The organism is Intestinimonas sp. HCP28S3_D6 (assembly GCF_052065695.1).
In the GTDB taxonomy this organism is placed as follows: Bacteria; Bacillota; Clostridia; order Oscillospirales; family Oscillospiraceae; genus Intestinimonas.
Genome location: NZ_JBQHTM010000010.1, coordinates 1 through 57,671 on the forward strand (window position 1 = coordinate 1; position 57,671 = coordinate 57,671).

The window sequence follows — 57,671 nt, forward strand, 5'->3', positions numbered from 1 at the left end:
CCGGCTGCGGCAGCATCGCCCAGGATGGAAGCCAGCGGCTTCCATCCTGACCGACGCTCTGATTAACTAAGTTCTACCGTGCAGGTGTCCAGCTTGCACTTGCAATTTGCGTAACGAAAAATACACAGAATGTGCAAACAATCTCTAAAAAGTTGATACAAAATGGAACCCAAGAAAGTTGGCATCCTACTTGCTTTTATATCCGGGCAGAATGGATCCAGACCCAGCGGACGCCGGAAATCCGGCGGTCCCATGGACGGCAGCCAAAGGCCACCGCTGCCGCAAACCATCAAGGAGGAAAAGCATATGGATTTGGCATTGATTTCCTTACTCGTACTGATCGCGGTGATCCTGATCGGATTTTTCCGCAAGATCAACGTCGGTCTGCTGGCCGTCCTGGCCGTGACCATCTTCGGCTCCCTCATCGGGGAGAGCGACAGCTCGATCATCAGCGGCTTCAGCTCCAGTACCTTCGTCATGCTGTTGGGCGTGTCCTTTCTGTGCGCGGTGGGCATCACCAATGGCTCCCTAGAGCTCCTGTCCAAGAAGTTCCTGCAGTTGTCCGGCGGCCACGCCATTGTGGCCCCCATCCTGATCTACATCATTGGTTACGGCATCGCCGCCATCGGCCCGGGCTGCGTCCCCGCCCTGGGCATCGTCTCCGCCCTCTCTCTGCCCCTGGGCAAGTCCACCGGCTATGACTCTGTCATGCTGGCGGTCATCGGTGAGATCGGTTCCTTTGCCGGCCGCTTCTCCCCCATCACTCCCGAGTCGGTCCTCATCCGCTCCCTGGCCGAGCCCCAGGGCATCACCGGTTACCAGGGCGCCGTCCTCATCTACGCCACTGTCACCACTCTGGTGCTGGCCGTAGTCGCCTTTTTCTTCTTCAAGGGCTACAAAATCCACGGCAAGACCAGCGGCGAGCGGGAGCAGTTGCCTCCCTTCAGCCGGGACCAGATTCTCACCCTGCTGGCCTTCCTGGTGGTCATCGTCGCCTGTGCCTTCTTCCAGCGCAACGTGGGCCTCATCTCCTTCGCCGCCGGCATCTTCCTCACCTCCATCCGGGCCGCCGACGAGAAGAAGGTCTTCGGCGCCATCTCTTGGTCCACCCTCCTCATGGTCACCGGCGTAGGCATGCTCATGGAGGCCGTCATCTCTGTGGGCGGCGTGGATCTCATGTCCACCGGCCTGGCCTCCATCATGACCCCCCGGACCGCCGTGGCCATCCAGGGCCTCAGCGCCGGCATCATGTCCTGGTTCAGCTCCGCCATCGGTGTGGTGTGGCCCACTCTGGTGCCCACCGTAGGCGACATCGCCGCCACCGTCGGCGTCTCCCCCAACGGCCTCATCAGCATCATGTGCCTGACTGCCGCCTTCGCCGGTCTGAGCCCCGCCTCCACCGGTGGCGGCCTGATCCTGGCAGCCAACGCCACCGACCCCGAGTTCACCAAGGAGAAGGAAAACAAACTCTTCATCCGCCTGTTCATCGTCTCCGCCCTGATGCTGATCATCATCGTGCTAGCCGCCCTGCTGGGCCTTTACAGCATCCTGTAAGTTCTCCGGCCCTGTTTTGCAGGTTTTCTCTGATACGCAATATTTGAAATGAGGTGTCTTTTATGGATAACAAGAACGGACTTCTGGAGGGCGTCGTGGTCCTGGACCTGACCCGGGTACTGGCCGGCCCCTATTGCGGCGCGCTGATGGCCGACATGGGCGCCACCGTCATCAAGGTTGAGAACCCCAAAGGCGGCGACGACAGCCGCAGCATGGGCCCCTTCATCAACGACAACAGCGTTTATTATGCCAACTTCAACCGCAGCAAGCTGGGCTGTACCCTCAATCTGAAGGAGCCCGAGGCCAAGGAGATTTTTAAAGAGATGGTCAAAAAGGCCGACGTGGTTCTGGAGAACTACCGTCCCGGCACCATGGAGAAGCTGGGCCTGGGCTACGACGTGCTCAAGGAGGTCAACCCCGCCATCATCTATGGCGCCGTCTCCGGCTTCGGCCACACCGGCCCCCTCAGCAAGCGGGCGGGCTACGACATCGTGGGCCAGGCCATGGGCGGCCTGATGAGCACCACCGGCTGGCCCGGCGGCCAGCCCACCCGCGTGGGCACCCCCATGGGCGATGTGCTGGGCGGCCTGAATCTGACCATCGGCGTACTGGCCGCACTCATCAACCGCCAGAAAACCGGCCTTGGTGAGAAGATCGACGTGGCCCTGGTGGACTCCGTGGCCTCCGCCATGGAGAACATCACCATGATCTATCAGGCCACCGGCCGCGTGCCCCAGCGCATCGGCAACCGCTACGAGTCCACCTATCCCTACGACTCCTTCCCCGCCAAGGACGGCAACGTCATCATTGCCGCCGGCAACAACAAGCTCTACGGTATTCTCTGCAACGTCATGGGCCAGCCCGAGCTCAAGACCGATCCCCGCTTCCTGGAGGTCAGGGACCGGGTGGCCAATCACGAGGCCATGCGGGAGATCGTCTCCGCCTGGACTCAGCAGCACACCATTGACGAGGTGGACAGCCTCCTCAACGGCGCCGGCTGCCCCGCCTGCCCGGTGAACACCATCGACCGCATGGTGGTGGACCCCCAGATCGCCGGCGCCCGGGAGATGTTCCCCGAGATTGACCAGCCCGGCATCGGCAAGCTCCACATCACCGCCATGGCCCAGAAGCTCACCCGTACCAAGTCCTACCCCCGCAAGGCCGCGCCTCTGCTGGGCGAGGACAACGTGGAGATCTTTGGCCAGTTCCTGGGCGCCGACCAGGCCCAGCTGGATGACTGGAAGGCCAAAGGCATCATCTGATCCCCTACATCACTTTTTCCCGGCCCTCGGCGGGTACCGCCGCCGGGGGCCGTTTCAAACATAAGGAGCATACACATGAAGAAAAAAATTGAGATCATTGAAGTGGGCCCCCGCGACGGGTTCCAGAGCGTCAAATCCGACTGCTGCCTCATTTCCACAGAGGAAAAGCTGACCGTCATCGATGCCCTCATCGACGCCGGTGTGCGTCACATGGAGTTTACCTCCTTCGTCAGCCCCAAGGCCATCCCCCAGCTGGCGGACTCCGCCGAGGTCACCCGCGCCGCCCTGGCCAAGCACCCCGACGCCGACCTCTTTGCCCTGGTTCCCAACCTGCGGGGCGCCCAGAACGCCTACGCCCTGGGCCTGCGCAAAGTCTGCTACGTAGTCTCCCTGAGCAAGAGCCACAACAAGGCCAACATCAACCGCACCCACGAGCAGTCTCTGGAGGCCTACAAAGAGATCCGCCGGGAGCTTCCCGACCTGGACATCATCGTGGACCTGGCCACCGCCTTCGGCTGCCCCTTTGAGGGCAAGTACGAGGAGCCGGAGCGGGCGGTGGACTTCCTGAAGGACTATGTGGACGCCGGCATGAAGACCTGCTGCCTGTGCGACACCATCGGCATTGCTGACCCTGCCCAGGTCCGCCGCCTCATCGCTGCCATCCAGGCCGCCTATCCCGACCTGGAGCTTATGGTCCACTTCCACGACACCCGGGGCCTGGGCATGGTCAACACCCTGACCGCCATCGACCTGGGCCTCACCAAGGTCCAGTCCGCCCTGGGCGGTCTGGGCGGCTGCCCCTTCGCTCCCGGCGCCTCCGGCAACCTCTCCACCGAGGACCTGGTGTGGATGCTCAACGAGATGGGCTATGACACCGGCATCTCCTTCTCCAAGCTCCTGGCCGCAGCCAAACAGCAGTCCGCCGCCGTCCCCGGCCAGTACAGTGGCCACCACATCTGCATCCAGCAGGAGACCCCCTGCAAGGCCTGATTCCATCTTCGGCTTACGGAACGTCCCCTATCTCTGCGTTCCTGCCCAAGTCATTTTCCCACAAGAACGCCCCGTGAGCATGCTCACGGGGCGTTTGTTTACGGATTCCAGATGCGGCGGTAGGTGTCGTAGCGGAAGGCGAGGCCCTGGTGGTCATAGGGCCCTTCGGTCTCGGCCAGACGCCAGTCCGGGGCGGCATCCAGGTCGGGGAAGTAAGTGTCGGCGGGAAAGGTCCGCCCCAGCCGGGTCACATAGACGGTGTCGCACCAGGGGAGAAGCTGCTCATAGACGGTGCCGCCGCCGATAACGAAGGCGTCCTCCGGCGCGGCGGCCCGGAGGGCCTCCACATCCCGGAAAATCTCCGCCCCTTCCGGGGCAAAGTCCGGGTCCCGGGAGAGGATCAGGTTCCGTCGTCCCGGCAGGGGCCGTCCACCGGGGAAGGTGGCCAGGGTTTTCCGGCCCAGAATGACGGCGTGGCCGGTAGTGAGGGCCTTGAAGCGCTTTAGGTCCGCCGGGATATAGCAGGGCTGGTTCCCGTCCTTGCCGATGCCCCAGGCCGCATCGGCGGCCACAATGGCTTTCCAGTGTCCGCCCCGGAGGAACCCTTCCAGGGCCTCCCCCTCCTCCTCGGTGAAGACGGCCACACCGTTGGCCTTCAGGGCGGCGGCGGCCACCCCGTCCCCGGGCACCCGGGTGCCGGTGAAGGCGCCGTCATAGATGGTGCCGCTGCCGCAAGAGGGGCTGCGGGCCTTGAGCACGGCGCAGGGACAGTCCAGCAGGCGGGCCAGGGCCACGGCCCCCTCCGCCCCCAGGCGGTAAGGCTCCGTCACATCCGCCCCGGCCTTGGTACGGACCTTCTCCTCCACCCGCTCGGCGGGAGGGCGCGGGGTGGGGAGGCCCCCAAGCTGTTCTGGACAGACGGGGACCAGATGGTGTCCGGCAGCCTTCAGGGCGGCCGCTCCCTCCCACTGCTTGCCGGTGCCGTCGTACCGACAGGGCAGGCCCAGCAGGCAAGCCGAGATCAGGATGTTCACGGCGCTCCCTCCTCAGACGGCCACCGGGATCTTTGCCGCCAGGGGCCAGGCCTCATAGCCCTCCAGGCGGAAGCTCTCGGTGGTAAAGTCGTAAAAGTCGGTGACCGACGGGTCCATCCACAGCTTGGGGGCATCGTAGGGCTTCCTGGCGATGATCTCCTCCACCATGGGCACATGGCGGTCATAGATGTGGGCGTCGGCGATGACGTGGACCAGCTCCCCCGCCTCCAGGCCCGACACCTGGGCCATCATGTGGACCAGAGCGGCATACTGCATCACGTTCCAGCCGTTGGCAGTGAGCATATCCTGGCTGCGCTGGTTCAGGATGGCGTTGAGCGTGTGTCCCGTGATGTTGAAGGTCATGGAATAGGCGCAGGGGTAGAGGGCCATCTCGTGGAGGTCGTGGTGGTTGTAGAGGTTGGTGAGAATGCGCCGGGAGGCAGGGTCGTGCTTCAGGTCGTAGAGCACCCGGTCCACCTGGTCAAACCACCCTTCCTTATACTGGTGCTTCACCCCAAGCTGGTAGCCGTAGGCCTTTCCGATGGAGCCGCTCTCGTCGGCCCAGGCGTCCCAGATGTGGCTTTTGAGGTCGTGGACGTTGTTGGACTTCTTCTGCCAGATCCAGAGGAGCTCGTCCAGCGCGCTCTTGAAGGCCATCTTTCGGATGGTCTGGACGGGGAACTCCGCCCGCAGATCATAGCGGTTGACGATCCCAAAGCGCTTGATGGTATGGGCCGGGGTGCCGTCCTCCCAGCGGGGACGCACCGGCAGGTCCGTGTCCCACGTCCCGTGGGCCAGAATGTCCTTGCAGTTATCGATAAAGATCTGATCGGCGTAGCTCACCGGATTCCCTCCTAAATATTTCATTATGGCCTGGATTTTTTCATACAGTATGGTATAATGTCGACACAAAAATACTTTTGGGGGCGAACCATCATGGATGGGCATCCACACCCACATTTCCCCGGCATCGGCCTTCGGAACCTGAAGTCAGCCTTCTCCGCAGCTCTGTGCGCCGCCATCTACTACCTCATTGACCGCAACCCCACCTTTGCCTGCATCGGCGCAGTGTACGGCATGGGCAACGACATGGGCCACTCCTGGCAGCAGGGGGGCAACCGCCTCATCGGCACCATCATCGGCGGGTTTCTGGGGATGGGCCTTTTCTGGCTCTACCTGCTCATGGACCCGCCCGGGGATCAGAGAGTCCTCCTCATCCCCCTCACCTTCGTGGGCGTGGTGGTCCTCATCTGTCTGGCCCAGATGTTCCGCTGGCCCACAGCAGTACAGCCTGGAAGCGTGGTGCTGTGCATCATCCTCTTCAACACCCCGGTGGAGACCTACGTGAGCTACGCCCTCAACCGTATGGTGGATACCGGCGCGGGCGTGGTGGTCTCCATGATCATCAACTATCTCCTTCCCCGGGAGCGGCTGGAGCGCTGGAAGACCGCCCTTCTGTCCCGGCAGGGCTGAGGGGGTTCAAAGCTCTCCCATCAGGCCGCCTTCCTCTCGGCGAAGGATCTTCACCGGCCGCTCCACATTGTGCAGGTTTTCTCCCCGCCCAAACACCTCCACATAGTTGGGGGCGTGTCCCCGCCAGAGTTCCTCCTTCTCCTCCTCAAAGAGGACGGGCAGAGTCTCCCCCACCCAGCTGTCCAGGTAGGCCTCCTCCAGGCGCCGAGCCAGAGCACCGGCCCGGTGGGCCCGCTCCTCCTTTACGGCGTTGGGGATCTGGTCCGGCATCCTGGCCGCCGGGGTGCCGGTGCGCCGGGAATAGGGAAAAATGTGCATGGCTGAGAAGGCACACTTCTCCACAAAGGCCAGGGTGGACTGGAACTCCTCCTCGGTCTCCCCAGGGAAGCCCACGATGAGATCGGTAGTAATTCCGGGGCGGTCAAAATATTCCCTCAGTAATTTAATACTCTCATAATACCGATCGGTATCATATTTTCGGTTCATCCGCTGCAGAACACTGTCGCAGCCCGACTGCATAGACAGGTGGAAGTGGGGACACAGATTGGGCAGCGCCGCCGCCCGGCGGCAGAAGTCGGCCGTGATGGTCCTGGGCTCCAGGGAGCCCAGGCGCACCCGGGTCCCCGCCGGTAGGGCGTGGCACACCGCCTCTACGAGGTCGATGAGGCCGGTCCCGTCCCGCCGCTCGGCCCCCCAGGAGGAGATCTCGATGCCGGTGAGGACTACCTCCCGATAGCCCTCCTGCCCCAGCCGGCGGCACTGTTCCTCCGCCTCCGGGATGGAGAGGGAGCGGATGGGCCCCCGGGCGTAGGGGATGATGCAGTAGGAGCAGAAGTTGACGCAGCCGTCCTCCACCTTCAGCATGGCCCGGGTGCGGCCCTCCAGGCCGCCGGCGGGCAGCACCTCGAAGGTCCTCCGGCGCAGGGCGTCGTCCACCGTCATCCGGGGACCCTCTCCGGCCAGATGGGCGGCCCGGCGGTCCTCCAGGGCGGCCTCCAGATCGTCCAGGAAGGCCATCCGCCCAGCGGTCCCCGAGATGAGGTCCACCTCCAGCTCCTTCACCGCCTCCGGTGCCGTCTGGGCATAGCAGCCGCACACCCCGATGACGGCGTCGGGATTCTCTTTTCTGGCCCGGCGAATGACCTGCCGGGATTTTTTGTCGCTGACCGCCGTAACGGTGCAGGTGTTGATGATGTAGGCATCCGCCCGCGTCTCAAAGGGGACCAGCTCATACCCCCGGGTAAGCAGTTCGGCCTCCATCGCCTGGGTCTCATATTGGTTGACTTTGCAGCCCAGGGTGTAAATGGCGATCTTCATAGTAATACCTCAACAAAAGGGGCAGATTCCGCCCCGATTTCTGGTTGAAATGGCCAAAAATATAGAGGTTCACGGGTTCTTCATTGTTTTTTCCCGCCCACCTCATTATAATGAGCCTATATCATAATAACACACGTGGGGAGGAACCACAATGACAAGCTTTCCTATCCAGCTCACTTCCGTCAGTGACATCAAGGCTTTTGTGGACGCCGCCAGCCGTCTGGACTGCGACGTGGACGTGATCTGCGGCCGCTATCTGGTGGACGGCAAGTCCATCATGGGACTTTTCTCCATTGATCTCTCCGAGCCCATCCAGGTCCAGGTCCAGGGCTCCCAGGCCCAGGCCGACATTTTCAAGGGCGCCATCCAGAAATTCCTGGTCAAGTGACCATGTCCCACAACTTTTTCGCCCTCATCTCCCGGATGCGCTACATCGGCCGCTGGGGCCTCATGCGCAACACCTTCCAGGAAAACATCCAGGAGCACTCCCACATGGTGGCCGTCCTGGCCCACGCCCTGGCGGTCATCCGCCGGGACCTCTTCGGCGGGGATCTGGACCCGGAGCACGCCGCCGTGCTGGCCCTCTACCACGACGCCCCCGAGATCCTCACCGGAGACCTGCCCACACCGGTCAAGTACTATAACCCGGAGATCCGGGAGGCCTACCGTAAGGTGGAGGAGGTCTCCGCCCGTCGGCTGCTGTCCATGCTGCCGGAGGCCCTCCGTCCCGCCTATGAGCCCCTCCTTTTGGAGGACCCGGAGAGCGAGTACCACGCCCTGGTCAAGGCCGCCGACAAGCTCTCCGCCTACATCAAGTGCGTGGAGGAGGTCAAAGCCGGCAACACCGAGTTCCGCCAGGCGGCGGAACAGACCTATCACGTTCTGGAAGCTTCCCCCCTCCCAGAGGTGGCCTATTTCCTCGAGCACTTCCTCCCCGGATTCAGCCTGACGCTGGATGAGCTCCAGTGAGGGCCACCCTTTATTTCTTGAAAGGAACTGATCGTTCATGAAAGCCATCGTCACCGTTTTGGGCAAGGATCAGGTGGGCATCATCGCCGCCGTATGCACCCTGCTGGCCGACAACAACGTCAACGTGCTGGACATCAGCCAGACCATCCTGCGGGAGTTCTTCACCATGACCATGCTGGTGGACGTCTCCGCCTGCAAGCTGCCCTTCACCGTGCTGTCCACCCTGCTGGAGAACGAGGGCTCCAAGCGGGGGCTGTCCATCAAGGTCCAGCGCGAGGATATTTTTGACGCCATGCACAAGATTTAAGGAGGTGTCCCGGCCATGCTCAACAGCAAAGAGATCCTGGATACCATCAGCATGATCGACCAGCAGCACCTGGACATCCGCACCATCACCATGGGCATCTCCCTGCTGGACTGTGCCGATCCCGACGCCGAGACCGCCTGCCGCAAGATCTACGACAAGATCTGCCGCCGGGCGGAAAAGCTGGTCTTTACCGGCGAGTCTATCGAGCGGGAATTCGGTATCCCAATCGTCAACAAGCGCATCTCCGTCACCCCCATCGCCCTGGTGGCGGGGGCCTCCGTGACCAGCGACTACGTCCCCTTTGCCGTAGCCCTGGACAAGGCGGCCAAGACCACCGGCGTCAACTTCATTGGCGGCTTCTCCGCCCTGGTGCAGAAGGGCCTCACCACCGGTGACCGCAAGCTCATTGAAGCCATCCCCGAGGCCCTGGCTACCACCGACCTGGTGTGCTCCTCGGTGAACGTGGGCTCCACCAAGGCCGGCATCAACATGGACGCCGTGGCTCTCATGGGCCGCACCATTAAGGCGGCTGCGGAGCGCACCGCCGAACGGGGCGGCTTTGGCTGCGCCAAGCTGGTGGTCTTCTGCAACGCAGTGGAGGACAACCCCTTCATGGCCGGCGCCTTCCACGGCGTGGGCGAGGGCGACTGCGTCATCAACGTGGGCGTCTCCGGCCCCGGCGTGGTCTGTCACGCCCTGGAAAAGGTCAAGGGCCAGCCCTTCGACGTAGTGGCCGAGACCATCAAGAAGACCGCCTTCCGCATTACCCGCATGGGCCAGCTGGTGGCTCAGGAGGCCTCCCGCCGCCTGGATGTGCCCTTCGGCATCGTGGACCTCTCCCTGGCCCCCACCCCCGCCATCGGCGACTCGGTGGCCCGCATCCTGGAGGAGATGGGCCTGGAGGTCTGCGGCACCCACGGCACCACCGCGGCTCTGGCCCTCCTCAACGACGCCGTCAAGAAGGGCGGCGTCATGGCCTCCTCCCATGTAGGCGGTCTGTCCGGCGCCTTCATTCCCGTCTCCGAGGACGAGGGCATGATCGTGGCCGCCGCCTCCGGCGCTCTCCATCTGGACAAGCTGGAGGCCATGACCTGCGTGTGCTCCGTGGGCCTGGACATGATCGCCGTCCCCGGCGACACCACCGCCGAGACCATCTCCGCCATCATTGCCGACGAGGCCGCCATCGGCATGGTCAACTCCAAGACCACCGCCGTGCGTATCATCCCCGCCCCCGGCAAAACCGTGGGGGACACGGTGGAATTCGGCGGGCTGTTGGGCTCCGCCCCCGTCATGCCCGTCCACCCCTTTGACAGCGCCGACTTCATTCAGCGGGGCGGCCGCATTCCCGCCCCCATGCAGAGTCTGAAGAACTGATTCCGGGCGGCCGCCCCGGGGCCCCATCCCCAGATGGGGCGCGCCGTCAGGCGCGTACAAGCATCTTGCGCAGCAAGATCTTGGCGCAGGCGGAATTCACTTCCGCCGAGCATATGAGGTCACCTTTGGGTCCCCACGGGGACTTGTCTCCGTGGGCTGGCCGCATTCCCGCCCCCATGCAGAGTCTGAAAAACTGACCTTATCTTTTTGATTTTAGCCCCATCAGTATCGCGCTGATGGGGCCTTTTAAAAAACGGGAGGTACATCATGGACGCTATCTTCAACCGCCGCAGCATCCGCAAATTCACCAACGAGCCCCTCACCGACGCCCAGATCGAACGGCTGCTCCGGGCTGGCATGGCCGCCGCCTGTGCCAAGAACAGCCAGAACCGCCTCTTTTTCGTCTCCAAGGGCCAGGGCAGTCTGCCCACTCTTCTCCAGGTCCACCCCAACGCCTTCGCCCTGAAAACCGCTACCGTCGCCATCACCGTGTGCGCCGACCTGCGCCAAGCCGCTCAGGTCGATCCCCTCAATCCCTGGTGGGTCCAGGACTGTGCCGCCTCCATGGAAAATATTCTGGTAGAGGCCGCTGACATGGGGCTGGGCGGGCTATGGATCGGCGTCCACCCCGACCCCAAACGTATCGTGGCTGTCCAGACTGATCTGGCTGCTCCCAGCCACATTCTTCCCTTGGGTGTGGCCGCCCTAGGCCACCCGGATAAGATAAAGGAGCCCATCGATCGCTTTGAAGTAGACAAGGTCTTTTGGGGAACCTATCATGTGGATGCCTAAAATGATTTTTTGAATATTCTTTTGTTCTAAGATGCCCTGACAGAAATTTCTATCGGACCGCCTTATTTTTTTCGAACTGAGTCGAAATGAATATTGTGGTTATCATTTTTAGTCGGGGGGTCCTGTCTGTATGAAAAGTATTCAGAAAGAAATCACCTTCAGCTTCCTGGCGCTGGTACTGGTCGCGGCACTTCTGTGCGGAGGCGTGGGCATTGTTACCAATTTTGTCAGCGCAAACAGTCTCTTGGAGCAGGAGCTCACCGCGACCGCCTCATTGGCCGCCGATCGCGTATCCTATGAACTCACATCTTATAAGAATGTAGTGGAAGCCCTTGGCATGATGCCTCAACTCAGCGACAGCACTGTTACCACTGACGAAAAGCAGGAGCTTGTAGATAACTGGGTGTCTACCTACGACATGGCCCGCGGCAATCTCCTCAACACCTCCGGTGTAAGCCTTTTCGACGGCAATGACTATTCTGACCGCGAATATGTTCAGAAGGCCCTTCAGGGAGAGGTCTGGATCTCCACCCCCACGATCAGCAAGATCACCGGCGAGCTGTCCATCATGGTTGCAGCGCCGGTGTGGCGGAATGGCGTCGCAGGCAGCCAGGTCGCAGGCGTGGTGTATTTTGTCCCTCACGAGACCTTTCTCAATGATATTATGAACACCATTCATACCAGTGAGCATAGCGGCGCCTATATGATTAGCCGGGACGGTACCACCATCGCGGACACTGAACTTGAAACTGTGGCCGTTCAGAACATTGAAACGGAAGCCCAGAGCGATTCCTCCCTCGCCGCTCTGGCTGCCATTCATGCCAGTATGCGAAACGGCGAAAGCGGCTCCGGCCAGTACAAGATCGACGGCATTTCCAAGTGCATTGGCTATGCGCCGGTCTCCGGCACCGACGATTGGAGCATCGCTGTTACCTCCTATACTCAGGATTTCCTGGGTACCACCTATCTGAGCATCATTGTTATTCTCATTCTTCTGGTCCTGGTGATCGCCATCTCCTGCTTCCTGGCGATCCGAATCGCCCGCAGCCTCAGCGGCCCCATCCGCACCTGCGTCCAGCGTCTGGAGCTTCTCTCCCACGGCGACCTGACCACCCCCGCTCCCGAGTTCAACCGCAAGGATGAGATCGGCATTCTCTCCGATGCAACTGCCCGCATCGTATCCACACTGAATGAACTCTTCGGCGATATCGGCTATGTCCTGGGTGAGATGGCTCAAGGCAATTTCAAAGTGACCTCCAGAAATTATGATATCTACGAGGGCGATATCTCCGTGGTTCTGGAATCCATGCGCCACATCATCAAGAGTCTGAGCTCCACCCTGCGTCAGATCGACACCGCCGCGGGACAGGTCTCCACCGGCGCCGATCAGGTCTCTTCCGGCGCCCAGTCTCTGGCTCAAGGCGCCACCGAGCAGGCCAGCGCCATCCAGGAGCTGTCTGCCACCTCTACCGAGATCAACTCCGGCGCCCAGAGCAACCGGGAAATGGCCAAAGCCGCCAGCGACAAAGCCAATATGGCCGGCACCCAGGTGGCCTTGAGCAACACCAAGATGAAGGAGCTCCAGCAGGCCATGGCCGCCATTCTGGAGGGCCATCAGGAGATCGGCCAAATCATCACTGCCATCGAAAACATCGCCTTCCAGACCAATATTCTGGCTCTCAACGCCGCTGTGGAGGCCGCCCGTGCAGGCTCCAGCGGCAAGGGCTTCGCCGTAGTGGCCAATGAGGTCCGCAATCTGGCCGCTAAGTCCGACCAGGCCGCCAAGCAGACCAAAGAACTCATTGAGCACTCCGCCGCCAATGTGGCGACCGGCAGCCAGCTCAGTCAGGAGGTCAGCGCCGCACTGGATGAGACCGCCGCCCTCACCGGTGAGGCGGTAAACCTCATCGGTAATGTGATGAACAACATCGTTTCCGAGGCTGATTCCATTGCACAGATCACCGATGGTATCGAGCAGATCTCCAGCGTGGTCCAGACCAACTCCGCCACCGCCGAGGAGAGTGCCGCCGCCAGTGAGGAGCTCTCCAGTCAGGCCCAGCTCATGAAGAGTCTGGTGGATCACTTCTCTCTCCGTGACGACATCTAACCGTTTTTCTCACACTTCGTTTCTGTGGGGTAAAATCAGATCTTCTTTCCACAGCGCCGGCAGACCCTTCGATATGGGCTGCCGGCGTTTTCTCTTTTTCTCAACCGCACTTTTTCTCTGGCATCGATGGACAGGCTGTGTTATAATGGCCCTAAAGACCACAAATCAAAATCCAGGAGGTTTTCGATATGCTGAAACTTGACCTTTCCAACGCAAGTTCCTTCCTGCCCCAGGACTACCTCTCCAGCCGCATGGAGGCTCTGGAAAAGGCCCGGGTTATGCTGGCTGAGCACAACGGCCCCGGCGGCGACTTCACCGGCTGGGTCCGCCTGCCCGAGGAGTATGACAAGGAGGAGTTCGCCCGCATCCAGGCCGCTGCCAAGAAGATCCGCTCCGACTCCGACGTGCTGGTGGTCATCGGCATCGGCGGCTCCTATCTGGGCGCCCGGGCCGTCATCGAGCTGCTGGACTCCGCGGACCACAAGCTCGCCCCCAACAAGCCTGAGATTTTCTTTGCCGGCAATGGCCTGTCCACCGACGCCATGGGGGATCTCATCGATTACCTGGAGGGCAAGGACTGGTCCATCAACATCATCTCCAAATCCGGCACCACCACCGAGCCCGCCGTGGCCTTCCGGGTTTTTAAGGGCCTGCTGGAGGAAAAGTACGGCAAGGAGGAGGCCCGGAAGCGGATCTATGCCACCACCGACGCCCACAAGGGCGCCCTGAAGGGCCTGGCCGATGCCGAGGGCTACGAGGAGTTTGTGGTACCCGACGCCGTGGGCGGCCGGTACTCCGTCCTCACCGCCGTGGGCCTTCTGCCCATCGCCGTGGCCGGTGTGGACGTCGAGGCCCTGATGGCCGGTGCCGCCGAGGCCATGAACACCCTGGCCCAGCCCGGCGCCGACAACATCGCCTGGCAGTATGCCGCCGCCCGGAACGCCCTCTATGACGCCGGCAAGTCGGTGGAGCTGCTGGTGGGTTATGAGCCCGCCTTCCGCTTCTTCGCCGAGTGGTGGAAGCAGCTCTACGGCGAGAGCGAGGGCAAGGAGGGCAAGGGCCTCCTCCCCGCCAGCGTGGAGTTTACCGCAGATCTCCACTCCATGGGCCAGTACATCCAGCAGGGTCAGCGCATCCTGCTGGAGACCGTGGTGAAATTCAGCAAGTCCCGCCGCACCATTACCATCCCCAATGACCCTGATAATGTGGATGGCCTCAACTTCCTCAGCGGCAAGCCCCTTCAGTTTGTGGCCGAGCAGGCCATGCGGGGCACCCTTCTGGCCCATGTGGACGGCGGCGTACCCAACCTGGTGGTGGAGGCCGATGCCCGGGACGAGCGCACCGTGGGTCAGCTCATTTACTTCTTTGAGTACGCCTGCGGCCTGAGCGGCTATCTGCTGGGCGTGAATCCCTTCGACCAGCCCGGCGTGGAGGCGTACAAGAAAAACATGTTCGCTCTCCTAGGCAAGCCCGGCTATGAGGTGCAGAAGGCCGCCTTGGAGGCACGGCTCTAAGCTTGTACGCCTCCACACCAAGCGTTTTGCCGCAGGCAAAACCTTGATGCCGGGCAGATTCACTCTGCCCGAGCAGATGGAATCTGCGGGGCCCCCACGGGATGGCACATCCCGTGGGGAGGCGTATAAGAAGAACATGTTCGCTCTCCTAGGCAAGCCCGGCTATGAGGAGCAGAAGGCCGTCTTGGAGGCACGGCTCTAAGAACCCGACTGGTCCCGTGGCTTGCCCAGGCAGACCTGCACAGCGGGCCCGGCGCTTTTGCGCCGCACAGGCTCCGCTCGCCGGAGCCTGCCGCAGGCGGGATTCATTCTCGCCGAGGATGTGAGATCCACGGGGCCCCCGCGGGATGGCACATCCCGTGGGGTATGAGCAGAAGGCCGCCCTGGAGGCCAGACTCTAAGTATACATTTTTTCCCGGCACGGCTGGCAGAAAAGCGCCTAAATGGAAAGGGATACCGCCGTGAATTTTTCGTGAACTTGTGTAAATGAGTTGAAATTCCGGCTTAAAAATGGTAACATAGGGACATAGGCCGGAGGACCGCTCCGGCGGACAATGTAAGGAGTGATCGATATGGTTAGAGTGATCATGGGGGTCAAGGGCACCGGCAAGACCAAGCAGATGATCGAACTCATCAATACCGCAGTCCAGAGTGAGCACGGCAACGTGGTGTGCATTGAGCGCGGGCCCAAGCTGACCTATGACATCAATTATAAGATCCGTCTGGTGGAAGCCAGCCACTACGATATGAAGGATTACGAGTTCCTGAAGGGCTTCGTCAGCGGCCTGTACGCGGGGAACTATGATATCACCCACATCTTCATTGACAGCCTCACCAAGATTGTCCCCAGCGAGGCCACCGACCTGGCCGTGGAGGACTTCCTGGATTGGCTCAACGACTTCGGTGAGGACAACAACATCAAGTTCACCGTCACCATCAGCGCCGACTCCTCCCTGGCCAGCGACGGCGTTAAGAAGTACTTCTGACCCGCTCCTTTGGGCAGATCCGGTCCCCTGGGCCGGTCCCGGGAGATCATAAGAGCGGAAAAACCGCTCCCCCCAACCTGAGCCCCATTTTGTGCGGACAGTACCAAAGAGACCCCTGGTAGGAAATAATGAACTTTAAGCGGAGAGACATCGTGCTAGCGGTGCCTCTCCGCTTTTTTACTGGACTGGTCACCTCTTCCCTGGTCCCACTTTTTATCCAAAGGCTAATATTTTGCTTTCCGATCAAAATGTAACAGGCTGTCGAAAAAGTAAAAGAGCTTTTTCGACAGCCTATTTTTGTGTATCCCGGTCAAATTTTTGCCATGGTTCTGGTCGCAATCAGCTCCACACCCGTACCGGCCAGGTCCTGGCAGAGGACTTGGCCGGCATGCACCGGCGCCTCCACCTGAATTTGGTTGATGGCGTCCATAGCCGCAGGGATGGTCTGTTTCGGAATGGGGCCATTGGTGCGTACAGGCAAACGGCGGTGGGCGCCGCCCTGTAATACTACCGTGCTCGTCAGCGTCCTAACAGGGTAACGGAGTTCCTGAACACCATATTCGGCCCCTCGCGGGCAGGCATTGCCTGTCACAGCATAGTCCCGCTCCTCATCCACCTGCAGATGGCAGCCTCTGGGACATACAATACAGATCAGTTCTTTCATGTATGGCTCACCTCCTGAACCGATACTGTGAGCATACCCGTAGAACCGGTGATGGCCGCCTGTGGCAGGACGATGTGCTCCATCTCGCCGGGAGCCATTCGTTGTCTGGAAAAGCGGGCAACCTGTGTGCCGGCCTCATCGGTAACCGAGATCACGCTCTCGCCCAGGATCCGATCCACCCGGAAAAAGAGATCGGCCTTCTGCGCGTCGGAATGGAGCTTCTGCGGAACGGTATACTTGACCGCCGGACCACAGTGTAGCGGCCGGACTGCCCCTCCGGCACTGGTCCCGAGCACATAGTCAGCCGCGGCGGCTCCAGCCCGCTCGCTCTCATCCGAGACGAAATCCACCAGATCGTGGACATGGACCACATTGCCACAGGCAAAAATACCCGGAATGCTGGTCTCCATATTTTCCGTTACAATGGCGCCTGAGGTATGGGGATCGATCTGGATACCTGCCTGGCGGGTCAGCTCGTTTTCTGGAATCAGTCCCACACTAAGCAGCAGCGTATCGCAGTCGAAGATCATCTCGGTGCCGTGAATGGGCTTCATGCCCTGGTCCACCTGACTCACCACTACCTGCTCTACCCGGTTGTGCCCGCGGATATCGGTCACAGTATGGCTTAGGTAGAGGGGAATATCGAAGTCATGGAGACACTGGACGATGTTGCGGGTCAGTCCGCCGGAATAGGGCATGGCCTCCACACAGGCCAGCACCTTGGCACCCTCCAGGGACATCCGCCTAGCCATAATGAGACCGATGTCACCGCTGCCCAGGATGACCACTCTGCGGCCCACCATGTAGCCCTCGATGTTGAGGTAGCGTTGGGCGGTCCCGGCTGTAAAAATACCAGCCGGGCGCTCTCCGGGGATGGAAATGGCCCCTCTGGTCCGCTCCCGGCAGCCCATGGCCAGGACCACGCTCTTGGTCTCCAAGACCTGATAGCCCATCTGGTTGATGCAGCACACCTTGTGTGCCGCTCCACCCTGCCCCGGTACGATCTCCAGCACCATCGTATTGGTCTGCACCTGTACCTGCGTGTCAGACAGCATATCCAGGAAGCGCTGGGCATACTCAGGCCCGGTGAGCTCTGTGCGGAAGCGCTGAAGGCCAAATCCATTGTGGATGCACTGGTTCAGAATGCCCCCCAGCTCACTGTCCCGCTCGCAGATCAAAACATTCTTCAGCCCACACTCCCAGGCCTTGTACGCGGCGGCCAGTCCGGCCGGCCCACCGCCCACAACGATTACGTCATACATGGGACATGACCTCCTTCGTCTCACCGGTAATCAGGTAGGTGCCGGGCTGATCCATCAGGATCTCCTCGGGCGGAACGCCCAGCTCCCTGGCCAGGATCTCGTGGACCCTTGGGGAACAGAAACCGCCCTGGCAGCGTCCCATGCCGGCATTGCACCGGCGCTTGACGCCATTGATGGTGCGAGGTGGGATGGGGGTGCGCAGTGAAGCCAGGATATCCCCCTCCGTGATGGTCTCACAGCGGCAGATGACCCGTCCATAGCTGGGATCCCGGCGGATCAGCGCAGATTTCTCCTCCTCCGGAAGCTCTTTGAAGAGCACGTGGGTCCGGCTGTCGTCAAAGTGAGCCTTCTCCCGCAGCGCGCAACCTGCCTTATCCAGGAGCTCCGCCAGATAGCAGCCGATGGCCGGCGCACTGGACAGGCCAGGGGACTTGATACCCGCCAGGTCGAAAAAGCCCGGCGAGGTGGGGCTCTCACGGATGATGAAGTCCGACTGGTTGCTGTTGGCCCGCAGGCCGGCAAAATTCCGGATGTTTTCCCGCAGATTGAGCCCTGGAACCGAACAGAGAGCCCGTTCCCGGACAAAATCCAGACCGGCCCGGGTGGTCCCCAGGTCGAAGCGATCCATCACGGATTCGGCGTTGGGGCCCACGATCAGGTTTCCGTGGATGGTGGGAGAGACCAGGACCCCCTTGCCATTCTGGTTGGGGCACTGGAAAATGACTCTGGATACCTGCTGCCCCTGGGACTTGTCCAGCAAGTAGTACTCTCCGCGGGCGGGCTTGATACAAAAGTCCGGCTCTTCCAGAAGGCCGTGGACCTGGTCGGCAAAAATACCGGCGGCATTGACCACATAACGGCTCTTCCAGACCCGCTCGCCGGAGCAGACCTCGTATCCGTCCTCCACGGACCGGATGGCAGTCACGGGGGATTCTAGGAAGAGCTCCACGCCGTTTTTGACGGCCACCTCCGCCATGGCCAGCGCAAATTCCCACGGGTTTACGATCCCCGCCGTGGGCGCATAGAGGGCGCCTTTTACCGCTTCGCTCAGGTTGGGCTCCAGGGCTCTGGTCTGCTGCCCGTCCAGAATGGACAGCTCCGGGACCCCGTTGGCCTTGCCGCGGAGGTAGATGGTCTGGACGGTGTGCATGTCCTCGTCGTCAAAGGCCAGGACAAGGCTGCCAATCTGGGCGTAGGGCACCTGCAATTTTTTGCAGATCTCCGCCGCCATGCGGCTCCCCTCGACATTCAGTTTGGCCATCAGGGTGCCGGGTTCCGGATCATAGCCAGCGTGGATGATGGCGCTGTTGGCCTTTGTGGTCCCGTCCGCCACATCGTTGCCGGCCTCCAGGACGGCTACGTTAAGCTGATAACGGGAGAGCTGATACGCGGTGGCCGCGCCGACGACTCCACAGCCGATAATGATCACGTCATACATGTTGATAGACCTCCATTTCCAGGTGGATGGGCCCCGTCCTCCGCCGCACCCGTTCTCTCTGTCACACGGAGGGGAGCCCTCTCCATCCTCAATATATCCGCGCGGGGATGCGGCGCAGGCTCCTCCTCAAAGAGGGCCGGACCTGTGATGAGCGCGCAAGCTCCGGTTTGGGCAGAGCCGCCCGCCGGCCGGCAGGAGACCGGCCCGTGGGCGGCTCATACCCTTTTCGCACCGGACAGACCGTGCTTACAGTCCGGCGTCCAGTTCTTCCGCTCTCTGAATGAGCCGCTCGATGAAGGATTCGTTCCACCAGCCGATGTAGTAGAGGAGGTCCGACAAGGTAAAGCGGTTGCGGTAGAGATGGCAGTCCCGCAGCGCCCAGCGGGCGGTGTCGGGATCGATGGGAGGCGTCATCTGCCTATACCGGGTGGGCGCCCCAGCGGCATGCATCTGCCGGCACAGGTACTCCGGGCTGACCAGGTGCTGCTTGATCTCTGCGGCAAACTCGTCCCAGTGCGCCAGCAGGTCCTCAAAGGCGGGGCGGACAGCCTTCCAGCTGGCCAGCTTCTTCTGGTAACCACTCCAGCACTCGTCGGCGGTGGACTGGGCAATCCAGCCGAAGGCCTTCTGCACTTCGCCATGCATCTTCTCTTCGTCGGGATAGCAGGCCTCCAGATCCACCTTGGCGGGATCGAACTCCGCCATGAGGATCTCCCAGGCAATGGCGGTGAAGATGGTGCCCACCGCCACCTGGGCACCGTGGAAGGCCACGTCTCTATTCTGCTTGTCCGCCGACATGTCCAGCAGGTGGGTGATAATATGCTCCGTGCCGGAGGAGGGGCAGGATTCTCCCGCGATGCCCATGGCCAGGCCGCTGAGGGTGAGCACACGGGCCAGCAGCTGGAAGGTGCTCGGATCCCGCTCCGCCAGCTTGCCAGAGGCGTCCAGGAGCTCGGTGTTCTGCTGGCGCAGAATGTCGCAGGAGGGGTCGTTGTAGGTGTTGTTCATACCCAGACGGTAGGCCAGATACCAATCCACCGGGGCCGTCCATGTGGCCATCACATCCCCATATCCAGCCAGATTTCGCTCCATGGGGGCCTGCCGCACCACGTCCAGATCCACCACCAGGACCGAGGGGTACCGGGTGGGAAGGGAGCTCTTCACGCCGTTTTTCAGCATGATGGAGATTCCGTCGGAGAAGGCGTTGACCGACAAGGCGGTCTGGACAATGATCAAGGGCATCTCGTCACTGACGGCGTGAGAGGCATCCTTGCACAGATCAGTGACCGTTCCGCCGCCGATGCCCACCACGCAGTCGGCCTTGTGTTCCCGGATGGCCTGCTGGATCTTTTGGCTTTCCTCGTCCACGGCATGGAGCACATGGTCGTGGTTGTCCAGCACCAGCCAGCGCACGTCATAACTGCGACTGAGGAGGAAGTAGATCTCTTCCTTCAGGCTCCGCTCTCCGCGGTAGTAAGGGGTGGCGTCGGTGACCATCAGCACCTTGGGTCCTTTGGCATGCTCCCGGACGATGTCAGGGAGGAGCTCAATGGCCTGATGCTGGATATAGATGCGGTCCATCTGGATGGGGCAGAGCTTATGCTCCGGATCGTTGTCCGCCAGGGCCTGGCGCAGGGCGTCCAGGTCACAGGGGTCGGCATAGACCAAACGCTGGTCTGCCATTTGGAAAACCTCCTTTCAAGGCGTAAACACAGATTACTGATTGTAGCACTGATCGAAGAAGGGCTCCATGGCGGCGTAGCAGGCCCGGTAGCGGCCGTAGGCCTCGTCGTAGGCGGCCTTCTTTGACGGGTCGGGCGTATAGGTATCGCCAAGCTCCACCATTGCTTCGGCCGCCTCGTCCAGGCCCTTGAAGTTGCCCTCAGCCACAGAGGCCAGCATGGCAGCGCCGATGGCGGCGCCCTCGGGGTTCTTGGTGCAGGTCATCTCCTTGCCCAGCAGGTCGGCCTTCATCTGGCACCACAGGGGGCTCCTGGTGCCGCCACCCACGATGCGCACCTGGGAGCAGTCCATGCCCATCTCCTCAAAGCGGTCGATATTGTCCCGCAGGCCGAAGGCAATGCCTTCAAAGACAGAGCGGCAGATGTCATCCATAGTGTGGCTGAGGGTCAGTCCGGTGAACGTGCCCCGGGCGTTTCCGTTCCAGGTGGGGGTCATGGCGCCCTGCATGCAGGGCAGGAAGATAATTCCGTTAGAGCCCACCGGGGACTCCTTAGCCATAACATTCATGATGTCATAGTTGTCCAGGCGGACCACAGTGTCCCGGAACCAACGGGTGGAGCCGCCGGAGACAAAGCCAGGGTTCTCGATGAGCCACCAGCGCTGGTCGGCGTGGGCGTGGGTTTCCACCAGATGGCCCAGGGTGTCGAAATAGGGCTTGTCGGCCACCGCGGCCACCGGCTCGGCGGTGCCGGTGATGTCGCACACCATGTTGGGTTTTACCAGGCCGGCACCCACGCAGGCGGCATGCTCATCGCCACTGCCAATGATGACCTTGGTCTTAGGGGAGAGACCCAGCTCAGCGGCGATCTTGGGAGAGATGGTCCCCACCACGTCCTCAGCCGCACCGATGCGGCCCATGAGCATGGGGTCCACGCCCACGGCCTTTGCCATCTCATCGTCCCAGCACTTCTTGGACACGTTGTAGAGCATGGAGGAGGAGGCGTTGGAGTAATCCACGCAGTTCTCGCCGGTGAGCCAGCGGACCATGTAGCCTCCGGGCAGGAGGATGTTCTGGGCCTTCTCAAAGACGGCGGGCTCATTGTTCTTGATCCAAAGCAGCTTGGGGGCCACATGAGAGGAGTCCAGGTTCAGTCCGGTCAGGGAGAAGACGCGTTCCTGGGAGATGCGGGTACCGATTTCCCTGGTCTCAACCTCGGCCCGGCGGTCCAGCCAGATGAGGGCGTTCCGGAGAACATTGCCGTTCTTGTCCACCGGGACGGCACCGTCCACCTGGGAGTCAAAGCCAATGGTGCCGATTTCCTCGGGATCAATACCGGACTTCTCCAGCAGTTCAGCAATGATACACCGGAACGAGTGAAGCCAGTCAGCCGTGTTCTGCTCGGCCCAACCGGGGTTGGGGTAACTGGGGTCGTGGCTGTGGGAGGATTCCGCCACAGTCTTTCCTTCAGGATCGATCAAGAGACCTTTCATGCTCTGGGTGCCGAGATCAACACCGATAACGTACATGTATTGTCACCTCCGAGTAAATTTCACTGGGTGTTTCACGCGCGCCCTGCCCTCCTTTGGCGGAGGTTATTACAGGAAGGGGATCAGTTCCTTGACGGAAGTAAAGATCAGTTCAGGCTGAACATCAGAGTCAGGTAGGTCCTTCAGCTGCGCCTCGCCGCTGAGGACAAAGATGCTGTGCAGGCCGTTGTTGACGCCCGACTTGATATCGGTATACAGCCGGTCTCCCACCACGGTGGTCACCGAGGGATCCGCGTGGACCGTCTCCAGCATGTAGTCGATGATCTCCCGGTTGGGTTTTCCGATGATCCGGTCGGGCATGCGGCCTGTGGACGCCTGCACATAGGCATGGATGGCACCGATGTCCGGCATGAAGCCCGTTTTCGTCGGGCAGTTGAAATCCGGGTGCGTAGCAATATAAGCCACGCCGTTGCGTACAAAATCACAGAAGGCCCTGAGCTTGTTGTAGTCAAAGGACGTGTCAAAGGCGGAGACCACCACCTCCGGCTCCTTGTCATCCAGCAGGATGCCACCCGCTTCAAATTCGTCCATCAGGACCTTGTTCCCCAGGAGAAAGACCCGCTTTCCAGGAAAGTGTCGGTTCAAATAGGCGATGGTGGCATGGCCGGACGTGATGAGCTGGGTCTTGGGATCGATGTCCAGACCCATGCGGTGGAGCTTGTCCACATATACCTCTGCGTTCTTCGAGGAGTTGTTGGTCATGAAGCAATAGGTCCGTCCCGTCTCCTCGATGCGCCTGAGAAAGTCCATGGCGCCATCGATCCAGGTCTCATCCAGGTAGACCGTTCCGTCCATGTCCAACGCAAAATGCCGAATATGCGGCAGGATGCCCTTGGGGTCCTGATTTACGGGATACTGAGCTTGGAGCTCCATGCTCCGATCACCTCCGTATTCTGTGCTCCGGCATGCGCGGCCTCCACCGCGCCCTGCCGGGTGAAAAGAAAAGGACATTGTACGCGTATTTCCCCGACGTACAATGCCCTTTCGTTTGCCTGGTTCCTTCCCCAAAGAGATCCATTCCATCTTTCGGAGGTCTGTGGATAGACTGCTCAGTGGGGACCCGAAAAGGAACTTACTTGTTTTTCATGTACGTGGCGACCGCGTTCAGATTGTCTCGGAAAGACCCTTCCGCCACAAAGTTCTTTGTGAAGAGCGCGCTGCCCATGGTGAAGCCCCAGGGCCCGATGTCAAACATGGTGTCGATGCGCTCATAGCTGGAGATGCTGCCGGCGATGCAGACCTTGGCGTCGATGGCGGCGCAGAATTCCCGGGCCAGCTTCTCGCCGTCCACAACATGGCGATAGGCCAGGATATCAAAAGCGGTGATGCCCTTGGCCATCAGATCCTTAGCATTCTGGATGATCTCCTCATTGGTGCCCTCCAGGATGCTGGGAGAGCCGGATACACGGCCCACGAAGGGGCTGTACTCCATGTTCTGCTCCTTCAGATACTGATGCACGGCGTCATAGTACACGGTGCCCATCAGGGTGTCAAAGCCGCACTCTACTGCCGTCTTAGCGGCATCCATGCAGGACTCCTCATCATAGGTGACCACTTCCAGGTAGGTGGTCTTGCCGGCGGCCTTCATGGCGTCGACCAGCTTCTTCATCTCGTCCTTGGGAAGGCCTACGTTCTTGAAGCCCCAGTGCTGGACCTCCAGGTCCTTGCTGCTTTCAAAGATTTCATAGGCATCGGGAACCGTGACATCGTTGTGGGTGAGCATCACGATGAGATTCGGCTTTCTGGTCATGAGAGAGTTCCTCCTTTTTCATTTCACAGATGACAAACATTAAGTCTCACGAAAATGAGCGGGCAGTGACAGGTTCTTTTGGCGGTCGAACTTGCAACCTCATTATAAGCGCACTTTTACACAAAAATCAAACAGCCCAGAGGCGTCAAAGTGCTTGTTTGAGCGCTCAAAATGGCGATGTGATTGTTTTGAAGTGCCGCGTGATTCCTTCCTTGTCAAAACTATTAAAAATACAAAAATAACTTTGTTGAATTAAACAAAAATTTTTTCCAAGTACCTGGTTGCTAATTGCAATTTAAGCCAAGAGCAAGTATACTAAATAAACATAAAGCATATTTAGATCTTCGCCCTACATGTAATAGAACTGTGAAATACCGCGAAGGTGGAGGTGAAAAAAGTTGACCAAAAAGGACTTTTTTCAGAATACGGAGAGTTACATCATTCATCTTTTGGAGGTCCACACTAAGGTGACTGTCCAGGAATTGTGCGATACATTTCACCTGGCACCCTCTACAATCCGCAAAAAACTGGCTGATATGGAGAAAAACGGACTGCTGATCCGCACCCATGGAGGCGCCATCAGCGTAGATGCCAACCGGGATGAGCCGATGGATAAAAAATCACTCATCAATATTCCACAGAAAAAAGCCATCGCCTCTGTCGCCATGGAATTTGTGACCAACGGAAATACCATTGCGTTGGGCGGCGGCTCCACAGTAGCCGAGTTATGCGTCTATCTTCTCAAGCTCAAAGATTCTCTGATCCTCACCGACTCCATCATTGTGGCCAACTTGGTCATGCAGAACCACAGCCTAGAGGTGCGGATCAACAGCGGCATCGTGCGCGGGCGCACCGGATGTGTGGTCGGCCCCAACTCAGGGGATCTGTTCTCTGCCAACCATGCGGACAAGGCCTTCATTGGCTGTGACGCATTTAATCTGGAGAACGGGGCATGCAGCGCCAATATCCTGGTAGGTGAGGTCGAGCGCAACCTTTTGATGTGTGCTCGCGAAAAATATATCCTCTGCGACAGCTCCAAGCTGGACCGGAACAGCATTTCTCCGGTGGCATCTCTAGATGAGATCACGGCCCTGATCACGGATGACGAGGCCGACCCATACTATATTGACAAGCTGCGGGAGGCCGGTCTGGAGGTCTATGTGGCCCCTGTATTCCGAGCAAAGGGCGCTTATCGGGACCGCAGCATTTAAAAAGCAAAAAGAGGAAAGGACTGAAACGTCCTTTCCTCTTTTCGTTTGAGGTTAATACAAAATGACTCCCGCGTCAATCGTTGCCGTTCACCATCTCAAAGAGCTCGGCACAATCGGTCTGCATCTTCTTGTAGATCTCATAGCCGTGGTCATAGACCGCCTTGTTCTCGGGGGAGGGCTCGTAGCGGGCGACCACCTCTACCATGCTATCACAGGCCTTCTCAATGCTGTCAAAGATACCCACTGCATACCCGGCCAGGATGGCGGCACCCAGGCAGGCAGCCTCCTTGGAGCTGGTCACACAGATGGTGCGCTGCAGAATGTCAGCGTTGATCTGATTCCAGAGAGGACTCTTGGAGCCGCCGCCAAAGGCACGGACCTCGTCGATATGCAGGCCCATGGCCTCCAGAGCGTCGATGTTGCGGCGGACCAGGTAGCCAAGAGACTCCATAATGGCCCGGATGAAATGCCCCTTGGTGTGCATCAACGTGATGCCCATGAAAATGCCAGTGGCATGGGGATTCACGTCGGGAGCCAGGGAGCCGCTCAGATGGGGCAGGAAGGAGAGCCCGTCGCTGCCAGCGGGGATATTCTCCGCCTGCCTGGTCAACAGATTGTAATCATCATCCCCCAGCTGCTCCGCCATGGCCTTTTCCATCTGGCAGAACTTATCACGGAACCAGCGCATGCAGATACCACCGGAGGTAAAGGTGTGCATCATATAGGTGTCCTTCATGGTGTAGTAGTGCACAGGCATCTGCTGATTGGGATCATAGACGATCTTGTCGGTAGGAACGCAGACTGCCAGGGTGGAGCCGATGCTTTCAGAGAACACACCGGGCCGGTAGGCGCCCACACCCAGGGCGCCGATGGCATTGTCCATGGCGCCGGTGCAGACCTGAGTGTCAGGACTCAAGCCCAGTTTCTCGGCCATATCGGGCAGGATCTTGCCCACCAGCTCGCCGGGCTCCAGGATCTCAGGGAAATAGTCCTCGGTGAGCTCCAGCTCATCCAGCATCAGCTTCCAGTACTTCTTGGTAGTGATATCCCAGTACAGGGTGGAGGTGAGCATGGCACAGTCGGCCACGTACCGTCCGGTGAGCTGGTAGATGATGAAGTCCTCGATCAGCAGGATCTTTTTGGTCTTGGCCCATACCTCCGGCTCGTTCTCCTTGACCCAGAGAGCCTTTGTGGCAGGCCAGTTGGCACCCCAGCTCACCTGTCCGGTATGCTTGTAGCACAGCTCATTTCCATACTTTTTCTCCAGGCGCTGGGACTGCTCCACAGCCCGGTTGTCCATCCAGCTGATCGAGTTGCGCAGCGGCTTGCAGTTTTCATCCACAAAGAACATGGTCTCGCTCTGGCTGGAGAAGCCCAGCGCCACCACGTCCTTAATGGGGATGCCCTTCTCGGCGAGCTTTGCAAAGCCCTTCTCAATAGCGTCCATATAGACGGCCGGGTCCGATTCCACAAAATAGCTCTGGGGTGTATAGAGCGTATACTCCAGCGTGGCGCTGCCCAGCAGTTTCCCGGCGGTGTCAAAAGCAGCGATCTTCAGAGCCGTGGTGCCCATATCGATGCCGACCAGCAATTTACTCATAACGATTCCCTCCTGATTCAGTTTTCAAACAGGACCTCCCATGTGGGAGTATCGGTGGGCGAACAATGAGTGATGCCCGTTTCATCGGTTACGAACAGGTAGTCGGCAGAAAGGTCCAGCGCGCTTTCTGGAGAAAAGGTCTCCCCTTCCAACCGCGTAAGCTCCTCTCCGGATGGTCCGCAGACGGCAGCTACGCACTGTCCGTCCGAACCCTCATTGAGCAGGAGCCCCAGGCCGTGAGGGCCCACTGTATAGGCCTCCACAGTACCCTCGTAGAGTGCCGTTCCCTCCTTGCCGCCATAGCTCACCCGGTATAGCCCGGTATCCGTCAGATACAGCACACCTTCCCTGTCCAGGAGGATTTCCCTCGCCTCTTCCGGGAGGACCAGATCAGCCGAGTTCTGCGTGGTGACGTTGTACCACCACCAGTCCCCGTTCTCCCGCTGGAGCAGGAGATTGCCGTCATAGGCCCGGAAATCCAGGAAGGGCTCGGAGAAAAGCTGCTGCTCATAGGTGCCGATGATGCTGCACCGGAAGAGGTAATATGCGCCGTTGGCGGGCTGGAGGCTGTAAATGTAGTCCCCCATAGGCTCAAATTTGACGCAGTCCTCCACTGTGGCCCGGAGCTCACTGCCGTCCAGCTGGCTCCGGTATACCGTATTTCCGTCAAACATGTAAATGTAGCTTACATATTCAGCGAAATCCAGGATGGGGGCCTGACTCCGCTCGCCTAGATCGGTGACATCCAGTTCAATGCCGGATGACAGCTCCACCGCCTTGATGAGGTCGCCTGCATTCTTCAGTACGATGCCTCCCCGCTCCAGCACATGGGCGGAGGAGATCTCATACTCGATGGAGTAATACAGGTTTTCCTCGTCATCCGCCGGATCGTCTAAGCCTCCGCTGAACAGGCCCGTAAACCGGTCCCGGGTCAAAAAGTAGGCCGCCAAGGCGATGAGGAGAACGGCAAGCAGAATGAGGATATCTCTGCGTTTGTTGCTTTTTTTCTGGACCATAACTACCTTATCCCTAAGTCGTTAGATGTGCGTGAACCTGTGCCGCTCGTCAGGCGGCGGTCTCCTCAAGCTGCTTGCTGTCCAGCTTCAGGAAGAACATGGCACTGATGATGCAGAGAATGCCGCCGGCCAGCTTGGCCACGACCATGGGGGCGATGAGGTCGGGCTCCACGCCGGCGCAGAAGCCAAGGTGATCGCCCAGGGCGAAGGAGGCGCAGCAGGAGAAGGCGATGGTGAGCACCTTGCCCTTGTTATCCATATCCTTGAGCATGTTGTAAGCGGGGATGCAGTTGGCGCAGCACGCAATCATGCCGGCGATGGTCACGTCGTTGACACCGATGAGCTTGCCCACCTTGCCGAGAGGGCCGCCCAAGACGCGGGTGATGACCTTCACCAGAGGATAGGCGCCGGCCAGCATCATGGCGATCAGACCAACAGTGGTCCACACGCTCTCCAGGGGGAGCAGGTCGATGATGTGGATGGGGGTCTGCTCCTGGAGGACGGCGAGGCCGAGGAAGAAGCTGAGGTAGGCAATCATGAGCTTGGAGAAGACGTTGAAGCCCTTGATCATGCCATTGGGGATGAACTTCATGCCCAGAGCGATGAGCACGGCAAAGATGAGCACGGGGACGATATTGATGAGCACCATGCCGGGATCAAAGCCGGCCACCAGGCCGCCGATGATGCAGGCGAAGGGAATGCAGATGATGCCGGAGAGGGTGCCCACGGCCAGGAAGCGCTTGTCCTTGGGGTCCATGATACCCAGGCAGATGGGGATGTTGAACGCGATGGTGGGGCCCATCATGGAGGCCAGGATGATGGCGGAGTAGTTGGCAATGTCAGGATTGTTAGGCTGGATTGCGTGAGCCAGGGCGTAACCACCGGTATCAATGGAGAGGATCAGGGAACCCGCCATACAGGGATCTGCGCCAATGGCGGCGAAAAGAGCGCCCACGGTGGGGGTAAGAACCTGTCCGATGAGGTCGGCGGTGACCATGATTCCGCCCATACCCAGGGCCAGGCCGCCCATGGCGTTAAAGCCGCCCTCGAACTCGTCACCCAGGCCCAGCTTGCTGCCAAACATACGGTCGATAGCTCCGATCGCCATAAAGACGACCATGATGTAGACGATCACTTGACTGATGATTGCCATTGTTGCACCTCCAGAGTTTCTCAAAACATTGTTGCAGATACGATACCGCCAATACCGCATTGCACGCCTGTTGCTGCAAACGGCTGTCATTGCCCCTTCTGCCCATTTGCTGACATAAATTTTCGCATAATTATTTGTCCTTGTAAACTTCGCAAAACGCTATATAACCGGATTTAAATAGCGTTTTGCGATATATAAACGACTTTAAACCGTTAAACAGTGAAATTCACCAAAAATGATCCGCCTTAGATTCCAGACATTCTACATATACGCCGCAACTTTACATATGAAGATGAGCCTCCAGCCCCATCGGCATGGTCAAAACGCTCCTTAATATCGTATTTTCATCGTTTTTTATCTGGACCTGGAAACGAGATGACACATTTTTTCTCTTTCTTGGCGGTTGTCCCTCCCTATCCAATCGGATAAGATGCCCAAATTTGACAACGTCAAAAATCTCTTTATACTTAAGCTCGACAAAGATATGTGTGGGTGCATTATATTGGTAGTACCACTGGTGCGCTTTACATGCATATTCTTCAATCTGTATGGGCACATCTTTCGGGCGGGCGGCCCAACCAAACTGGGAGGTATTGTTTTATGTGGGATGCGATCGTCATCGGCTCAGGGATCAGCGGCTGCTCCGTGGCCAGGGAGCTCTCCAAATATGATTTGAAGGTGCTGGTACTGGAAAAGGGACATGATATCTGCGCCGCCACCACCAAAGGAAACTCCGCCACGGTACATGCTGGTTACGACCCGGAGCCCGGCACCAACAAGGCCATTTATAACGTCCGGGGCAGCAGGATGTACCCGGATCTGTGCGCCGAGCTGGAGGTACCTTACTGTAAAAACGGCATGATCATTTTTGCCACCAATGAGGCGCAGATGGATGAAGTCCGTCACCTCAAGGAGATGGGTGACCGCAATGGTGTGGAGACCAAGGTCTGTGACCGCGCCGCCCTGCTGGAGATCGAGCCGGACATGGGCGAAGGGGTCATCGGCGGCCTCTGGGTCCCCGACAGCGGCATGGTCTGTCCTTACAGCCTGGCCATCGCCATGGCGGAAAATGCCGCCCGTAACGGCGTGGTCTTTGAGACGTCCGCCAAGGTGGAGGCGGTGGAGCGCTCCGAAAAGGGCTGGATCGTCCGCACCGCCGACGACGCTTACACCACCCGCTACGTATTCAACTGCGCTGGCACCTATGCCGACAAGTTCAACAATATGGTGTCCAAGGATACCTTCCGCATCATCCCCCGCGAGGGGCAGCACCTGATCCTGGACCGGGAGCTGGCACAGTACACCAAGGTCACCATCTGTCAGACCCCCGAGCCGCTGCCCGGCGGCGGCCACACCAAGGGCATGGGCCTGATGCCTTCCGTGGACGGAACGATCATTCTGGGATGCAACGCCGACGAGGTGGACGATCCCGACTTCTGCGACAGCACCCAGGAGGGCATCGACAAGATCGTCAATTACTTTGAGGACAAGTGGAAATATCTCCCCATCAGCAAGCATGTCCCCAAGTTCCCCCGGGACGCCGTCATCACCGTCTACGGTGGTAGCCGGGCCCACCCCGACCGGGACGACTTCATTCTGGGTGAGCCGGAGGACGCCCCTGGGTTCATCAACCTGGCCGGCATCGAGTCGCCGGGCGTGACGGCCGCCCCCGCCATCGCGGTAGACATGGTAAAGATCCTGGTGGATCGGGAGCACCTGCAGCCCAAGGCCGGCTATCTGCCCGGACGGGAGATCAAGTCCTGCTTCCGGACCATGACCCCAGAGGAGCGCCGGGCCGCCATCGCCGCCGACCCGGATTATGCCAAGATCGTCTGCCGGTGCGAGCAGGTCACCGAGGCTGAGATCAGAGACGCCATTCGCCGTCCCGTGGGCGCCCGGAGTATCAACGGCGTCAAGATGAGAACGCGGGCGGGCATGGGCCGCTGCCAGGGTGGCTTCTGCAGCACCAAGGTACTCCAGATCCTGTGCGTGGAGCTGGGTAAATCACCGATGGAGATCACGCAGTCTGGAGGCCACTCCAACGTACTGGTTGGAAGAGCCTGCGAAGCGGAAAAGGGGGAGAAGGCATGAAACAGGCAGAACTGGTCGTCATCGGCGGTGGCTCCGCAGGCCTGTCCGCCGCCATTGAGGCAAAGAAGCAGGGGATCGATGATATCCTAGTCCTGGAGCGCAGCGCCTATCTGGGCGGTATTCTGCGCCAGTGCATCCACAACGGATTTGGTGTCCACAAATATAAAGAGGATCTGACCGGCGTGGAATTCGCAAAGCGGATCTCCGACGAGGCCATCGAGGCCGGCTTCCCCTGCATGCAGAACACCTTTGCCCTCAGCATCTCGAAGGACAAGGTGATTACGGCCATGAATCCCGAGGAGGGGCTCTTTGAAATTCAGGCCAAGGCCATCATCCTGGCCATGGGTTGCCGGGAACGTCCCCGCGGCGCACTGATGATCCCCGGGTCCCGCTGTGCGGGCATCCTGACCGCCGGTACCGCCCAGCGCTATCTGAACCTGGAAGGCTATCTGCCCGGCAAGAAGATCGTCATTCTGGGTTCCGGTGATATCGGCCTCATCATGGCCAGGCAGTTTGTCATCGAAGGGGCTGAAGTGGAGCGCGTGGTGGAGATCATGCCTTACTCCAGCGGCCTGGCGCGCAACATTTCCCAGTGCCTGGAGGACTTCAATATCCCCATCAGCTACAACAGCACCGTTATCCGCATCCAAGGTAAGGGCAGAGTGCAGTCCGTCACCGTGGCCCAGGTGGACGCCCAGCGTCGCCCCGTTCCCGGCACGGAATTTGACATCCCCTGCGACTGCCTGATCCTCTCTGCGGGTCTGATCCCGGAAAACGAGCTGAGCAAGTCGGCGGGTATCCAGCTTTCCCCTGCCACGAAGGGCCCCATTGTGGACGACGATCTGATGACCTCGCTGCCAGGCGTATTCTCCTGCGGAAACGTGCTCCATGTCCATGATCTGGTGGACCATGTCAGCGCCGAGGGTGGCCGCGCAGGCGCCAACGCCGCCCGCTATCTCCGTGCCCAGGCCAAGTCGGAGCAGCCCGCCATTCCTGTCGAGGACGGCTTTGGCGTGAACGGCGCCGTTCCGCAGTTTGTTCACCGCCAAGGGAGCGAGAAGGTGGATTTCATGTTCCGTCCGAGAGGCAAATATACCAACTGCAAGGTGTGCGTGGATCTGGACGGCTCCTGTGTCAAGCAGGTGAAAAAAATGGTTCTGACGCCGGGCGAGATGTGCACCCTGTCGGTAGACCGGGAGCTTCTGCGCGGCGCTGCCGATAAAATCACATTGCGGGTGGAGGTGTAACAACGTGGAGAAACAGATGGTTTGTATCAACTGCCCCATGGGCTGCCGCCTGACCGTTCAGATGGAGGGCAACACGGTGTTGTCTGTCAGCGGAAACATCTGTCCCAAAGGAGAGCAGTATGCCAGACAGGAAGCCATAGAGCCCATGCGGGTTCTCACCTCCCTGATGCGGGCTGAGGGCCGTGAGGCCCCCCTGAGTGTAAAGACCTCTCGTCCCATTCCCAAACGGCTGATGATGGATTGCGTGCAGGAGATCTTCCGCCACCGGGCCAAGCTGCCCGTCCAGGTGGGAGATGTGATCCTGGCCAACGTATGCGGCACCGGCGCCGACATCATTGCAACACAGGAGATCAAATCATGAGAACACTGGTACTGATCGGGAGCCGGCGCAAAAATGGCGCCACTGCGGCAAAGGCGCAGCAGCTCGCCCGCACCCTGGACCCCGACGGGCAGCAGACCACCATTCATTTTGTAGACGATCTAAAAGTAGCCTCCTGCTGCGGCTGCAACTATTGCAGAAAGACCCCCGGATGCTCTCAAAAGGATGACGCAGAAATGGTCATTCAGGAGATCCAGGACAGCGAGGCCGTCATCATCGCCTCCCCTGTCTATTTTGGCACCCTCTCCGGCCAGATGAAGACCCTCTGCGACCGTCTCTATCCTCTGTACCGCGGCGGTGGCCAGTCGCTCATCTCCGGGAAGGCTCTCTATCTTGTCTATACCCAGCACAGCGGCTGCGACACCTATTCGGAGGTACGGAAAGCCAACGAGGACTATCTCTTCCGTTTCCTAGGCTTCAATCTTATACAGACCGTCGTCGTGGGAAAAGACGGAGAAAAAACCTACTGAATGGAGCGGCCTCGCTTCCTGCTGCTCCCCATTGGTCTAGCCTGGTATTCACCCATTGGTAGTCACGCCGAGGTGCCTGACTTCTTTGTCTCTCCACTACAACAAATATCCCGCAACCAGCGCTGTTTTGGCGTGAGTTTATCGTATTGCAAGCTCATTCTGTGCACCCTTTGAGCATATATTTTCCCGTAAGCAGCAAAACCGGCCCATCAGGGGATTCCATCCCTTGATGGGCCGGCAGTTCTGTCTCAGCCCGATTCTAGACTCCAGTGTTTTCTAGCTTGTAGGGTAGTTATGATACGCTCTGGCTGGGCAATGATTGTATTCTCTCCGATCCCTGCCTTTACGATGTCCCGATCCATATTCAGCGCGGCTTTTTGACACATCTTATAGGTGCCAATGAATATACTCCTCAACTTTGTTAAAATAAGGGCCTCGCTGATAAGCTGATCCTCTTTTGCGTGGCTTATGCTTTTTCAAGAGAGAAGTAGATGTTACCTTTTGATATGATAATACCCCCCTAATGTAGTACTTCTATTTTCCTACATTAGGGGGGTATTGGATCTCTTGTCCGCGCTTACTGGTTCCGTTCACATGAGGAAGAGGGCGGTTTTCTCACCTCAGAGGCTCAGAGCCGCTGATTCAGCTCGTCCCGAATGGCCTCCAGGAACTGGCGGCTGTTGACCACGCTGGCGGGGATTTCCCCCTCCCACAGACCGGCCAGATCCTTGGTCATGGTGCCGCCCTCGATAACGGCGATGGAGGCGGCCTCCAGCTTGTCGGCGAATGTCATGAGAGCGCCGATGCCGTCCAGCTCGCCCCGCTTCCGGAGGGCGCCGGTCCAGGCGAAGAGGGTGGCGATGGGGTTGGTTGAGGTCTCCTCCCCCTTGAGGTATTTGTAGTAGTGCCGGGTGACGGTGCCGTGAGCGGCCTCGTACTCGTACTTCCCGTCGGGGGAGACCAGCACCGAGGTCATCATAGCCAGGGAGCCGAAGGCGGTGGAGACCATGTCACTCATCACGTCACCGTCATAGTTCTTGCAGGCCCAGATGAAACCGCCCTCGCTACGGATAACCCGGGCCACCGCATCGTCGATGAGGGTATAGAAGTACTCGATGCCCGCCTTCTGAAAGGCCTTGGCGTACTCGGCGTCGAAGATCTCCTGAAAGATGTCCTTGAAGGTGTGGTCGTACTGCTTGGAGATGGTGTCCTTGGTGGCAAACCACAGATCCTGCTTGCTGCTCAGGGCATACTGGAAGCAGGAGCGGGCAAAAGAGGAGATGGAGGACACGGTGTTGAACTGGCCCTGAAGGACACCGGCGCCGGTGAAGTCATAGATGGTCTGGCGGACGGGCTCGCCCTCCGCGGGGGTGAAGACCAGCTCGGCCTTGCCGGGTCCGGGGACCTTGTACTCGGTGTTTTTATAGACGTCACCGAAGGCGTGACGGGCGATGGTGATGGGCTTTTTCCAGTTCTTCACCACCGGGGAGATCCCCTTGACCATGATGGGGGCCCGGAAGACGGTGCCGTCCAGGATGGCGCGGATGGTGCCGTTGGGGGACTTCCACATCTGAGAGAGCTTATATTCCTCCACCCGCTGGGCGTTGGGAGTAATGGTGGCGCACTTCACCGCCACGCCGTACTTCTTGGTGGCCTCGGCGGAGTCCACCGTCACCTGGTCCCGGGTCTCCTCCCGGTGGGGAAGCCCCAGGTCGTAATACTCCGTCTTCAGATCGATGTAGGGCTCCAGCAGGATCTCTTTGATGTCCTTCCAGAGGATGCGGGTCATCTCGTCCCCATCCATCTCCACCAGGGGGGTGGTCATTTTGATCTTGTCCATAGCGGGCCTCCTTGCGCAAACTTTATCCTGCTCAGTATATCCTTTTTTTATCAAAAAGGCAATCGCCAGATGAAACTTCCCCGCTCCGCCTCTCTTGCAGGTATGAAGAAAATCGTGTTATAATATTTTTCTGCAAACGAGACAGCTGCGGTGCGGACGCGCAGAGCGCGGCACGCTTCACCAGGAGCCGGTGAGAGTCCGGCGCCGGGTGCTGTATGGGCCAAAACCCGAGCCAGCCATGGGCGTACTGTCTCCCATCCACCCGGGACGGACCGGCACTCAGAGGCCCGGCCCTGTCCCCCCCACGGAGAGAGGAGACGGAAAGCATGGATAACATGCTGACAGAGGGGGAGCTGCGCCGGCGCCGGCGGGAGCTCCACGCCCTAGCGGGTCAGATCGAGACCGAACCCCGGGGCAGAGAAGCCATTCGCTACGGTCTGGACGGTCCCCAGGGGCGGCAGCTCTACGAGAGCTGCTCCGACCAGGAGCTGTTGGATCTGCTTCGGGAGCGGGCTGCGGCCCTGGGCCGCTCCCCCGCCCAGAACGAAGTCCACTGGAGCTGCCGCATCTATCTGCGGGCCCGGTTCAAAAACTGGCCCAACGCCCTCCGGGCCGCCGGGCTAAGCCGCTCCGCCGGCCGCTGCGGCAAGCGCCTGGAGCAAGTCCAGGCCGAGGAGCAGGAAAGCCAAAGGCTTTTGGCACAGGTGCGCGAGGCCCGAAAGACTTTGGGACGCATGCCCCACCCTTCCGACCTACCGGAGGTCCTCCGGGGCCTGCGGCACCAGTACAAGACCTGGGGCGAGGTGCTCGCCGCCGCCGGTGTTCTGGACACCGCTCCCCTCCCCCCGCTCGGCCCCCTGGAGGCGGAGTACAAGCCTCTGTTGGAGGCCGTCCACCGCCGGGCGGAAGAGCTCAACCGGGCACCCCTCCGCCGGGAGGTGGACCCCAAGACTGTGGAAACCCTGGTCCGGCGATGCGGCTCCTGGCGGCGGGTGCTGGAGCAGCTGGACCTGGAGCCGGTCCGGCGCATCGCCCCCTTCTCCAACACCCGTCTGGGGGACCGCAGCGGCAAGCCGCCCGCCCGGCATCGGGGGAGTCTCCATGACTGCTACTACCGCCTGCTTCGGGTGGACGAGACCACCGCCCAGGATCTGGAGACAGTAGCTGAGACCGCCCGGCGGCTGGGCCGCCCGCCGGAGCGCCGGGAGATCCCCCTCCCCGTCCGCCGGCGGCTTCAGGATGCCTGCGGCTCCTGGTCCAATGCCCTCTATCAGCTGGGTCTGGAGCCCCACCGCCCCGGCTGACCCATTCCCTTCCGCCCCGCCGTCCACAGGACGGCCTATTTGTGAGGTGTCTTTTTGGATAAGCCCCTTGTGAGCATCATCGTCCCCGTCTACAACTCTGAGGTCTATCTGGGTACCTGTCTGGAGAGCCTCCGAGGCCAGACCTGGCCCAACCTGGAGATCATTCTGGTCAATGACGGCAGCACCGACGGCTCCGGCCGGCTGTGCGTCGCCGCCGCCCGGGTGGACCACCGCATCCGTTTTCTGGACCGGCCCAACGGCGGGGTCTCCGCCGCCCGGAACTCCGCCCTGGCGGTGGCCAGGGGAGATTACCTCCAGTTCTCCGACAGCGACGACCGCCTGACCCCTGACGCCACCGAGACCCTGGTCCGTGCCGCCCAGAGCACCGGCGCCGACCTGGTCATCTCCCATTTCTTCCGGGTGGACGGGGAAAAGCAGGCCCAGCGGGGCCACATCAAAGGGGAGCGGCTCCTCACCCGGCAGGAATTTGCCCAGGAGATGGTGAAGGCCCCGGCCAACTACTACTATGGCGCCCTGTGGAACAAGCTCTACCGCCGGTCTATCGTGGAAAAGCAGGGTCTGCGCTTTGCGGAGGATGTAAACTGGAGCGAGGACTTTCTCTTCAATCTGGAATATATCCGCCACGTCCGTCTGGTGGCAGCGGTGCCCAAGCCCCTTTACTACTACCACAAGCGGCCGGGCAGCCTCATCACCAGCCAGGCCACCCTCCGGCGGGTCATTCGGATGAAACGGGACACCTTTGACTACTACAAGAACCTCTATCAGGACTTGGACCTCTACGACGAGCAGAAGGCCAGGGTCTACCGCTACCTCATCTCCACCGCCACCGACGGCAGCACACTCACCCTGCCCGTTCTGGGCGAAAAGAGCCGCCGGGTCCGCGAAAGCACCGACTGAACAAAAGAGCCCCCGTCCTTTCCAACCGGAAAGGACGGGGGCTCTTTCACATATTCGTTACACCGCGCCCAGATACTGGCCGGCCTTGCTGGCGGCCATGGCGCCGTCGGAGGCGGCGGTAACCAGCTGCCGCAGCTCCTTGGAGCGGCTGTCTCCGGCCACAAAGACGCCGGGCACATTGGTGGCGCAGTCCTCGCCGGCCTGGATATAGCCATACTCGTTGAGCTTCAGAGGGGGAGAGAACTTCTGATTGTCGGGGATGAGCCCCACCGCCGCAAAGACGGCGGAGACATGGAGGATGCGCTGGTGCTCCGGCCCCATGAGCCGGATGGCCTCCACCTGTTTGTCCCCCTGGATCTCCAGCACCTTGTGGTCGGTAAGGAGCTTTACGTTCTCCTTGGTCTTCAGGTTGTCCACCAGGTACTTTTGGGCGGTGAGCTTGTCCCGGCGGTGGATGAGCCACACCGTGGGGCAGATGGAGGCCAGATAGATGGCATCCTCCACGGCGGTGTTGCCGCCGCCCACCACAGCCACCTCCTTGCCCTTAAAGAAACTGCCGTCGCAGGTGGCGCAGTAGCTCACGCCCTTGCCGCCCAGCTTTTCCTCTCCCGGGACGCCCAGCTTCCGGCGCTGGACGCCGTTGGCCAGGATGAGGGTGCGGCCCTCATAGGTCTCCTCGCCGGCGTGGACCACCTTCACGTCCCCTTTGTCCTCAAAGCCGGTGACGGCGGAGAACTGGAACTGGGTGCCCAAGTCGGCACACTGCTGATAGAGGCCCATGGCGAAATCAGGGCCGGAGATGGACAGGGTGCCCGGCCAGTTTTCCACATGGGGTGTGGTCACGGCCTGGCCGCCGGGGACGCCCCCTTCCAGCACCAGCACGCTGTGGCCCGCCCGGCGGGCGTACAGGGCGGCGGTCAGGCCGGCGGGACCGGCCCCTACAATGACGATGTCATACATCGGAACTACCTCCTTTGGGTAAAGTTTTGCCTGCTGCCCCCATTCTAACCCAAATCAGGGCCGGAGGCAATCTCCTTTTCCACAAAGGGTGGAAAAAGCCCGCCCGGCGCTGACCGCGCCGGGCGGGCTCTCCTTGTTACGGCTGCTCTGTCTGAGGTTTCTCAAGTGCCTCCGGCTCCCGGTACTCCGGGAAGGTGACCACCGCCTTGAAGAGGTCTCCGTCGATGTCCAGGCGGAAGGCGCCCCCCTGGAGCTCGGTGAGGCTCCGAGCGATGGAGAGGCCCAGGCCGGAGCCCTCGGTGGTCCGGGACACGTCCCCCCGGACAAACCGCTCCATGAGCTGCTCCGCCGGGATGTTCAGGGGGTCCCGGGAGATGTTCTTCACCGACAGCACCACGCTGCCCTCCCAGCTCCGCACGTCCAGGTAGACCCGGGTCCCGGGCAGGGCGTATTTGACGCAGTTGCCCAGCAGGTTGTCGATGATCCGCCAAAGGTGGCGACCATCGGCCTCCACATAGAGTTCATGGTCGGTTGTGGTGAGCACTGGGGTCAGACCGCTCTTTTCAAACTTCTCCTGGTACTCCCCCAGGGCCTGGTCCAACAGCTGGGTAAAGCCCATCTTTTCCCGCACCACGGTCAGGCTCCCCGTAGAGGCTTTGGATGCCTCCACCAGATCCTCAGTGAGCTTTTTGAGCCGCTGGCTCTTCCGGTCCAGCACGGCGATATACTCCCGGGCCTTGGGGTCCTGGATGTCCACCTTCTTCAGCAGATCCACATAGTTGATGATAGAGGTGAGAGGGGTCTTGAGGTCGTGGGAGACGTTGGTAATGAGCTCGGCCTTGAACCGCTCACTCTTGAGCCGCTCCTCCACGGCGCTGCCGATGGCAGCGCCCAGGTCGTTGAGCTGCCCAGCGTGCTCCCGGAGGTCCCGATACATCCCATCCGTATCGATCTTGTAGTCGGGTTCACCGCCCACGATGCGCTCGGTCCCCTCCCGGATGGCCCGCCACTGCCGTACCCAGCGGCACAGCCGCCAGAGAACATAGCCCTGATAGATCGGCACAAGCACTACCGTGGGGGTGGTGATGGCGGTACCCAGCAGGTACAAAAGGAAGGTTTTCACCGGACGTTTCGTTACGCTCCAGTTGGCGGCGGCCTCTCCGATCACCCGGCCCAGCCAGCGGCACAGCCGCCAGATCAGCGTGTTCCGGAACATATGTCCCGCCTTCCACCGCACCGCCAGGGTCTGGGTCACAGACAGGAAGAGCACGCTGCCCGTCAGAGTGAAGATGCCCAGACCCACAAAGGGGGTCAGACGGGGCGCCGCCTGGTTGATGGAATAGGTGATGGAGTCTCCACCGCTCAAAAGGAGACTCAGCAGGAGCCCCACCAGCAGCAGGTAGAGGTCCAGGGGGATGCGGTCCTGAAAGCTCAGATGGATTCTCTCCTCTCCTCTTCGATAGCCGGCGGAGCGGCACAGCGCCCACAGACACCACAGGGCACACAGCAGGGTTACCACCGCCGTCCCGGAGATGGCGGGCAGATAAGTCTGAAAGATCTGGTAGTTGGCAAAGTCGGACCTGAAATAGTCATCCGCCGCCAGGGGCCATTGCACACCGCTCTGGATGGTGAAGGGCACCGTTTCCACCCGGCTGTCCATGGCCTGGCGGTAGCCGCCGCTCCAGCCCTGGCCCTCGCCGTCGCCCCGGTAGCCATACCCGTTATACTGTCCCACGAAGTCGGCGGGATCGCTGAATACATAGGTCCCATCCGCCAGGTAGATCATGAGGCCGCTCCGGTCACTGCTCTCGTCGTAGACGGTGTAATCCGACTCGTGGAGCTCCTCTCCCCGGGTCAGGGTCTGCTCCCACAGGGCCACGGCAGACACGCTGTCCATGGAGGTCCCCTCCGGAAGGTTGGTGTAGAGAGGGGTGCCGTCCTGGGCGTGGATCTCCACCCGATAGTTGGTGTTCTCCGGCGCGAGCATGCTCTTTAGGTTCTCCAGCCGCTTCCGGTCGGTGTAGCTCAGCTTCCCGTCCCATTTCTCTTGCAGGAGCAGGCCGACGATCTCCCCGGCATAATAATCATAGAACTGCACCACCCGTGAGATGCTGTAGCTGTCGGTATAGCTACCGCTCACCCACAGGTTGTCCCATTGGCTCAAGGTGATGAGCCCCGTCCAGAAGGCCACGGCGCACAAGATCACCCCGGCCAGAAAGAGCCCCGCCCTGCCGCCGGGACTGGTAAAGGCCCGCTTCATCACTTTCCTCCCTTTGGAAGAAGGCTCACGCCTTCTCCATCTTATAGCCCAGACCCCACACCACCTTGATGTACCGAGGGTTGGCCGGGTCGATCTCCAGCTTCTCCCGCAGGTGCCGGATGTGGACGGCCACCGTATTCTCTGAACCAAGAGAGGGGTCGTTCCACACCCGCTCGTAGATCTGACTGGTGGAGAACACCCGTCCCGGGTGCCGCATGAGCAGTAAGAGTATATTGTACTCGATGGGGGTAAGGCTGACCCCTTCCCCGTCCACTGTCACCGACTTGGCGCCATCGTCCATGGCAATGCCGCCGTTACGGAGGATTTGGGGCGCGTCCTCCGCCTTCTGCTGACCGCCCAGGGTGGTATACCGCCGGAGCTGGCTCTTCACCCGGGCAAGCACCTCGATGGGGTTGAAGGGCTTGGTCACATAGTCGTCCGCCCCGATGTTCAGGCCCAGGATCTTGTCGGCGTCCTCGCTCTTGGCGGTGAGGAAGATGATGGGGATGTTCTCCGTCTCCCGCAGCTTGGCGGTGGCCCGGATGCCGTCCATTCCAGGCATCATGATATCCATGAGAATGAGGTGGATCTCGTGCTCCTTCACCGCATTCAGGGCCTCGATCCCGTTGTAGGCGTGGTAGGTCTGGTAGCCGTCGCTGGTGAGATAGATGTCCAGGGCCGAGACGATGTCCCGGTCGTCGTCACAGATCAGAATGTTATACAAAGGGCTCACTCCTCCGCTTTCATGGTCAGGATAACACTGCTTTTTTAAGGTCCGGCGGGCAAGTTCCTTAAGAAGTCATTAAAATTCCCCGCGGCTTCTGTGAGCAGTATACCATGTCCCGCAGCCGCTGGCAACGGCATCTGACGACAGGAAAAGCCCCCGCGCCGCTGAGCGGCGCGGGGGCTTTTTCACTGATAGGATAGACTGGGATCAGACACCCAGGATGGGAACCACGATACCGCCCAGGAGACCCACGATCAGGCAGGCGATGACCAGCTCCAGGAGCGCCCATTTGATGATGCCGCCCAGGAGCTTGGAATCCTGACCCACCAGGCCCACGGCCGCAGCGGCGGTGGCGATGCACTGGGGAGAGAGGATCTTGCCGATACCGGCGCCGGTGGAGTTGGCGGCGGCCAGCCAGAAGGGAGAGGCGCCGATCTGCTCAGCAGCCGCAGTCTGCAGGCTGCCCAGCAGCACCTCGGTGCTGGTGCCGCTGCCGGTGATGAAGGCGCCCAGAGCCGCGATGATGGGGGCCACGAAGGGATAGAAGCTGCCGGTGATGGACACGAAGAAGACAGCCATGTCGTTGATCATGCCGCAGTAGGTCATGATCTTGGCCACCGCCAGCACCGACATGATGGTGATGATGGTCTTGGACATCTGCTTCACGGTGGCCACAAGAGTGTCAATCATCATCTTGGGAGTGGCCTTCTGAACGAAGCCGCCGATGATGGCCGCCACGAAGATCCAGATACCGGGGGTGTTGATCCAGCTGAAGGAGGCGTTGCCGGCATTGGCAGAGGTGCTGATCTTAATGGAGCTGGAGAAGCCGGCCAGAGCGCTGTTGATGGGGGGCACCAGCTTGGAGGTGACCAGCAGCAGCACAAAGATGAGGATGAAAGGCAGCCAGGACACCAGAGCCTTATGGCCGTCAATGGTCTGAGCGTTGGTGTTGCCGGCACTCATGTTGTACTCAGCAGGGATTTCCTTGCCTTTCCGGGCACGAGCCATGAGGATGGTGCAGCCCAGGCTGACCACGCAGCCCACGATGACGGCCAGCTCGGGGCCGGTAAACTTGGCCACGATGAGCTGAGGCACCACAAAGGAGACACCGGAGACCAGGGTGATGCCCACCATGCCCTTCAGGGCCTTGACGCCGCCACCGCCCACGATGACCATGAGGAAGGGCACCAGGATCATGAAGGGGATCATCTGCACCACAGTGGTGAAGGCCAGGGGCAGGGGATCCAGACCGGTCACGTTGGCCAGGGTCACGGTGGGGATACCCACGGAGCCGAAGGCGGTGGGGAAGGCGTTGGCGAGCATGCACACCAGGCAGGCCACGATGGGGTCCATTCCCATGCCGGCCAGCATGCTGGCCGGGATGGCGATGGCGGTACCAAAGCCGGCCATGCCCTCCATGAAGCCGCCGAAGCACCAGCCGATGAGGAGCACCAGCACACGCTTATCGGCGGAGACGCCGGTGAGCATCTGCTTGATGACGTCCATGGCGCCCGTCTTCAGAGACAGATTATAAGTAAAGATGGCGGCGATGATGACCAGGATGATGGGCCACAGCGCAGAGGCAAAGCCCTCCAGCGCGGAGGTGGCACAGTCCACAGCCGGCATCTTCCACAGGAACAGGGACTCCACGATGGTGATAATCAGTGCGCCCACGCAGGCCTTGTGGCCGGCCATCTTCAGTCCGGTCAGTGCCACAATCAGCCAGATGATGGGCAGCAGCGACAATACACCTTTTAGTACGATCTCTCCCACAACTTGTCACTCCTCTTTCCGGTAGCATTGGTGCTACCAATTTTGCGTGCTTAACCTCATTTTTGCCTGTTATCTGGGTGTTTTTTCATTGGTTCCACCAATTTTCATAGTTATTTTAGCTCTTTGTGAGCACATTGTCCAGAGCATTTTTGCCAAAGACCTCATTTTCCTACAAAGTGCCGAATATTGGTAGTACAAATTGTGCGGAATGGAGAATTGTTAGAAAATTGTTTAAAAACCCTTGCATCTCAGCGGCATTGTGCTAAACTTATATGCAGGAAATAGGTAGGACCAATTAAGAAATTTGGTTTTGCCGTGTTGCGGTGCTCAGCGCACTGAAATTTGAAATGGAGGGATCAACATGCGAATCCCCTTTGGCACCACCGGTCTGGAGCTCAGCCGGGATGTGACCGGGGCAGAAGTCCTGGAATCCGCCATCGGGACCCTGAAGGCTGAAGGCAGCGAGGATGACATCGTCAAAAAGGCGATGGCCAATCCCATCGGCTCGGCCAAACTCTCCGAGCTGGCCAAGGGCAAGAAGACCGCCACCATTATCGTCAGCGATCACACCCGCCCGGTGCCCAGCAAGCACATCCTCCCCTTCATGCTCGCCGAGCTGCGGGAGGGCAACCCCGATATTGACATCACTCTGCTTATCGCCACCGGTTTCCACCGTCCCACCAGCCACGAGGAGCTGGTGAACAAAGTCGGTGAGAAGATTGCCAACGAGGAAAAGTTCGTCTGCCACGACAGCCGGGACGCCTCCAGCAACGTGGAGATCGGCGTCCTCCCCTCCGGCGCCAAGCTGGTCATCGACAAGGTGGCCGCCGAGACCGATCTGCTGGTGGCCGAGGGCTTCATTGAGCCCCACTTCTTCGCCGGCTTCTCCGGTGGCCGCAAGAGCGTGCTCCCCGGCGTGTGCGACCAGGTCACCGTGCTGGGCAACCACTGCTCCAAGTTCATCGACTCCCCCTGCGCCCGCACCGGCATCCTGGAGGGCAACCCCCTGCACAACGACATGGTCGCCGCCGCCAAGCTGGCCAAGCTGCAGTACATCGTCAACGTGGTCATCGACGAAGAGAAGCACGTTGCCGCTGCCTTTGCCGGCGATCCCTTCCAGGCCCATGAGACCGGCTGTGCCTTCCTGAAGGGCTACTGCCGCGTCAAGCCTGAGAAGAAGGGCGATATCGTCATCACCTCCAACGGCGGCGCTCCCCTGGATCAGAACATGTACCAGTCCGTGAAGGGCCTGACCGCCGCTGAGGCGGCCGCCGCTCCCGGCGCCGTGCTTATCATCTCCACCCGCTGCAACGACGGCACCGGCGGCGACAGCTTTTATCACGCCCTGGCCGACTGCGACACCCTGGAGCACCTGATGGAGCGCATCCTGGCCACCCCCATGGACAAGACCGACCCCGACCAGTGGGAGTACCAGATCCTCTGCCGTATGATGCTCAAGCACCGTATCATCTTCGTCTCCGAGCCCGCCATGCAGAAGACCATCGAGGAGATGAAGCTGGAGTACGCCCCCGATCTGGACACCGCTCTGGACCGCGCCCGGGAGGCCAAGGGCAAGGATGCCCACCTGGTCATCATCCCCAACGGCATCTCCGTCATCGTCGAGCCCTGAAGATCCCACTTCATTTAAAAGATACATAGTAACATCCTGAAAGATTTTAGGAGGTAAATGATCATGGCTCAGTACAATCAGCTCACGCCCGAAATCATTGAGAAGATCAAGGCCGTCGCCCCCGAGCGCGTCTACGTCGGTGCCGACGTCAACGCCGACTACGCCCGCGACGAGATGCCCATCTACGGCACCCGGATGCCCGATGTGGCCATCGATGTCATGAGCACGGAGGAAGTCTCCGCCGTCATGAAGATCTGCAACGAGAACCACATCCCTGTCACCTGCCGCGGCGCCGGCACCGGTCTGGCCGGCGCCTGCACCCCCATCGCCGGCGGCGTGGTCATCTGCACCACCAAGATGAAGCAGATCCTGGGCTACGACACCGACAACTTCGTGGTCCGCGTTCAGCCCGGCGTGCTCCTCAACGACCTGGCCGAGGATGCCTTGAAGCAGGGCCTCCTGTATCCCCCCGATCCCGGTGAGAAGTTCGCCACCCTGGGCGGCAACGTCGCCACCAACGCCGGCGGCATGCGCGCCGTGAAGTACGGCGCCACCCGTGACTACGTCTCTGCCATGACCGTGGTCCTCCCCTCCGGTGAGGTTGTCCACTTCGGCTCCAACGTGTCCAAGACCTCTTCCGGTTACTCCCTGCTGAACCTGATGATCGGCTCCGAGGGTACCCTGGGCATCATCACCGAGCTCACTCTGAAGCTCATCCCCGCCCCCAAGGTCACCGTCAGCCTGATCGTCCCCTATGAGAACCTGGACGAGGCCATTGCCACCGTGCCCAAGTTCAAGAAGAACCACATGAATCCCCAGGCTCTGGAGTTCTTCGAGAAGGAGATCCTCATCTCCTCCGAGGAGTATCTGGGCAAGGCTGTGTTCCCCCGCAACGTGGGCGGCACCGATGTGGGCGCCTACCTGCTGGTAACCTTCGACGGCAACACCCAGGACGAGATCGACGCCATCGTGGAGCAGGCCGCTGAGCTGGTCCTGGAGGCCGGCGCTCTGGACGTGCTGGTGGCCGACACCCCCGCCAAGATGAAGGATGCCTGGGCTGCCCGTTCCTCCTTCCTGGAGGGCATCGAGGAGCAGACCAAGCTGCTGGACGAGTGCGACGTGGTCGTCCCCGTGAGCCGCATTGCCGACTTCGTGGGCTACTTCAAGAGCATCGAGCCCAACTACGGCTTCAAGGTCAAGAGCTTCGGCCACGCCGGCGACGGCAACCTGCACATCTACACCTGCGCCAACGACATGGAGCTGGATGAGTTCAAGAAGCAGGTCGACGACTTCATGACCAAGATCTACGACAAGGCTACTGAGATGGGCGGTCTGGTTTCCGGCGAGCACGGCATCGGCATGGGCAAGATCGAGTACCTGGCCCGCAGCGTGGGCGCCACCAACATGAAGCTGATGGAAGAGATCAAGAAGGTCTTCGACCCCAACCTGATCCTCAACCCCGGCAAGGTTTGCTACAAGCTGTAAGCATTTCATTTCTGTTTCCCGGAGGGGCGGTCCAAAATGGACCGCCCCTCCCTGCATGAGCAAGGGGACGCCCCGGCATGGCCGGGGCGTCCCCTTGTTTTTCCCGTGTCTGCCCAACCGGGCAGTTTAATAGTGATATTTCCGCCGCTTTCCCACCAGGAAGGCGGCGGTCACCGCCACGGCCAGCAGCTCTGCCGCCGCCGTGGCCGCCCAGATGCCGTCCAGACCCCAGAGTAGGGGGAGCAGCAACACCGCTGCCACCTGGAACACCAGAGTCCGCAGGAATGAGATGAGGGCGGAGACCAGTCCATCGTTCAGGGCAGTGAAAAAAGAAGAGCCGAAAATGGCCAGGCCCGAAAAGAGAAAGGAGAAGGAATAGAGCCGGAAGCCCCGCAGGGTAAGGGCCAGGAGGGCGGGGTCATACCCCACAAACAATCGTGATAACGGCAGTGCCAGCAGCTCTGCCGCGGCGAACATGAGCAGGGCAAAGACGCCCACAATACCCAGGCTCCGCCGAAGGAGCCCCCGGAGCTCTCCATAGTGTCCCGCCCCATCGTGGTAGCTGATCACTGGCGCCGTCCCCACGGAGTAGCCCAGAAAAGCCGCCTGGAAAATGAGGCTGACATACATCAAGACTCCGTAGGCGGCGATGCCGTCCTCGCCGGCGTAGCGCAGGAGCTGGAAGTTATAGAGCATCCCCACCACGGACATGGAGATGTTGGACAAAAACTCGGAGGAGCCGTTGGTGCAGGTCTTGCATAGGGCCCGCCAGTCCAACCCGGCTTTGGTCAGGCGGAGCAGGCTCCGGTTGGGGCGGCTGAAATAGAGCAGCGGCAGCAGCCCGCCCACACACTGACTCATGGCGGTGGCGGCGGCAGCCCCCTCCAGCCCCCAGGAGAGGCCGGCCACGAACAGGGCATCCAGCACCACGTTGGTCATGCCTGCCGCCACCGTCACAGCCAGGCCCAGCTTGGGCTTTTCCGCCGTGGCAAACAGGCACTGGAACTCATACTGGAGGACGTAGGCGGGAATGGCCAGCAGGATGATGCGCCCGTAGGTCACACTGTCCGCCAGCATCTCCCCCTCCGCCCCCAGCAGAGCGGCCACGGGCGCCAGAAGCAGCTGGCCCAGGATGGCCAGGCCCACGCCGCAGAGGAGGGAAACCCACACCAGCATGGAGAAGATCCGGTTGGCCTTTTCCCGGTCTCCCTCCCCCAGGGTCTTGGCGATCAGAGCGCCGCCGCCGGTGCCGAACATGAACCCCACGCACCCCAGAATGAGCAGGAAAGGCATAATGAAGTTGACGGCGGCGAAGGAGGTCTTACCCACAAAGTTGGAGACAAAAAATCCATCTACCACGCCATAGATGGAGGTGAACACCAGCATCACGATAGACGGGAAGGTAAAGCGCAGCAGACGCCGGCAGGTAAAGTGGTCGGAGAGCCGGATCATACGTCTCTCCCCCGGGCCTTCCGTCCCCGCAGCGCCTCCAACTGCTCCCGCATTCCCATCAGGAAGCGCTCGGCCAGGGCCACATACTGCTCTACCTCTTCCGGCGTCCAGGCATCCAGGATCTCGTTCTCCATCCGGATGATCTCCTGGGCGGTGCCGGCGGCATAGACCTCCCCCGCCGTTGTCAGGCAAACCCGTTTGGCCTTGCCGTCTACCGCCTCCAGGTAGACGACCCCCTCTTTCTCCAGCTTCCGCACCGCCGAGTTCACCGTCTGCTTGCTCAGCCCGCACTGCCGGCAGATCTCATGGAGCGGACAACGACCGCCGCTGATACAGATGGTATAGAGGATCTGGGACACGCTGTCCGACATGCCCAGCAGCAGCGAGGCGTCATGATAGACGCCCTCCAACTCCCCCAACAGGTGATTGTAGCGTTTGATAGTGGAATTTTCTTCCATATCTTTCCCTCCCTAATGGTCCGAAATCATACTATATGGTATGATAGTATGATTTCGGACCATTGTCAACCGTTTTCTGTTCACATCCTCAATGGCTGTGGAAAGCAAAAAAAGACCGGCCGCTGCAAGAGCAGCGGCCGGTCTTTCCATTTAAACGGTTAAACGGTTTCTTCCCGATTCTGTGCCATGCCCAGGACCAGCTTCTCCGCCGTGATGGGGAGATCCCGGACCTGGACCCCCGTGGCGTTGCGGATGGCGTGGGCCACGGCGGGGGCGGGAGTATTGATGACCACCTCGCCGATGGACTTGGCCCCGAAGGGGCCGTTGGGCTCATAGCTCTCCTCGAACTCCACCCGGATCTGGGGCAGATCGGTGCGGCTGGGGATCTTGTACTGCAGGAAGGAGTTGTTGGCCATCATGCCCCGGCCGTCATAGCACACGTCCTCAAAGAGGGCCATGCCGATGCCCTGGGCGATGCCGCCCTCGGCCTGGATGCGGGCCAGGTTCTTGTTGACCACGGTGCCGCAGTCCACCACGCCCACATAGTCCACCACCTTGACTTCACCGGTCTCCAGGTCGGCCTCCACCTCGGCGAAGCCTGCCATCAACGGCGGCGGCGAGGTGGGACTGCAGTGGCTGGCGGTGGCGGTGAGCCACTGGGAGCCCGGTCCCACCACCGAGTCCTGGCCCAGCTTGGCTAGGGTGATCCGGGTATCCGGGTTAGTGTGGTCGTAGACCACCTGGCCGTCGAACCGTGCTCGCTCGGGGTGGATGCCCAGTCGGCGGGCGCCCTCGCTGGTGATCTTCTCCACCAGCTCGGTGCAGGCCTTCACCACGGCGGTGCCGGTGACATAGGTGGTGCTGGAGGCGTAGGAGCCGGTGTCATAGGGGGAGTAGTCGGTGTCGATGGGGGCCACGCTGATCCACTCCATGGGGCACTCCAGCACCTCGGCGGCCATCTGGGCCAGGATGGTGTCACAGCCGGTGCCCATGTCGGTGGCGCCGATCATCAGGGTGTAGAAGCCGTCGTCATTGAGTTTGATGGTGACGGTGGCGGTGTCCACGGCGGAGATACCGGAGCCCTGCATGGTGATGGCCATGCCCACGCCCCGGACGTGCCGGTCGTCCACCCGGACGCTGGGGTACTTCTCCGCCCAGCCGATCATCTCCATGCCCCGCTGGATGCACTGGGGCAGGCAGGAACTGCTCAGGGGCTCGTTGTAGTAGGCCGGCATATTCATGCCTTGCTGGGGCAGGTTTTTGAGCCGCAGCTGGGCCGGGTCCATGCCCAGCTGGGCGGCCAACTCATTGACAGCCGACTCCATGGCGAAGCAGCCCTGGGTGGCGCCATAGCCCCGGTAGGCCCCTGCCGCCATGGTGTTGGTGTAGACCACCTCATAGGTGAAGCGGAAGGCGGCGTCCTTGGCGTAGAGGGGGATATTCTTGTGGCCCACCAGGCCCACGGTGGTGGAGGCGTGCTCGCCGTAGGCGCCGGCATTGGAGAGGGCGTGCATGTCCACCGCCTTGATGGTGCCGTCCCGCATGGCGCCTACCCGGACATGGACCCGCATCTGGTGGCGGCTGTTGGAGGCCTGGAAGACCTCCCGGCGGGTGTAGACGATCTTGGCCGGCCGGCCGGTGCGCAGGGTCACCAGGGCGGGAAAGAGCTCGCTCACCAGGGTCTGCTTGGCACCGAAGCCGCCGCCGATCCGGGGCTTGGTCACCCGCACCGCTCCCTGGGGCAGCCCCAGGGCATGGGCGATGATCCGGCGGCAGTGGAAGGGCACCTGGGTGGAGGAGGTGACGTTGAGCCGCCCCGTCTGGTCCAGCCAGGTGTAGGTGGAGAAGGTCTCCATCATGGCCTGGGCATTGGCCTTGGTGTAGTAGGTCCGGTCCACCACCACGTCGCACCCGGCCAGGGCGGCCTCCACGTCGCCGTCGGACTCACAGCCGCTGGAGACCAGGTTCCGGGACGGGTCCCCGCCGATGTTGAAGTTGGTGTGGTAATCGGACTCCGGATGGATCACGGAGGGGTTGTCCAGAGCCTTTTCAAAATCGATGACCGGCTCCAGCACCTCATACTTCACCTGGATCATCCGCATGGCCTTGTCCACGCTGGCCTCGTCCCGGCCGGCTACAATGGCCACCGGGTCCCCCACATACCGCACCACCTGGTCCAGGATGTACCGGTCGTAGGGGCTGGGTTCAGGATAGGACTGTCCCGCCAGGGTATAGCGGATCTTGGGCACGTCCTCCCAGGTCAGGATGCAGGCGATGCCGGTGACCCGGCTGGCCGTTTCCTTCCGGATGGACTTGATGCGGGCAAAGGCGTAGGGGCTGCGGAGGACCTTCACCACCAGGCAGTCCCGTGGAGCCAGGTCATCGGTGTAGAGGCCCTTGCCGCTGGTGAGGGCCATGCCGTCGGTCTTGGGGATGGCCTTGTTCACATAGCGCATGCCTGGACCTCCTTTTCCGCTCTCTCGTCCAGCCAGGCCCGGATGGCCCGCATCTGCCCGGCGTAGCCGGTGCAGCGGCAGAGGTTGCCAGAGAGGTACTGCCGGACCTCCTCATCGGTGGGGTGGTCCAACTCCCGGCCCATGGCCAGCACGGCCATGATGAGGCCAGGGCTGCAATAGCCGCACTGCTCGGCTCCCTCGTCCACCAGGAAGCGGGCAAACTCCTGGGCCTCCTCCTGCACCCCCTCCAGGGTGGTGACGTTTTTGCCGTCGGCCCGGGCGGCGGGGTAGGAGCAGGAGAGCACGGGGCTCCCCTCCACCCAGACGGTACACAGGCCGCAGTTGGAGGTGTCACACCCCCGCTTCACGCTGTAAATGCCATATTTGCGCAGAAAATCCAACAGCATCATGTCGTTGGGGATGTGCTTGTTGAGCACCTCTCCGTTGACGGTGATCTTCACCTTCACGCCTGTTCCCCTCCCTTCCCGCAGGCCTCAGCGGCCCGGCGGACCAGCACTTTGGTCATCTCCCGGCGGTAGTCGGCCCCCGCCCGCAGGTCCGTGCCGAAGGTCAGCTCCCGGGCGGCGGCCTCGCCGGCCTCCTCCGGGGTACCGCCGGCGGCCAGACAGGCGGCGGCCTCCGCCGAACGCCGGGCGCTGGCCGGACGGGCCCCCACGGATACGATCCATTCGTCGTCCAGGCGGCTCACTCCCACCGCCAGCAGGGGCAGGTCGGTGGTGGAGCGGCGCAGGCTCTCATAGGCGGCGGTGCGCCCGTCATCCCGGACCCGGACCTTGACCAGGATGTCGTCAAAGTGGATGGGCATGGCCATGAAGTCGGCCAGGGGGATCTCCCCCTGCCGGTAGAGGACCACCGTGGCGTCCAGGGCCAGCAGGGCCGCCGTCACGTCAGAGAAACCAAACCGGGAGTAGACCGAGCCGCCCACGGTGGCACAGTTGCGGAACTGGACGCCCACAATGTGCGCCACGCAGCGGCTCAGGAGGCCGCCGAAGCGGCCGGCCAGTTCCGGCGCCGTCTCCATCTGCCGCAGGGTAGCGCAGGCGCCGATCTCCACCCAGCCGTCCCGGACCTCGATCCGGTCCAGCCCCAGCTGGGTGAGGTCGATGGCGGTGCGCAGCCGCCGCCGGCCCATCTTCAGCCAGCAACAGCCACCCAAAATCACGTTGTTCTTCGGATCCCGGCTGAGCAGCTCGTAGGCTGCCTCCAGGGACTGGGGGAACATGTAGCTTTTGATGGTGTACAAATCCATCCCTCCAAAATAATGCCGCAGGACGGCCTCTGCCATCCCGCGGCGCCCGCTCCGCGGCGGGCTCCCCCTGCCGGATCATACCTGCGGGGAAATCTCTTCAGGATAGATTATAGCGGATCAGGTCGAATTTGTATAGCACGGAATGGGCTTCCAGTAAAATCTCTGTGCTCTGCACGAAAGATGGCCCCTTCCGCCCCCCTTCCCCCGTAATTTCTCCTATGCTCTGGCGTTCTCACCGTTTTTCCGCCGGGTCGGACCAGGTGTAGAGCAGGACGGCCAGGGCCACGGTGACCGGCACCGCCAGCACGATGCCGAAGCTGCCGGAGAGGCCCTGCATGATGGCGATGCCGATGTTGTTGGAGTTGATGATCTGCTGGTAGGGCAGCGCATAGGCGTAGTCCAGCACCAGCATGGAGACGCTGCCGCCGGCAAAGGCCAGGATCAGGGTGTTGGAGTCGGTGCCCATCATGTCCCGGCCCACGTGCATCCCCGCCTTGAAGAGGTCCCGGCGGGAGATGGCAGGGTTCTGGGCGTGGAGCTCGGCGATGGCGCTGCCGATGGACATGGCCACGTCCATCACCGCCCCCAGGCTGGAGATGAGCAGCCCGGAGAAGAGGAGCCCTCCCACCTGGACCCCGCTGGTGCTGGCCAGGGTCAGGAGGCTCTTGATGTCCGACACGTTCCAGCCCGTGATGCCGGTGGCCAGGCTGAAGACGGTGGCGGCGATGCCGGCGATGATGACCCCCGCCACCGTGCCTCCGGTGGCGACCAAAGTCTTTTTGGTGGGGCCGCCGATGAGGTACATGGTGACCAGGGTGGTGACCACGCAGATGAACACCGCCACCCAGAAGGGGGACCACCCCTGATAGACCAGCGGGAGGTACACAAACAGGATGCAGAAAAGGGTAAAGACCAGGCCCAGCGCGCCCTTGACTCCCTGCTTGCCGCCCACCAGGCAGAGCACCAGCAGATAGGCCGCCGCGAAGCCGTAGATGACCCACTCCCGGTCCTGGGAATAGATGCTGGTGATGGTGGACTCCCCCGCCACGCTCTGCATGACGACAACATGCATCCCCACCGTGCAGCCGGCGCCGAACAGAAAGCCGGAGGAGCTGGTGGTCTCCAGCTCCTGCCCCGCCCGAACGCCGGTGGTCATGCGCACCACCACCCGCTGCTCCCCCACCCGGGAGCCGTCGGGCTGGAGGTTGTCCTGGAGGATCTGGGTGACCACACCCTTTTCAAAGGTCTGGCCCTCCCGGTTGACCAGGGCAATCCGTTCCCCCTGGTTGATCCGGATTACAAACAGCACAAATACCGCCAAAAGAAGCAGTGGGACTCCCCACCGCAGAAAACGTGCTCTCATTATAAACCCTGTACCGCCTTTCCGTCTGAACATAAAGATTCCCGGCGGCTATGCCGCCGGGAATCCGTGTCTTACACCGTCTGTGCCGTCAGCTCAGGCGCCCAGGGACACACCCAGGGTGGCCAGGAAGGAGGCGGTCACATAGTAGTTGCCGTCAGCCAGCATGGCGCCGGTGGTGACGCTCTTCCCGTCCACGGTGAGGGTCAGGGAGGCGGCGGCACCGGCAGTGGCATTGGCGGTGGGCACCGCTCCGGTGTAAGCGGCGCCGGTGGTGACCACCACACCGTCGTTCCAGGCCACATTGAACTGGCTGTCGCTGCCGTTCACAGATGCGGCCACATCGCGCAGGCGGTAATAGGTCTCGCCGCCGGCGGTGATGGTGGCCACATTGGCCTGCTCATCCTGGTCAGCATCGGTCTTCTGGATGGTGAAGGCGTCGTCAATGGCCTCGGTCTTGCCCTCGGCGGTCACCTGGTAGGTGACGATGGAGAAGGAGTCGGCATCCATCTCGATGACGGAGTAGGAGGGCAGCCAGTTCTGGCTCCGGTTGGCGATGTAGTCCTGCTGAGCGGCGATGAGCTCATAGAACTTGGAGCCGAAGGCGGAGTTGGCGGTCATATACAGGGTGCCCTTGGGGTTGACCACTGTGTTACCGGTGGTGTCCTCAATGGTGTAGCAGCCGTTGTCGGCCTGGAAGGCGTCGTGGGCGGCGGTGCCGGCGGTGTCGCCCTCCTCGGGGTACAGGGGGATCTTTTCGTCAGTCTGGGTATTGTAGGCGTTGTCCCAGTCGTAGTCGCTGCCGTCCTCGTTCAGACGGAACTCGTAGGTGCCGTGGGTCTGGCCGTCGCCGTAGAGCAGCTTGGAGCGGCTGTAGGTGTGGTCGTGGCCCTGGAGCACCACGTCGATGTCGTACTCGTCAAAGATGGGCGTGAGCTGGGTCCGCAGGATCATGCCGTCGGTGTCGGAGTGGTCCAGGCCGGTGCCGTAGATGTCCTGGTGGATGGTCACGATGCGCCAGGCGGCATCGGGATCGGAGGCCACGGCCTCCTGGATGGTCTTCTCGTGCTCGGCCACGTTGTAGTTGTTGGTGTTGAGCACGATGAAGAGGCCGGAGCCGTAGGAGTAATAGTAGTCGCCGCCGGCCTCCGTCTCACCGTAGCCGGTGGTGTTGGGGTTGTTGAAGTGGTAGGTGTAGTCGGGGTTCAGGGAGTCGTGGTTGCCGATGGTGGTGGCTACGGGCAGGCTGGCCAGGACAGAGGAGGACAGGTAGCCCGCGTACTCCTCCTCCTTGGCCTGACCGGTCTTGTTGACCTGGTCCCCGGCGGAGATGATGAAGTTCAGGTCGGGGTTCTGGGCGGAGGCGATTTCCAGGGTGCGGTTCCAGCCGAAGGCGTCGTTGCGGGCAGCGGTGTTGGCCGCGCCGGAGTCCGCCTTCAGGGTGTCGCTGCCCTGGGTCTGGCCCTTGGAGGCGCCGATCTGAGGATCGCCCACGTAGAGGATCTTCACGCTCTCAAAGCTGCCGGTCTTGTACTCCTGGACCTCGGTCTGCACGCCGTTTTTCTCCACGGTGTAGTAGTAGGTGGTGTTGGGCTCCAGGCCGGTGACAACCGCGTGGTTGTAGTCATAGGCCACGCCATCGGTGAGGCTGGTGTCCACCTGGCCGGAGGTACCGGTAAAGGCGGTCAGATTGTCCTTATCGGTGCCGAAATGGACCACGGGAGTGGCGGTCTTTCCGGTCTCGCTCTTGCTGTACCAGGCGAAGTTGAGCTCTGTCTCGTCGGCACCGGGGGTCAGGGAGACCTTGGTATAGTCCGTGGCCACGCTCTCCCACTGGCTCACCCAGGCCTGCCACTCCGCGGAGCCACCTGTGACGCTGCTGTCATTGTAGCTGGCCGCCAGCGCGAAGGGGCATGCGCTCAGAGCCAGGGTGCCGGCCAGAACACCGGCCAGAATCTTGTTCCGTTTCTGCATCTGTTCCAACTTCCTTTATCATTTTGGTTTTTCATTCAGGAACCGTGATGCAGTATAGCACTCAAAAATCACGCTTACAATACGTTTTTTGCAACATTTACGCACTTTTTACTTTATTTACAATGCCATGATCGGACTACACACTCCCCTTGAAAAGTCGTCCAGAACAGCGCATCAGGCAATCAGACCCGATCGCTCCTGCGCCAGATACCCATCTTTTCGGCGTCCTGGATGCGCTGCTCCCCGCCGTCTCCAGCGCCTATTGCGCAGACCCCAGTATGGTCTGTCTGGCAATGGCGGCAACCTTTTTGCAGTTGATCTTTCCCGTATTTGTATAGGGAAATTTTGAAAAAAACAGGATGAATTTCGGGACCTTGAAGGCCGCCAGACGCTGACACATGGTGTCCCGCACCTGAGCCTCGCTCAAGGCAGCGCCGCTGCCGGGCACGATGCAGATACACGGCACCTCACCATAGTGTTCGTCCGGAATCCCTACCGCTTTGCAACAGGAAACCCGTGCATCCCCCGACAGTGCGGCCTCGATCTCGCTGGGCATGATGTTCTCGCCGCCGCGGATGATGATGTCTTTGATGCGCCCGGCATAGTGGATGTTTCCCGCTGCGTCCTGCCAGCCTAGGTCCCCCGTATGGAGCCAGCCGTCCTCATCCACGGCGGAGACGACCTTGCCGTTTTCGTAGTATCCCAGCATGACCATGGGGCCGCGGACCTGGATCTCTCCAGCCTGGGTGTCCCCTTCCCCCATGGGCACCTCATGCCCGACGATCCGCCCTTCCAAACGGTCCACGAAGTGTCCCAGCGTGGTGGAGCGGACCTCCAGGCTCTCCTCTGGACACGCGATGGTGACACCGGCGATCACCTCGGATTGACCAAGGCCGGGCAGCAGGGTCATGCCCAGCTTGCGCTCGATGGCGCAGAACTGTTCCGGCGAGCAGTACGCGCCCCCCACAATGCCGCAGCGCAGGCTGGCAACCCGCTCCGGCCGAAGATCCGGGCGGGCGATCAGGGTGAGGTAGACGCTGGGAACGGCAGTGAGGATGGTGCACCGGTACGTCTCGATATACGTCAGTGTGGTCTCGCTGTGCCGGTCCGGGGGCAGGATGAGACAGCCCCCCGACGCCGCCGACGCCAGAATGTTGCAGTTGATGCAAAAGGTGTGGAACATGGGAAGGGCGCAGCACACGACATCCTCTTCGGTCATGCGCATGTCGCCTGCCTTCATCCGTCCGCTGCTGGCCAGCTGTGCCCCCGAGGAGCACACTACTTTATATTTGGCGGAGGTCGTTCCGGAGGTAAAGAGCATCATGGCCACGGCATTCGGCTCCGGCTCGGGCATGGAGCACAGCTCAGGCGGTTCCTCAGGCAGCTCGGACAGTACCACTGACTTGACGCGAACCGTCTGACCGAGGCACAGATTCCCCTCCGCAAAACAGGCTTCCATGCCGCTGCGGCACGCCTCCAGGAAGGACTGCGCCTTCTCTTCCCCTTCGAGGAGCACATATTCGGCGTCCGAGCACATCAGCTGCTTTTCGATCTCTCCGCCCTTCAGGCAGGTGTTGAGCATGATCACCACAGCGCCGATCTTCTGCAGGGCAAAGAATGCGGCCACCGCCCGGGGGGAGGGGTCCGTCCAGAGCGCGGCATGGCTGCCAATCGTGAGGCCAAGGGATAAAAATCCCTTGGCCATTTTGGTTATTTCACGATCGAATTCGGCATAGTTCCAGCGACCGTCCGCCCAGAGGACGGCGGGACGGTCGGGGAATTTGGCGACTGTCTCGGACAACATCTGAGAAACCGTCTGCTGTCGTAAATTCATAACTTACCCACTTTCTTTTCAGACAACACTGGCCCTTTCGATCCGAGCAGCCGGGTCTGTTCAGCCGCCCAGCACCACATTGCCCAGAGGAATACCGACCAGGCAGGCGACGATGGCGCAGCCGATTCCGATGGTCATGCCCCAGGCAAAGAGTCGCTTGCCGTCCACCCAGCCACTCTCCTGGATAAAGGCGACGGGGGCAGTGGCGGTGGGGGTGGCGTAGGAGTAGTTGGCCGCCGCGGTGACGAGGATGGGGACCAGCTGCGGGGGCAGCTGTCCTGCGAACACGGTGGTCACCATGGGCATGCTAATGGCAAAGAACAGCGCGATGGCAATGGCGTTGGAGATGAAGTTGGTGGCGATGGCGCAGACCACGACCATCACGACCACGAAGATCACCGGGCTCATGCCCTGGAAGACAGGGGCGGCCACGCCGGCCATCCAGCTGGTGATACCCAGCTCGGAGTTGGAGAGGACACTGCTGACCATCAGGATGGTGCCCATGAAGATGGCGGTGTTCCAGGGGGCGGCCTTGCTGGCCTCTTTGTAATCCAGCACGGGTTCCCCGTCCACCTTGATGAGGTGCATCAGTACGATGCCCACCATGGGGACAAAGTTCTGGTCGAGCTTACCGCAGAGCGCCGCAATGTCGGCGGGGAAAATGTATTCCGCGATACCGGGCAGGATCCAGGACACGATGGTGAGCAGATAGATGGCGGAGGCAATCTTTTCCGCCTTGCTGAAGGGCTTTGACTCCTTATTGAGCTGGGTCAGATCCA

The 57,671-nt window shown here is 60.8% G+C and carries 49 protein-coding genes and 1 pseudogene (1 of these 50 running past the window's edge); 22 read left to right on the forward strand and 28 right to left on the reverse strand.

Features of this window, described 5'->3' with window-relative positions; all coding sequences use genetic code 11:
• Positions 1–306 precede the first annotated feature (306 nt).
• The 3 genes from ACTNBK_RS05190 (at position 307) to ACTNBK_RS05200 (ending at position 3,806) form a co-directional block, all read left to right on the forward strand.
• Positions 307–1,554 carry an SLC13 family permease gene (locus ACTNBK_RS05190; RefSeq protein WP_441144219.1) on the forward strand — a complete coding sequence of 416 codons (1,248 nt, stop codon included), beginning with the start codon at positions 307–309 and terminating at the stop codon, positions 1,552–1,554.
• A gap of 62 nt (positions 1,555–1,616) precedes the next feature.
• Entirely contained in the window at positions 1,617–2,816 is a 1,200-nt protein-coding gene (locus ACTNBK_RS05195; RefSeq protein ID WP_441144221.1) for a CaiB/BaiF CoA transferase family protein, read from the forward strand.
• A 75-nt stretch (positions 2,817–2,891) separates the two neighbouring features.
• The gene (locus ACTNBK_RS05200; protein WP_441144222.1) at positions 2,892–3,806 is read left to right on the forward strand and encodes a hydroxymethylglutaryl-CoA lyase; all 915 of its coding nucleotides are present in this window, start codon (positions 2,892–2,894) and stop codon (positions 3,804–3,806) included.
• A 98-nt stretch (positions 3,807–3,904) separates the two neighbouring features.
• Here the strand turns inward: ACTNBK_RS05200 and ACTNBK_RS05205 are convergent, their stop codons facing one another.
• From ACTNBK_RS05205 to thyA, 3 genes and pseudogenes are all read right to left on the reverse strand, one after another.
• On the reverse strand, positions 3,905–4,378 hold the full coding sequence (locus tag ACTNBK_RS05205) for a dihydrofolate reductase (protein WP_441144326.1): 474 nt from the start codon (positions 4,376–4,378) through the stop codon (positions 3,905–3,907).
• A 36-nt stretch (positions 4,379–4,414) separates the two neighbouring features.
• Positions 4,415–4,840 (reverse strand): annotated as a pseudogene (locus tag ACTNBK_RS05210) (DUF523 domain-containing protein); the annotation flags it as partial.
• Between the two features lie 12 nt (positions 4,841–4,852).
• Positions 4,853–5,683 carry a thymidylate synthase gene (gene thyA, locus ACTNBK_RS05215; RefSeq protein WP_441144224.1) on the reverse strand — a complete coding sequence of 277 codons (831 nt, stop codon included), beginning with the start codon at positions 5,681–5,683 and terminating at the stop codon, positions 4,853–4,855.
• Between the two features lie 93 nt (positions 5,684–5,776).
• On the opposite strand from thyA, the gene ACTNBK_RS05220 reads away from it, so the two are divergent.
• Positions 5,777–6,313: an FUSC family protein gene (locus ACTNBK_RS05220; protein ID WP_441144226.1), complete on the forward strand. Its 537-nt coding sequence runs from the start codon at positions 5,777–5,779 to the stop codon at positions 6,311–6,313.
• A gap of 6 nt (positions 6,314–6,319) precedes the next feature.
• Here the strand turns inward: ACTNBK_RS05220 and mtaB are convergent, their stop codons facing one another.
• Positions 6,320–7,630: a tRNA (N(6)-L-threonylcarbamoyladenosine(37)-C(2))-methylthiotransferase MtaB gene (mtaB, locus tag ACTNBK_RS05225; protein ID WP_441144228.1), complete on the reverse strand. Its 1,311-nt coding sequence runs from the start codon at positions 7,628–7,630 to the stop codon at positions 6,320–6,322.
• Positions 7,631–7,781: 151 nt separating this feature from the next.
• On the opposite strand from mtaB, the gene ACTNBK_RS05230 reads away from it, so the two are divergent.
• The 9 genes from ACTNBK_RS05230 to ACTNBK_RS05270 all read left to right on the forward strand — a co-directional run bounded on the left by ACTNBK_RS05230 (position 7,782) and on the right by ACTNBK_RS05270 (position 15,679).
• Positions 7,782–8,018, forward strand: coding sequence for an HPr family phosphocarrier protein (locus ACTNBK_RS05230; protein ID WP_276857718.1), 237 nt, complete (start codon positions 7,782–7,784; stop codon positions 8,016–8,018).
• A gap of 2 nt (positions 8,019–8,020) precedes the next feature.
• Positions 8,021–8,599, forward strand: coding sequence for a 5'-deoxynucleotidase (yfbR, locus tag ACTNBK_RS05235; protein ID WP_441144230.1), 579 nt, complete (start codon positions 8,021–8,023; stop codon positions 8,597–8,599).
• A gap of 37 nt (positions 8,600–8,636) precedes the next feature.
• Positions 8,637–8,906 carry an ACT domain-containing protein gene (locus tag ACTNBK_RS05240; protein ID WP_294513458.1) on the forward strand — a complete coding sequence of 90 codons (270 nt, stop codon included), beginning with the start codon at positions 8,637–8,639 and terminating at the stop codon, positions 8,904–8,906.
• 15 nt (positions 8,907–8,921) lie between these two features.
• Positions 8,922–10,280, forward strand: a complete 1,359-nt coding sequence (locus tag ACTNBK_RS05245) for a PFL family protein (RefSeq protein ID WP_441144232.1) — start codon at positions 8,922–8,924, stop codon at positions 10,278–10,280.
• 267 nt (positions 10,281–10,547) lie between these two features.
• Entirely contained in the window at positions 10,548–11,072 is a 525-nt protein-coding gene (locus tag ACTNBK_RS05250; RefSeq protein WP_441144234.1) for a nitroreductase family protein, read from the forward strand.
• A gap of 130 nt (positions 11,073–11,202) precedes the next feature.
• Positions 11,203–13,179, forward strand: coding sequence for a methyl-accepting chemotaxis protein (locus ACTNBK_RS05255; protein ID WP_441144236.1), 1,977 nt, complete (start codon positions 11,203–11,205; stop codon positions 13,177–13,179).
• A 188-nt stretch (positions 13,180–13,367) separates the two neighbouring features.
• Positions 13,368–14,693 carry a glucose-6-phosphate isomerase gene (locus ACTNBK_RS05260; protein WP_441144238.1) on the forward strand — a complete coding sequence of 442 codons (1,326 nt, stop codon included), beginning with the start codon at positions 13,368–13,370 and terminating at the stop codon, positions 14,691–14,693.
• A 46-nt stretch (positions 14,694–14,739) separates the two neighbouring features.
• Positions 14,740–14,895, forward strand: a complete 156-nt coding sequence (locus ACTNBK_RS05265; RefSeq protein ID WP_441144332.1) for a hypothetical protein — start codon at positions 14,740–14,742, stop codon at positions 14,893–14,895.
• Between the two features lie 370 nt (positions 14,896–15,265).
• Positions 15,266–15,679, forward strand: a complete 414-nt coding sequence (locus tag ACTNBK_RS05270; protein WP_227603556.1) for a hypothetical protein — start codon at positions 15,266–15,268, stop codon at positions 15,677–15,679.
• A 310-nt stretch (positions 15,680–15,989) separates the two neighbouring features.
• On the opposite strand, the gene ACTNBK_RS05275 is transcribed toward ACTNBK_RS05270, so the two are convergent.
• The 7 genes from ACTNBK_RS05275 to ACTNBK_RS05305 all read right to left on the reverse strand — a co-directional run bounded on the left by ACTNBK_RS05275 (position 15,990) and on the right by ACTNBK_RS05305 (position 24,024).
• Positions 15,990–16,343 (reverse strand): DUF1667 domain-containing protein, encoded by a 354-nt coding sequence (locus ACTNBK_RS05275; RefSeq protein ID WP_441144241.1) that lies wholly within the window; start codon positions 16,341–16,343, stop codon positions 15,990–15,992.
• Positions 16,340–17,605 (reverse strand): NAD(P)/FAD-dependent oxidoreductase, encoded by a 1,266-nt coding sequence (locus ACTNBK_RS05280; protein WP_441144243.1) that lies wholly within the window; start codon positions 17,603–17,605, stop codon positions 16,340–16,342. Before ACTNBK_RS05280 ends, ACTNBK_RS05275 begins: the two co-directional genes overlap by 4 nt.
• Positions 17,598–19,043: an NAD(P)/FAD-dependent oxidoreductase gene (locus ACTNBK_RS05285; protein WP_441144245.1), complete on the reverse strand. Its 1,446-nt coding sequence runs from the start codon at positions 19,041–19,043 to the stop codon at positions 17,598–17,600. The genes ACTNBK_RS05280 and ACTNBK_RS05285 overlap by 8 nt, the downstream gene beginning before the upstream one ends.
• 246 nt (positions 19,044–19,289) lie before the next feature.
• Positions 19,290–20,726 (reverse strand): iron-containing alcohol dehydrogenase, encoded by a 1,437-nt coding sequence (locus ACTNBK_RS05290; protein ID WP_441144247.1) that lies wholly within the window; start codon positions 20,724–20,726, stop codon positions 19,290–19,292.
• 33 nt (positions 20,727–20,759) lie between these two features.
• Positions 20,760–22,253: a xylulokinase gene (xylB, locus tag ACTNBK_RS05295; protein WP_441144249.1), complete on the reverse strand. Its 1,494-nt coding sequence runs from the start codon at positions 22,251–22,253 to the stop codon at positions 20,760–20,762.
• Between the two features lie 69 nt (positions 22,254–22,322).
• Positions 22,323–23,147 (reverse strand): HAD-IIA family hydrolase, encoded by an 825-nt coding sequence (locus ACTNBK_RS05300; RefSeq protein ID WP_441144251.1) that lies wholly within the window; start codon positions 23,145–23,147, stop codon positions 22,323–22,325.
• Between the two features lie 199 nt (positions 23,148–23,346).
• Positions 23,347–24,024, reverse strand: a complete 678-nt coding sequence (locus tag ACTNBK_RS05305) for a hypothetical protein (protein WP_441144253.1) — start codon at positions 24,022–24,024, stop codon at positions 23,347–23,349.
• Between the two features lie 398 nt (positions 24,025–24,422).
• On the opposite strand from ACTNBK_RS05305, the gene ACTNBK_RS05310 reads away from it, so the two are divergent.
• Positions 24,423–25,235 (forward strand): DeoR/GlpR family DNA-binding transcription regulator, encoded by an 813-nt coding sequence (locus ACTNBK_RS05310; RefSeq protein WP_441144255.1) that lies wholly within the window; start codon positions 24,423–24,425, stop codon positions 25,233–25,235.
• Between the two features lie 73 nt (positions 25,236–25,308).
• Here the strand turns inward: ACTNBK_RS05310 and ACTNBK_RS05315 are convergent, their stop codons facing one another.
• From ACTNBK_RS05315 to ACTNBK_RS05325, 3 genes are read right to left on the reverse strand one after another with little or no spacing between them, the layout of a single operon-like run.
• Entirely contained in the window at positions 25,309–26,835 is a 1,527-nt protein-coding gene (locus ACTNBK_RS05315; protein ID WP_441144257.1) for a xylulokinase, read from the reverse strand.
• Positions 26,836–26,852: 17 nt separating this feature from the next.
• Complete coding sequence (locus ACTNBK_RS05320; RefSeq protein WP_441144259.1) at positions 26,853–27,851, reverse strand: hypothetical protein; 999 nt, start codon at positions 27,849–27,851, stop codon at positions 26,853–26,855.
• Between the two features lie 49 nt (positions 27,852–27,900).
• Entirely contained in the window at positions 27,901–29,004 is a 1,104-nt protein-coding gene (locus ACTNBK_RS05325; protein ID WP_441144261.1) for an ethanolamine utilization protein EutH, read from the reverse strand.
• Between the two features lie 600 nt (positions 29,005–29,604).
• On the opposite strand from ACTNBK_RS05325, the gene ACTNBK_RS05330 reads away from it, so the two are divergent.
• The 4 genes from ACTNBK_RS05330 to ACTNBK_RS05345 are packed head-to-tail and all read left to right on the forward strand — an operon-like array spanning position 29,605 to position 33,191.
• On the forward strand, positions 29,605–31,095 hold the full coding sequence (locus tag ACTNBK_RS05330) for an NAD(P)/FAD-dependent oxidoreductase (RefSeq protein WP_441144263.1): 1,491 nt from the start codon (positions 29,605–29,607) through the stop codon (positions 31,093–31,095).
• Positions 31,092–32,342: an NAD(P)/FAD-dependent oxidoreductase gene (locus ACTNBK_RS05335; protein ID WP_441144265.1), complete on the forward strand. Its 1,251-nt coding sequence runs from the start codon at positions 31,092–31,094 to the stop codon at positions 32,340–32,342. The genes ACTNBK_RS05330 and ACTNBK_RS05335 overlap by 4 nt, the downstream gene beginning before the upstream one ends.
• Before the next feature lie 4 nt (positions 32,343–32,346).
• Entirely contained in the window at positions 32,347–32,703 is a 357-nt protein-coding gene (locus tag ACTNBK_RS05340) for a DUF1667 domain-containing protein (RefSeq protein ID WP_441144267.1), read from the forward strand.
• Positions 32,700–33,191, forward strand: a complete 492-nt coding sequence (locus ACTNBK_RS05345; RefSeq protein WP_441144269.1) for a flavodoxin family protein — start codon at positions 32,700–32,702, stop codon at positions 33,189–33,191. The genes ACTNBK_RS05340 and ACTNBK_RS05345 overlap by 4 nt, the downstream gene beginning before the upstream one ends.
• Positions 33,192–33,819: 628 nt before the next feature.
• Here the strand turns inward: ACTNBK_RS05345 and ACTNBK_RS05350 are convergent.
• The gene (locus ACTNBK_RS05350) at positions 33,820–35,031 is read right to left on the reverse strand and encodes an NADP-dependent isocitrate dehydrogenase (RefSeq protein ID WP_441144271.1); all 1,212 of its coding nucleotides are present in this window, start codon (positions 35,029–35,031) and stop codon (positions 33,820–33,822) included.
• Between the two features lie 326 nt (positions 35,032–35,357).
• On the opposite strand from ACTNBK_RS05350, the gene ACTNBK_RS05355 reads away from it, so the two are divergent.
• A complete protein-coding gene (locus ACTNBK_RS05355) occupies positions 35,358–36,335 on the forward strand; it encodes a homing endonuclease associated repeat-containing protein (RefSeq protein ID WP_441144273.1) in 978 nt (325 codons plus the stop codon).
• A gap of 54 nt (positions 36,336–36,389) precedes the next feature.
• Positions 36,390–37,253 (forward strand): glycosyltransferase family 2 protein, encoded by an 864-nt coding sequence (locus tag ACTNBK_RS05360; RefSeq protein WP_441144275.1) that lies wholly within the window; start codon positions 36,390–36,392, stop codon positions 37,251–37,253.
• Positions 37,254–37,310: 57 nt separating this feature from the next.
• Here ACTNBK_RS05360 and ACTNBK_RS05365 read toward each other — a convergent pair whose 3' ends face one another.
• From ACTNBK_RS05365 to ACTNBK_RS05380, 4 genes are all read right to left on the reverse strand, one after another.
• Positions 37,311–38,213 (reverse strand): NAD(P)/FAD-dependent oxidoreductase, encoded by a 903-nt coding sequence (locus ACTNBK_RS05365; protein WP_441144277.1) that lies wholly within the window; start codon positions 38,211–38,213, stop codon positions 37,311–37,313.
• Between the two features lie 136 nt (positions 38,214–38,349).
• Complete coding sequence (locus tag ACTNBK_RS05370) at positions 38,350–40,473, reverse strand: sensor histidine kinase (protein WP_441144278.1); 2,124 nt, start codon at positions 40,471–40,473, stop codon at positions 38,350–38,352.
• A gap of 25 nt (positions 40,474–40,498) precedes the next feature.
• Entirely contained in the window at positions 40,499–41,197 is a 699-nt protein-coding gene (locus tag ACTNBK_RS05375; RefSeq protein ID WP_441144280.1) for a response regulator transcription factor, read from the reverse strand.
• A gap of 210 nt (positions 41,198–41,407) precedes the next feature.
• Positions 41,408–42,973, reverse strand: coding sequence for an L-lactate permease (locus tag ACTNBK_RS05380; protein ID WP_441144282.1), 1,566 nt, complete (start codon positions 42,971–42,973; stop codon positions 41,408–41,410).
• A gap of 361 nt (positions 42,974–43,334) precedes the next feature.
• Here ACTNBK_RS05380 and larA point away from each other — a divergent pair, with 361 nt between their 5' ends.
• Positions 43,335–44,603, forward strand: coding sequence for a nickel-dependent lactate racemase (larA, locus tag ACTNBK_RS05385; RefSeq protein WP_441144284.1), 1,269 nt, complete (start codon positions 43,335–43,337; stop codon positions 44,601–44,603).
• A gap of 63 nt (positions 44,604–44,666) precedes the next feature.
• Positions 44,667–46,088, forward strand: coding sequence for an FAD-binding oxidoreductase (locus ACTNBK_RS05390; RefSeq protein ID WP_441144286.1), 1,422 nt, complete (start codon positions 44,667–44,669; stop codon positions 46,086–46,088).
• Positions 46,089–46,214: 126 nt separating this feature from the next.
• Here the strand turns inward: ACTNBK_RS05390 and ACTNBK_RS05395 are convergent, their stop codons facing one another.
• From ACTNBK_RS05395 to ACTNBK_RS05435, 9 genes are all read right to left on the reverse strand, one after another.
• Positions 46,215–47,540, reverse strand: a complete 1,326-nt coding sequence (locus ACTNBK_RS05395) for an MATE family efflux transporter (RefSeq protein WP_441144288.1) — start codon at positions 47,538–47,540, stop codon at positions 46,215–46,217.
• The gene (locus tag ACTNBK_RS05400) at positions 47,537–47,998 is read right to left on the reverse strand and encodes a MarR family winged helix-turn-helix transcriptional regulator (protein WP_441144290.1); all 462 of its coding nucleotides are present in this window, start codon (positions 47,996–47,998) and stop codon (positions 47,537–47,539) included. Before ACTNBK_RS05400 ends, ACTNBK_RS05395 begins: the two co-directional genes overlap by 4 nt.
• 158 nt (positions 47,999–48,156) lie before the next feature.
• On the reverse strand, positions 48,157–50,454 hold the full coding sequence (locus ACTNBK_RS05405; RefSeq protein ID WP_441144292.1) for a xanthine dehydrogenase family protein molybdopterin-binding subunit: 2,298 nt from the start codon (positions 50,452–50,454) through the stop codon (positions 48,157–48,159).
• Positions 50,442–50,921 (reverse strand): (2Fe-2S)-binding protein, encoded by a 480-nt coding sequence (locus ACTNBK_RS05410; protein ID WP_441144294.1) that lies wholly within the window; start codon positions 50,919–50,921, stop codon positions 50,442–50,444. Before ACTNBK_RS05410 ends, ACTNBK_RS05405 begins: the two co-directional genes overlap by 13 nt.
• Positions 50,918–51,718, reverse strand: a complete 801-nt coding sequence (locus ACTNBK_RS05415; protein ID WP_441144295.1) for an FAD binding domain-containing protein — start codon at positions 51,716–51,718, stop codon at positions 50,918–50,920. The genes ACTNBK_RS05410 and ACTNBK_RS05415 overlap by 4 nt, the downstream gene beginning before the upstream one ends.
• 238 nt (positions 51,719–51,956) lie before the next feature.
• The gene (locus ACTNBK_RS05420; RefSeq protein WP_441144297.1) at positions 51,957–53,033 is read right to left on the reverse strand and encodes a YibE/F family protein; all 1,077 of its coding nucleotides are present in this window, start codon (positions 53,031–53,033) and stop codon (positions 51,957–51,959) included.
• 147 nt (positions 53,034–53,180) lie between these two features.
• The gene (locus ACTNBK_RS05425) at positions 53,181–55,058 is read right to left on the reverse strand and encodes a fibronectin type III domain-containing protein (RefSeq protein WP_441144298.1); all 1,878 of its coding nucleotides are present in this window, start codon (positions 55,056–55,058) and stop codon (positions 53,181–53,183) included.
• A gap of 259 nt (positions 55,059–55,317) precedes the next feature.
• Positions 55,318–56,892 (reverse strand): class I adenylate-forming enzyme family protein, encoded by a 1,575-nt coding sequence (locus ACTNBK_RS05430; protein ID WP_441144300.1) that lies wholly within the window; start codon positions 56,890–56,892, stop codon positions 55,318–55,320.
• A 60-nt stretch (positions 56,893–56,952) separates the two neighbouring features.
• Positions 56,953–57,671, reverse strand: the 3' portion of a protein-coding gene (locus tag ACTNBK_RS05435; RefSeq protein ID WP_441144302.1) for an SLC13 family permease. Its footprint extends 757 nt past the window's final position; only the last 719 of its 1,476 coding nucleotides appear in the window; the start codon falls outside the window, past its right edge; its stop codon occupies positions 56,953–56,955.

Coding starts and splice junctions, on each gene's coding strand:
- ACTNBK_RS05190 (WP_441144219.1), top strand. CDS start 307: ATGGATTTGGCATTGATTTCCTTACTCGTACTGATCGCGGTGATCCTG.
- ACTNBK_RS05195 (WP_441144221.1), top strand. CDS start 1,617: ATGGATAACAAGAACGGACTTCTGGAGGGCGTCGTGGTCCTGGACCTG.
- ACTNBK_RS05200 (WP_441144222.1), top strand. CDS start 2,892: ATGAAGAAAAAAATTGAGATCATTGAAGTGGGCCCCCGCGACGGGTTC.
- ACTNBK_RS05220 (WP_441144226.1), top strand. CDS start 5,777: ATGGATGGGCATCCACACCCACATTTCCCCGGCATCGGCCTTCGGAAC.
- mtaB (WP_441144228.1), bottom strand. CDS start 7,630: ATGAAGATCGCCATTTACACCCTGGGCTGCAAAGTCAACCAATATGAG.
- ACTNBK_RS05230 (WP_276857718.1), top strand. CDS start 7,782: ATGACAAGCTTTCCTATCCAGCTCACTTCCGTCAGTGACATCAAGGCT.
- yfbR (WP_441144230.1), top strand. CDS start 8,021: ATGTCCCACAACTTTTTCGCCCTCATCTCCCGGATGCGCTACATCGGC.
- ACTNBK_RS05240 (WP_294513458.1), top strand. CDS start 8,637: ATGAAAGCCATCGTCACCGTTTTGGGCAAGGATCAGGTGGGCATCATC.
- ACTNBK_RS05245 (WP_441144232.1), top strand. CDS start 8,922: ATGCTCAACAGCAAAGAGATCCTGGATACCATCAGCATGATCGACCAG.
- ACTNBK_RS05250 (WP_441144234.1), top strand. CDS start 10,548: ATGGACGCTATCTTCAACCGCCGCAGCATCCGCAAATTCACCAACGAG.
- ACTNBK_RS05255 (WP_441144236.1), top strand. CDS start 11,203: ATGAAAAGTATTCAGAAAGAAATCACCTTCAGCTTCCTGGCGCTGGTA.
- ACTNBK_RS05260 (WP_441144238.1), top strand. CDS start 13,368: ATGCTGAAACTTGACCTTTCCAACGCAAGTTCCTTCCTGCCCCAGGAC.
- ACTNBK_RS05265 (WP_441144332.1), top strand. CDS start 14,740: ATGCCGGGCAGATTCACTCTGCCCGAGCAGATGGAATCTGCGGGGCCC.
- ACTNBK_RS05270 (WP_227603556.1), top strand. CDS start 15,266: ATGGTTAGAGTGATCATGGGGGTCAAGGGCACCGGCAAGACCAAGCAG.
- ACTNBK_RS05275 (WP_441144241.1), bottom strand. CDS start 16,343: ATGAAAGAACTGATCTGTATTGTATGTCCCAGAGGCTGCCATCTGCAG.
- ACTNBK_RS05280 (WP_441144243.1), bottom strand. CDS start 17,605: ATGTATGACGTAATCGTTGTGGGCGGTGGGCCGGCCGGACTGGCCGCC.
- ACTNBK_RS05285 (WP_441144245.1), bottom strand. CDS start 19,043: ATGTATGACGTGATCATTATCGGCTGTGGAGTCGTCGGCGCGGCCACC.
- ACTNBK_RS05290 (WP_441144247.1), bottom strand. CDS start 20,726: ATGGCAGACCAGCGTTTGGTCTATGCCGACCCCTGTGACCTGGACGCC.
- xylB (WP_441144249.1), bottom strand. CDS start 22,253: ATGTACGTTATCGGTGTTGATCTCGGCACCCAGAGCATGAAAGGTCTC.
- ACTNBK_RS05300 (WP_441144251.1), bottom strand. CDS start 23,147: ATGGAGCTCCAAGCTCAGTATCCCGTAAATCAGGACCCCAAGGGCATC.
- ACTNBK_RS05305 (WP_441144253.1), bottom strand. CDS start 24,024: ATGACCAGAAAGCCGAATCTCATCGTGATGCTCACCCACAACGATGTC.
- ACTNBK_RS05315 (WP_441144257.1), bottom strand. CDS start 26,835: ATGAGTAAATTGCTGGTCGGCATCGATATGGGCACCACGGCTCTGAAG.
- ACTNBK_RS05320 (WP_441144259.1), bottom strand. CDS start 27,851: ATGGTCCAGAAAAAAAGCAACAAACGCAGAGATATCCTCATTCTGCTT.
- ACTNBK_RS05325 (WP_441144261.1), bottom strand. CDS start 29,004: ATGGCAATCATCAGTCAAGTGATCGTCTACATCATGGTCGTCTTTATG.
- ACTNBK_RS05330 (WP_441144263.1), top strand. CDS start 29,605: ATGTGGGATGCGATCGTCATCGGCTCAGGGATCAGCGGCTGCTCCGTG.
- ACTNBK_RS05335 (WP_441144265.1), top strand. CDS start 31,092: ATGAAACAGGCAGAACTGGTCGTCATCGGCGGTGGCTCCGCAGGCCTG.
- ACTNBK_RS05345 (WP_441144269.1), top strand. CDS start 32,700: ATGAGAACACTGGTACTGATCGGGAGCCGGCGCAAAAATGGCGCCACT.
- ACTNBK_RS05350 (WP_441144271.1), bottom strand. CDS start 35,031: ATGGACAAGATCAAAATGACCACCCCCCTGGTGGAGATGGATGGGGAC.
- ACTNBK_RS05355 (WP_441144273.1), top strand. CDS start 35,358: ATGGATAACATGCTGACAGAGGGGGAGCTGCGCCGGCGCCGGCGGGAG.
- ACTNBK_RS05365 (WP_441144277.1), bottom strand. CDS start 38,213: ATGTATGACATCGTCATTGTAGGGGCCGGTCCCGCCGGCCTGACCGCC.
- ACTNBK_RS05370 (WP_441144278.1), bottom strand. CDS start 40,473: ATGAAGCGGGCCTTTACCAGTCCCGGCGGCAGGGCGGGGCTCTTTCTG.
- larA (WP_441144284.1), top strand. CDS start 43,335: ATGCGAATCCCCTTTGGCACCACCGGTCTGGAGCTCAGCCGGGATGTG.
- ACTNBK_RS05390 (WP_441144286.1), top strand. CDS start 44,667: ATGGCTCAGTACAATCAGCTCACGCCCGAAATCATTGAGAAGATCAAG.
- ACTNBK_RS05395 (WP_441144288.1), bottom strand. CDS start 47,540: ATGATCCGGCTCTCCGACCACTTTACCTGCCGGCGTCTGCTGCGCTTT.
- ACTNBK_RS05400 (WP_441144290.1), bottom strand. CDS start 47,998: ATGGAAGAAAATTCCACTATCAAACGCTACAATCACCTGTTGGGGGAG.
- ACTNBK_RS05405 (WP_441144292.1), bottom strand. CDS start 50,454: ATGCGCTATGTGAACAAGGCCATCCCCAAGACCGACGGCATGGCCCTC.
- ACTNBK_RS05425 (WP_441144298.1), bottom strand. CDS start 55,058: ATGCAGAAACGGAACAAGATTCTGGCCGGTGTTCTGGCCGGCACCCTG.
- ACTNBK_RS05430 (WP_441144300.1), bottom strand. CDS start 56,892: ATGAATTTACGACAGCAGACGGTTTCTCAGATGTTGTCCGAGACAGTC.